Source organism: Pseudoxanthomonas sp. PXM03 (genome assembly GCF_014852005.1).
Lineage (GTDB): Bacteria > Pseudomonadota > Gammaproteobacteria > Xanthomonadales > Xanthomonadaceae > Pseudoxanthomonas_A.
Map to the genome: position 1 here is coordinate 1 of NZ_JACVAU010000006.1, position 56858 is coordinate 56858.

The following is a 56858-nucleotide window of genomic DNA, read 5'->3' on the forward strand; positions in this document are numbered from 1 at the left end:
TCCTCCGGCACCAAGGGCCCAGCAATTGTCCCCGCCGCGATGATTTTCTTATACATTCCCGTGGCCAATGCATTCGTCCTCTGGCGCATGCGTCGAGATTACAAGGGGCCACCTAACAATTCATTCAGGCCGAACTTGTCCGCTGACGCGGCCAAGTCGGCTTAATTCCGGTGTTAGGCATCTATGGAAGACGTCACAACGGTCGACACAAACGGCAAACCCGTGCGTATCGGCAACCTCGTCAGAGTCATAGACCTGCAGATGCACCTGTTCGATTTCCTCGAGCCCAATGAGATCGAGGACATCCGCTCCATGATTGGCGAGACTTTTCCCGTTGAGGATATTTCCTCTACCGGCCTTGTAACGGTGACAAAGTGTTTCAACCGTGGGCCTGGCCAACACGAGTCCCATACCCTGTCCCTACTTCAGGGGCAGTTTGAGCTCACCGGCTAGATGCCTAACAATTCATTCAAGCCGAGCCCACATCTTTACGGCATTGATCGGACAGTTGGCCAGGGCGGGCCGGCTTAATTCAGGTGTTAGGCGGCAATGGAAGGAACCACATCCTTGAGAGACCTGATCACTTCAATCGCCAGAGAGCGCGGACTTTCACTTGCCTATGACACGCACTACGACGCAAACAATTGGAGCTGTGCTGGTGGCAAGGAAACACCTTTTGCTCCGTTGATGTGCAGCCTTATCCGGATGGTCGTATTGACATCTCGGCACTTCAAACAATCTACCCGCTATTTCCCCGACTTCTTGCATGGGCTTGGCAGTCGATCCCAATGTTTCCGACGCTAGGGCACACGCAGCGCGAGGCACTGGGCACGGTTACTTGGCCATGTCCTCCAGATCAGTTGCGAGAGTTGATTGGCCGCGGCTTGCCGCCTAACAATTCATTCAAGCCGAACCCGCTTCGCGGGTCGGCTTAATTCCGGTGTTAGGCGCCAATGCAGCCCTCCGTAACCTGCCAGAAGAACGAGTCATGACGACACTCCCAGCGCACGTCTTCAAGGACAGCTTCAGACCGTTTATTGAGCTTCTCAACGAGCATCAGGTCAAGTATCAGATACGAGAGATGCGTGCCGGAGTGCCAATGGCATCTTCTGGCGTCATTGAGATTGTTCAAGCGGTTGGGGTCGCTTCAGTGTGGGCAGGTCTTGCAGCAGTTCTTGTCGCTTTCATCAAGAGCAGATCAAGCCGCAAGATAATCATCACCACTAAAGACAACACAATCATTCACGCTGAGGGCCTGACGGCTCCTGAGCTTGAGCGCATTCTTGGTATGGCGACTAGCGTTGCCGTCATCGACACAGGCGGATCCCAGCCCGTACAAGTCGGAGACAATTCGGATGGCGCGTAACAATTCATTCAAGCCGAACCCGCTTCGCGGGTCGGCTTAATTCAGGCGTTAGCGCTCATATGTGGCCATTCCGCAAGAAGCAACCCAAAGCTGTTTCCTCGGTTCCGTTTCAGGAGTTCTTTCGTACTTGCGCCGCAACGAACATTCTGGTCACCCTGCTATGCAATCGTGGTTGATCGCTTCGCTGTTCCGTGGAAGATCAACTATGAGGCCTGACAATTGATTCATGCCGGTGCCGCTTCGCGACACGGCTTAACTCGGGCGTTAGGCCGCTCTTGCCAAGACGCGCTGCCACTCCTAACATTCCCTCCGCCATCGCGGTTCTCGCGGTCGGCCGTAAGCGTTCACGTCAACCAACGCGCCCTTCATCTCCGGCACTGCCGGGGCTGTTTATCCGTTCACGGGTAAAAGGCGCCTTTGCTTGACCGGATCCAGGAGATCACTCATGAACGCTTCAAACAAATCCACCGTCCTCTTTGGCATTCCCAAACTCCCCGCGCGGTACGGCTCGCTGGTCATGCCTCTGCTGCTGTCTATCCTGATGACCTGCATTGTGTCCCTGGTCAGCACGTTCAAAGGCATTGGCATGTCGCCTCAATTCGTGTCCAAATGGCTTGGTGCCTGGGGTGTCTCGTGGCTAATCGCATTTCCGGTGTTGCTGTTGGTACTACCTGTAGTTCGCAAGGCAACCGCAGCACTCGTGCGAGCGACCTAGCAATTCATTCAAGCCGACGCCGCTTCGCGGCGCGGCTTGATTCAGGTATTAGGCGCCGCAAAAACCTTTCCCTTCACTCAAGTTGGAAGCGCAGCCTTCGGCAGTCAACCAGCGTCGAGCAGGAAGTCATACCCACCATCACTGCGGCAGCCGAAAGCCAAGCTATCCCCTGATCAAACGATCCGCGCGAAGCGCATCCACTCGCCCGTGCGCCGGGCGCCGAGTTCGAACGAGTGGGTGGGCGTCCAGCCGAGCCTGGTCCTGGCCAGATCGTTCGATACCCACGACCGGTACGCTTCGCGCACGACACGACCCTCGCTGGGCATCCGCAGTGCCGGCACATCGTCGGCCGGTGTTGCGGTGCTGCGGCGCTGCAGCCGGGACTTGATCATCATCTTCTGCTCGGCGGTGATCCGGCGGGCGACCATTTCCTTGGTGCCGCGGATCAGCTTGCCGACGGGCGGGATGGTGCCGAGCTGGGCGTGGAAGGCCGGCGAGGCGGCGAGGCGGATCGCTGCGGTGACGCTGTCGCGCGCGCGCGGACGCTTCGCCTGCCAGTAGCTGGCGATCTCGTCGAGCGAGTGGTCATGGAGGGTCTTTTCTCCCTCGACCATGCCGGCGAACGTGGTGATGAAGTCCCCCCAGGTCATGCGGGTATCACCGTTGATCAGGAACGCCGCGCCGACCGCGTCATCGCGTTCGAGCGCCGCCATGATCGCCTCGCAGACATCGTCGACGTACACCGCGTTGCAGATGCCCCGGCCGCCATCGATCAGGCTGATCCGGCCCGCCCGCGCGTCCTGGACGATCGGCGTGACGAAGAAGCTGTAGGGACCGTAGACAATGGTGGGGCGGAGCACGACGGTCTCCAGTGCGCCTCGTTTGCCGGCTGCCACCACGACGGCCTCGGACGCCGCTTTGGCGTCGGAGTAGGCCTCGTTCCATCGCTGGATAGGCGCGGTGGCCTCGGTAAGCACGTCCAGCTGGGGCGACGGGCCGTGCACGGCCATCGAGCTGATGTGGACGAAACGACGGACACCGGCACGCGTGCAGGCCTCGATCAGCTGGGTGACCTGCGTCCGGGCGCTCTCGTCGTCGCCGTGGGCAAGGTTGACGACGGCGTCGCATCCTTCCACCGCCCGCGCAAGGCTGGCGGCGTCGAGCATGTCGCCCGCGACCAGCTCGGTATCCAGCCGGGCGATCCGCACGGCGCGCGAGAAGTCGCGGACCAGCGCACGGTACGGGAGCCGGTACTCGAGCGACAGGAGTTCGCACAGGCGTGAACCAATGAACCCGGTGGCGCCGGTGACGAGGATCTTGGTGGGCATCATGCCGAGGACTCCATGCGTGCCAGCCAGGGTTGCGCCATGGGTGTGCGCCTCGCATACGCCGTCTCGATGACGGCGAGCGCGTGCAGCGCCGACTCTCCGGTCACGAACGGTGCGCGCCGCTCGCGGACCGCGCCGATGAAGTCGTCGAGCTGCGCGCGGTAGTGGCTGCGCCCGTCCCATCGTTTGGCGCACAGGATCTGCATCTCCATCGGACCACGCCGCGTGGTCCGGTGGAGGGTCAGGGTGCGGGGATCCGAGGTCGAAGCCTCGAGCGTGCCGCGCTCGCCGACTACCCGGATGCTGCGGCGCAGGCGGTGCGACCAGCTGAACTCCAGCCGCGCGGGCACTGGTCGTCCGCCGATCTGCAGGACGCCGGTCAGCTTCGCGTTGCTCTCGAAGCCACCGAATGCATCGTCCTCGTAAGCGATCCCGGCAAGGTCGCCGAAGAGCCAGAGCACCCGGTCGAGCAGGTGCACGCCGGTATCGAACAGGACGCCCCCGCCCGTCGCGTTGCGATCGAAGTAGCTGTTGCTCGCCATTGGCCAGTCGAGCGGTGCGCCGTCTTCGACGATCACTTCGCGGACTTCACCGATCTCCCCTTCCTCCACCAGGTCCGCGAGCCACCGGTTGTGCGGGAAGAACCGCATCATGAGGGCGACGGCGAGCACCCGCTCGGTCCTGCGCGCCGCTTCCACCATTTTCTGGCCGTCGGCGACCGTGATCGCCAGCGGCTTCTCGCACAGGACGTCGATCCCCATTTCCATCAGCTGGATCGCGACGGGTGCGTGGAAGCGAGGCGGGACGGCCACGATGGCGGCATCGACCTTACCGGCAAGCGCGGCGAGCTCGGTGGTGATCTCCGCCTCGACACCGCTGGCGCGCGCCGCATGCGTGGCGTTGCCGCGGTCGCGGTCGCAAAGCACGGTCACCTCGACCCGACGGTCCTCGATGATCACGGGCAGATGCGCCTCGCGCGTGATCGCCCCGCACCCGACAATGCCAAGCCGTACGGGCTGGTTGGAATCAAAGCTCGTCAAGGTCCCTCTCCGTGTCAGCACACTAGCGATACGTGAATTGGGCCATCGACCGGCCGCACGGTGGACCACGTCCTTCACACGCCCAGGCGGGAGCGCGGCCTCACCCTGCACTCATACAGGGCCTGGGGGTCCACGGCAGGCCTGATCCAGCGCGTCACGGCGCCAAGCGCGATGATCCTTGCCGCTGACATCCGACAAGGGGAGCCGGATGGTTTCGCGGACATCGCGGAGGCCATTGCTTGCTGCGCAAGCATCGTGCTGGAGGACGTCGACTGGCGGTTCCTGGACTCGTCAGACGTTGCCCTCCTGCTTGCGCATGCTTTCGCTAGCGCTTCACGGTATCTTCGGCACGCCCTCGCAAACCGGTGCACTCCATGCTGATTTCCCGCAGGCAAGCCCTGATCACCGGCATGACCGCCATCGCACTGGTCATCGCGCTGCAGGCGTTCAACAGCGTTGGCTGTTACAGGCACACGTTGCTGACGTTCGTACAGGTGGTGGGCATGTTCGTGCTGGTGCCGTTGCTGCCCGCGCTGGTCTCGCTGCTGACGGCCAATCCGCTGCGGGCGGTGGGGGCGTGCCTGTTGTTCGCACCGTGGCTGATGTTGGCGTACTACACCGATTGCGTGCGGCCATACCAGGGTGGCGGTGCGTCGATGATCTACGTGGGGGTGCTGATGTGGGGCACGCCATGCGCGATCGTCGGTGCGCTGCTCACGGGACCGGCGATGCGCCTGCTCGGCGTGTCGGTAGCGCCTCGCCGATGACCCGCGCGCACGCGGCGGCGCCCTACTCCGCTTCTTCCGGCGGCAACACGATGCCGTCCGGGTCCACCGCCAGGCGACCGGCCGCGAGCACGGCCTGGGTGCGGTTGGTGACGTGCAGCTTGCGCAGGATGGCGGTGACGTGCGCCTTGATGGTGGCTTCGGACACGCCCAGGTCGTAGGCGATCTGCTTGTTGAGGCGGCCGGCGCCGAGCATCTGCAACACCTTGAACTGTTGCGGGGTGAGGTCGCGCAGGCGCTGCGCGGTTTCCTGTTCGTCCCGACTGGTGGCCGGTGCGTTGTGCGCTTCGTCCGGCACCCAGCGCTCGCCATCGAGCACGGCACCGATGGCCTGGCCGATGGTGTCCGAATCGGCGGACTTCGGAATGAAGCCGAGCGCGCCGTGGTCCAGCGCGCGCCGCATCACCGCAGGCTCCTCGCGTGCCGACACGATGACGACGGGCAGCTGCGGATGCAGCGCGCGCAGGTGCACCAGCGCATTGAATCCGTGCGCGCCGGGCATGTTGAGGTCCATCAGCAGCAGGTCGGCATCCGGGTGCGCGTCGACGAGCACGTACAGCGCGTCGACGCTGTCGGCTTCGTGCAGCTTCACGCCCGGCATCACGCGCTGCACGGCGCCACGCAGCGCTTCGCGGAACAGCGGGTGGTCGTCGGCGATCAGCAGGGTGGGCATGGCGGTGCGGTCCATCGTGGGGGAAGGGTAATCCGTGGGGTGCGTGCTGCACAGGTGCGGGCGTCACACGCCCGCACCTGCTGGCCCGCCGCCTCCCCGCGACGGGCCGTTCGTGCCTACTTGACCTTGCGTTCGGCCACCAGCGATTCCACCACCGACGGGTCGGCCAGCGTCGAGGTGTCGCCCAGCTGCTCCGGCGCGTTCTCGGCGATCTTGCGCAGGATGCGGCGCATGATCTTGCCCGAACGCGTCTTCGGCAGGCCCGGCGCCCACTGCAGATGGTCGGGCGTGGCGATGGGGCCGATCTCCTTGCGCACCCAGGCCACCAGCTCCTTCAGCAGCTCGTCGCTCTGCGCTTCGCCGGCTTTGAGGGTGACGTAGGCGTAGATGCCCTGGCCCTTGATGTCGTGCGGGAAACCGACCACCGCCGCTTCGGCCACCTTCGGATGCGCAACCAGCGCGCTTTCCACTTCGGCGGTGCCGATGCGGTGGCCGGACACGTTGATGACATCATCGACGCGGCCGGTGATCCAGTAGTAGCCATCGGCATCGCGGCGGCAGCCGTCGCCGGTGAAGTACGTGCCCGGGTAGGTACGGAAGTAGGTATCGATGAAGCGCTGGTGGTCGCCGTACACCGTACGCATCTGGCCCGGCCACGAATCCAGCAACACCAGGTTGCCTTCGGTGGCGCCTTCCAGCTGCTCGCCATTCGCATCGACCAGCGCCGGCCGCACACCGAAGAAAGGCAGCGTGGCCGAGCCGGGCTTGAGGTCGATCGCGCCGGCCAGCGGCGTGATCAGGATGCCGCCGGTTTCGGTCTGCCACCACGTGTCGACGATGGGGCACCGCGAATCGCCGACGGTCTCGTAGTACCAGCGCCAGGCTTCGGGATTGATCGGCTCGCCCACGCTGCCCAGCAGGCGCAGCGACGCACGCGAGGTCTTCTTCACCGGCGCCTCGCCTTCGCGCATCAGTGCGCGGATGGCGGTGGGGGCGGTGTAGAAGATGGTGACCTTGTGCTTGTCGATCACCTCCCAGAAGCGCGACACGTTCGGGTAGTTCGGCACGCCTTCGAACATCACCGCCGTGGCGCCGTTGGCCAGCGGCCCATAGACGATGTAGCTGTGGCCGGTGACCCAGCCCACGTCGGCGGTGCACCAGTAGATGTCGTCCTCGCGCAGGTCGAACACGGCTTCGTGCGTGTACGCCGCGTACAGCAGGTAGCCGCCGGTGGTGTGCAGCACGCCCTTCGGCTTGCCGGTGGAACCGGAGGTGTAGAGGATGAAGAGCGGGTCTTCGGCGTTCATGCGCTCGGGCTCGCACTCGGCCGGCTGCGCGTCGACGACGGCATCGAACCAGCGATCTCGCGGCATCTGCATGTCGACGGCGCCACCGGTGTGGCGCACGACGAGGACGGTCTCGACGGAGTTGGTGCCCGGCAGCTTCAGCGCGGCATCCACGTTCGCCTTCAGCGGCACCTTCTTGCCCCCACGCAGGCCTTCGTCGGCAGTGATGATCAGCTTGCTGCCGCAGTCGGCCACGCGGTCGGCGATGGAATTGGGCGCGAACCCGCCGAACACCACCGAGTGGATCGCGCCGATGCGCGCGCAGGCCAGCATGGCGACGGCCGCATCCGGGATCATCGGCAGGTAGATGGTGATGCGGTCGCCCTTCTGCACGCCCAGCGCGCGCAGCGCGTTGGCCAGCTTGCAGGTGCGCTCGTACAGTTCGCGATAGGTGACGCCATACGACGGCGTGTCCGGACCGTCCGGCTCGAACAGCAGCGCGACCTTGTCGCCGCGCTCGGCCAGCTGGCGGTCGAGGCAGTTGACGCTGGCATTGAGTTCGCCGTCGGCGAACCAGCGGATGCGGAAGTCGTCCAGGGCGTAGCTGACATCCTTGATCCGGGTCGGCTTGGTGAACCAGTCGAGGCGTTCGGCCGCCTTGCCCCAGAAGGCCTCGGGATCGTCGATGGATGCCTGGTAGTCGCGCTGGTACTGCTCGCGCGTGATGCGCGCGCTGGCGGCGAATTCCGGCTTGACCGGATAGAGATCAGTCATGAGGTCCTCCCGGGACATTCCTGTGAAGCGTCGATTCTGAAGCATGGACGAAGACCGGGCGAGGCGACGGAGGTACGTCGTGCGGTGCATCCGGCACGTCGAGTTTGACGCATACGGTCGTGCGGCATCGCAGCATCCGGCTTAGACAATGGTCGTAAAGCGGCCATGCGCTCCCTGCGACCGATCGCCGCACCCCTTCTGTGGCAAGGGTTTGCCTGCCCGACGATGCGATTACGACTAATGGCGAATAGGCGCTGCCGGCGCGCAGGCGCAAGTCTCCGTCAGCCGCGCAACGCGGCCATCAACCTTTCGGGAGGGGTTATGACCCAACGTTCCGCACTCATGGCGCGACGGCCACTGGCCGCTGCGCTTTTCGTCGCCCTCATTGCGCCGGGGATGGCGTTCGCACAGACCGCCAAGGAAAAAGCGCTGGAGGCCCGCGTGGCCGACCTCGAGCGGCAGGTCCAGCTGTTGCTGTCCGCACAGCAGCAGCAACAGACCCAGATCACCACCACGCAGGAGCAGGTGACCCAGGTGCAGGCCAAGCAGGCCACGGCACCGGCCGCCTTGCCCGCCGGCAAGCAGCCGATCCAGAACACGACCATCCTGACCGCGTCCAATCCGGGGAGCACGTTCTCCTACGGCGGTTTCATCAAGATGGACGCGATGGTCACCGACACCAGCGACGGCCGCATCGCCGATGGCTCGTCGGGCCGCCTGTTCTACGTGCCCAGCACCATCCCGGTCGGTGGCCCGACCGCCGACGGCGGCGATGCTTATGCCGACTACCACGCGCAGTTCTCGCGCTTCTGGCTGAGCGCGGACCATGTGACCGAGGGCGGCGACAAGCTCAAGGGCTTCGTCGAGATGGACTTCTTCGGCGGCGGCAGCAACGCGCTGGCCGGCAACGAGACCGCGACCAACACCTACGCCGTGAGCCTTCGCCATGCGTATGTCAGCTGGAACAACTGGCTGGCCGGCCAGACCTGGTCCAACTTCATGGACGCGGCGGCGCTGCCGGATGCGGTGGACTTCGTGGGCCCGACCGACGGCACGATCTTCGTGCGCCAGGCCCAGCTGCGCTACACCAAGGGTCCGTGGTCATTCTCGATCGAGAACCCGCAGACCACCGTCACCCCGTACCTCACGGGCGCCCGCTTCAACAGCGGGGACAACGCCGCGCCGGACGTCACCGCGCGCTGGCTGACCAAGGGCGACTGGGGCCACTTCACCGTCGCCGGCATGGTGCGTCAGTTCAAGCTGCTGGAGGAAACCGATACTGGCGCCTCCGTCAGCGTCTCGGGCAAGTTCAACCTCGGCAAGAACGACGACATCCGCTATGCGGTGAATGCCGGCCAAGGCATCGGCCGCTACCTGGCGTTCGGCGTGGGCAGCGACGTGGTCACCGAGGCCGATGGCGACATCAGCGCGCTGGATGGCTACGGCGGCTTCGTGGCATGGCGCCACGTGTTCAGCCCGAAGATCCGCACCAACCTGATGTACTCCGCCTCGCACTTCGACAACGACGCCGCGCTCACCGGGTTCGGCGTCACCGAGCGTACGCAATCCATGCACGCCAACCTGATCTACTCGCCGTTCCCGAAACTGGATATCGGCGCGGAGCTCATCTACGGGCAGCGTTCGCTTGAGGACGACCGCGAGGGCGACCTGAAGCGTCTGCACACGACCGTCAAATACACTTTCTGAGGGGAAACCACATGAGTTCCACGACAGTGCAGCATTCGTCGTCGGGCGAGCTGACGAAGGGCCACAAGAAGGTCATCTTCGCCTCCAGCCTCGGCACCGTGTTCGAGTGGTACGACTTCTATCTCTACGGCTCGCTGGCGGTCATCATCGCCAAGCAGTTCTTCAGTGGCGTCAACGAAACCACCGGCATGATCTTCGCGCTGCTGGCGTTCGCGGCAGGCTTCTTCGTGCGTCCGTTCGGCGCTGCCTTCTTCGGCAGCCTCGGCGACCGCATCGGCCGCAAGTACACCTTCCTGGTCACCATCCTGATCATGGGCATCTCGACCTTCCTGGTCGGCGTGCTGCCCAACTACGCGACGATCGGTTTCGCCGCGCCGGTGATCCTGATCATCCTGCGCCTGGCGCAGGGCCTGGCGATGGGTGGCGAGTACGGTGGCGCAGCCACCTACGTGGCCGAGCATGCACCGCCGGGCAAGCGTGGCCTGTACACCGCGTTCATCCAGACCACCGCCACGCTGGGCCTGTTCCTGTCGCTGGCCGTGATCCTGGCCTGCCGCCTGACCTTGGGCACCGAGGCATTCGAGGACTGGGGCTGGCGCATTCCGTTCCTGGGCTCGATCGTGCTGCTGGGCGTGTCCGTGTGGATCCGCCTGCAGCTGGCCGAGTCGCCCCTGTTCCAGCAGATGAAGGCCGAAGGCAAGGGCTCGAAGAAGCCGTTCCGCGACAGCCTGCAGGGCGGCAACCTGAAGCTGATGCTGCTGGTGCTGTTCGGCGCCACCGCCGGCCAGGCCGTGGTGTGGTACGGCGGCCAGTTCTACGCGCTGTTCTTCCTGCAGAGCATGATCAAGGTGGACCCGACGGTGTCGTACCTGCTGATCGCCGGTGCACTGCTGCTCGCCACGCCGTTCTTCCTGTTCTTCGGCTGGCTGTCTGACAGGATCGGTCGCAAGAAGATCATCATGGCGGGCTGCCTGCTGGCCGCGCTGACCTACTTCCCGATCTTCAAGGGCATCACCCACTACGCCAACCCGGCCATCGAGGAAGCCCGCACGTCGTCGCCGGCCGTTGTCGTCGCCGATCCGGCCACCTGCAGCTTCCAGTTCGATCCGGTCGGCATCCGCAAGTTCACCAGCTCGTGCGACGTGGCCACGGCTGCGCTGACCAAGGCCGGCGTGCCGCATGAAATCCAGCCGGGTCCGGCGGGCGAAGTGGCCAAGGTCCAGGTCGGTGGCGCCGCTGTGGCGTCGTTCGAGGCGGCGGGCCTGTCGAAGGATGACCTGAAGGCGAAGTCGGGCGAGTTCGGCGCCGCGCTGAAGGGTGCGCTGACCAGCGCCGGCTATCCGGAGAAGGCGGACACCGCGCGCATCAACATCCCGATGACGCTGTTCCTGCTGTGGGTGCTGGTGATCTACGTGACCATGGTCTACGGCCCGATCGCGGCGTACCTGGTGGAGCTGTTCCCCACGCGCATCCGCTACACCTCCATGTCGCTGCCGTACCACATCGGCAATGGCTGGTTCGGTGGCTTCCTGCCGGCGATCTCGTTCGCCCTGGTGGCGGGTACGGGCAACCTGTACTACGGCCTGTGGTATCCGATCGGCATCGCGGTGATGACGCTGATCATCGGCACGCTGTTCCTGCGTGAGACCAACCACGTCGACATCACGAAGTAAACGCTCCTCCCCCGCCGGCCCCTCCAGGGCCGGCAACCCGGACGCCGGCCTTCGTGGCCGGCGTTTTCTTTTGGGTGCTTTCGCGGATGTAAGCTGACCCTCCCGCCATGAGGGCATGCGCCATGCCACTGATCACCCTGACCATCCGCAAGCCCAAGGACGACGCATTCAAGTCATCCGTGCTGGACGCCGTGCATGCCGCGCTGGTGGCCTCGGGCGTGCCCACTACTGATCGTTTCCACCGCGTGCTGGAACTGTCGGCGGAGGATTTCCGCTACGACCCGGCCTATCCGGATGTCGCCGGAGCACGCGACGAGGACTTCGTGCTGATCGAGATCCTGTGGTCGGCGGGACGCAGCGTGAAAGTGAAGAAAGCGCTGCTCGCGGATCTGATGCAGCGCCTGACCGCCGCCGGCAGGAATCCGGAAAACGTGATGGTCTGCTTCAAGGAAACCACGTGGGAGAACTGGGCGTTCGCAGGCGGACGCTTGATCCATACGTGAGGCGGATCAACGCGGCGGCGCAGCGAGTTCCTTCTCGCTCAGGAAGCCGTTGCCGTCCGCATCCTGCCGCCTGAAGCGGTCGGCAAGCTGCGCCAGGTGCGCCGCGCGGGTGATCGGCTTGCCGCGCCCGCCCGGCAGTTCCTCCACGGACAGCACACCGTCGCGGTTGCGGTCCATGCCGTCGAAGGCGTAGCTCATCCAGGCCTGGTATTCGGCCAGGCCTACGCGACCGTCGCGGTCGGTGTCCATGCGTGCGAGGTAATCGCCGGTGGCGGTGACCTGGGCCAGCACGGGCACGGGCACGACGATGAGCAGGAGAGCGGAAAGGAACAGGCGCATGGCGGCATTGTAGGGCGACCGGCCGTGTGGGCGCGCATGCGGTCGGCGCCGGTATCGCGCGGCCCTCGTCGGTCGCGGATATTGGGGTACGCTGCACCGGCATTCGACCCCCGCTCCATGATGAACCTGCCAGCGTCCACCTCTGCGGCCACGTTCGCCGCGCCCCTGTTCGAGCTTGATCGCGCCACCGTGGTGCGCGGCGCCACGCGCGTTCTGCACGACCTGTCGCTGAGCATTCCGCTGGGCCAGCACACGGCCCTCCTCGGCCCGAACGGCTGTGGCAAATCGACGTTCATCAAGCTGATCAATCGCGAGTTGTATCCCCTCGCACGCGAGGGCGACGCGCCGGTGAAGGTGTTCGGCCTGCGACGCTGGAACGTGAACGAACTGCGCAACCGCCTCGGCCTGGTCACCAGCGACCTGACCCGCGACCTGCAGCAGATGCCGTACCTGCGTGTGGAGGACGCCGTGGTGACGGGCTTCTTCTCCAGCTTCGCGGTCCCCCCGCACCGGCAGGTGGACCCCGGCATGCGCGCCCGTGCACGGCACGCACTGGAGCAGGTGCGCGCGATCCCGCTGGCCGACCGCCAGGTGGCGGAACTGTCGACGGGCGAGATGCGTCGCGTGCTGATCGCGCGGGCGCTGGTGCACGAGCCGGACGCGCTGCTGCTGGACGAACCCACCGCCGGCCTGGACCTGGTCGCACGGCAGCACTTCCTGGACCTGATGCGCAGCCTGGCACAGCGCGGCATTACTCTGGTGCTGGTGACGCACCACATCGAGGAGATCATTCCGGAGATAGACCGTGTGCTGCTGCTTCGCAACGGCACGGTCCATGCCGACGGCGACCGCGCCACGACGCTGACGGATGCGCAACTGAGCCAGACCTTCGGCGGACCGATCCAGGTGCGTCACGAAGGCGGCTTCTACACCGCGATGCCCGCCCATGCCTGAGCTGCCCGAGGTCGAAACCACCCGCCGTGGCCTGGCGCCCCACGTGGAGGGCCGCCGCATCCAGGCGGTGACGTTGCGCAGGCCCGACCTGCGCTGGCCGATTCCCCCGGAAGTGGCGCGCGAACTGCCCGGCCAGCGCATCGATGCCGTCCGGCGCCGTGCGAAGTACCTGCTGATGGACACCGCCGCAGGCAGCGCCGTGCTGCACCTGGGCATGTCCGGCAGCCTGCGCGTGCTGCCGGCCACCACTCCGGTCGGCGCGCACGACCACGTGGACATCGCGCTGGACGGCGAACGTGGCAGGTCCGGCCGCGTGCTGCGCTTCACCGACCCCCGGCGCTTCGGCTGCCTGCTGTGGCAGCCCGTCGGCCAGGTGCATCCGCTGCTGCAGGGGCTGGGGCCGGAGCCGTTGTCGGACGCGTTCGACGGCGACTACCTGTTCGCGCTCAGTCGCGGCCGACGGGCGCCCGTCAAGACCTTCCTGATGGACCAGGCCGTGGTCGTGGGCGTGGGCAACATCTACGCGGCGGAAAGCCTGTTCCGCGCCGGCATCTCACCGCTGCGCGCAGCCGGCAAGGTGTCGCGGGAGCGCTACGTGGCGCTGGCGGCGGCCGTGAAGGACATCCTCGCCTATGCCATCACCCGCGGCGGGACCACGCTGCGGGATTTCCTCGATCCGGACGGTGCACCGGGGTATTTCGAGCAGGAACTGTCGGCATACGGTCGGGGCGGCGAAGCCTGCCCGCGCTGCGGCCGGGCGATGAAGCAGGCCACCATCGGCCAGCGGACCACGGTCTGGTGCGGGTACTGCCAGCGCTGACGACCCGGGCGGCCCCCCGCCACGATCACGTCATGTGAGAGAAATGACGTTATATTCGCGCCCTTGGCTCGTGGGGAAGACGGATGGCCGACGCACCTGACATCACCTTGTGGCTGGACTCGGCCCGCAGCGGCGATCGCGCCGCGCTGGACCGCGTGCTGGCCACGCTCTACCAGGAACTGCACACCATGGCGCGCCGCCAGCTGTCTGGCCAGCACGGCTACACGCTGGATGCGACCGCGCTGGTGCACGAGTCCTACCTGAAGCTGCTCGGCTCCACCGGCACGGCCAAATTCGAGGACCGCGCGCACTTCTTCGCCTACGCCGCCTCGTCGATGCGCAGCGTGGTGGTGGACTACGCCCGCAGCCGGCTGGCGCGCAAGCGCGGCGGCGACCTCAAGCGCGTGGCGGACATCCCCGAGGAAGTGGAAGGCAACCTGCGCCTGGACGAAGACATGCTGGCGCTGAACGACGCGCTGGAGAAGCTGGCTTCCGCCGACGAGCGCCTGGCGCAGGTGGTGGAGATGCGCTATTTCGCCGGCCTGTCCGAGCTGGAGATCGCCGAACTGCTGCAGCGCTCCGAACGCAGCATCCGGCGCGACTGGCAGAAGGCGCGCATGTTCCTGCTGTCGGTCATGCAGGACAGCTGAGACCCGTACTGCGCGCCCCCTGCGATGGACGCCGAACGCTGGCAACGCCTGTCCCCGCTGCTGGACGTCCTGCTGGAGCTTGACCCGGACGCGCGCGCGCAACAGCTGGAAATCCTGCGCGCCGACGATCCCGACGCCGCCCGCGAGCTGGAGAAACTGCTCGCCCTGGAAGAAGAAGGCGACGACTTCATCGACCAGCCCCTGGTCGACAAACCGGGCCAGCTGAAGCCCGGCATGCGCGTGGGGCCCTACCAGCTGGAATCGATGCTGGGCGAAGGCGGCATGGGCATGGTGTGGCTGGCCTCGCGCGCGGACGGCCTGTACCAGCGCCGCGTCGCGCTGAAGCTGCTGCGCCCCGGCCTGGCCGATCCCAACCTGCGCCTGCGCTTCACCCGCGAACGCGAAATCCTCGCGCGCCTGGAGCATCCGAACATCGCGCGCCTGCTGGACGCCGGCATCGGTGGCGAAGGCCAGCCGTACCTGGCACTGGAATACGTGGAAGGCGTGTCGATCACCGATTACTGCCTGGCCAACAACATCGGCCTGGACGCCCGGCTGACCCTGTTCCTGCAGATCTGTGCGGCCGTCAGCCACGCGCACGCGAACCTGATCGTCCACCGCGACCTCAAGCCCTCCAACATCCTCGTCACGCCCAACGGCGAGGTGCGCCTGCTGGACTTCGGCATCGCCAAGCTGCTCGACGATCCGGAGCCCGCCCCCGTGCATCCACGCACCGAGGTGCGCGCCTTCACCCTGCACTACGCGGCGCCGGAGCAGGTACGCGGCGAGCTCGTCACCACCATGACCGACGTGTACTCGCTGGGCGTGGTGCTGTACGAACTGATCGCGGACACCAAGCCCTACCGCCTGCGCCGGCAGACCGACGCCGAATGGGAGCAGGCGATCCTCGCCGTCGAACCGTTGAAACCCTCGGTGGCGACGCTGCGTACCACCGATGGCAGCCGCAGCCGGTGTCCGGATGCCCGCCGCAATGCCCGCAGGCTGGCCGGCGACCTGGACAACATCGCGCTGAAGGCCTTGCAGAAGGCACCGGAGCAGCGCTATCCGTCCGTCGAGGCGATGTCGCAGGACCTGCGGCGGCACATCGAGGGGCGTCCCGTGCTGGCGCGTCCCCAGAGCATGGGCTATCGGCTGCACAAGTACCTCATCCGGCAGCGCTGGACACTGGCCTTCGGCGGGCTGGCGGCTGCGGTGCTGCTGACCGCGCTGGCGGTGAGCATCTGGCAGGGCCGCCAGGCGATGCGCGAGGCGGCGCGTGCGCAGGCCATGCAGAACTTCGTGATCGGCCTGTTCGACAACGCCAGCGCGTCGCAGCAGGGCAACACCTTCGATGCGCGCGAACTGCTGGCGGCCGGCGAACGGCGCGGCGCTCGCGAACTCGCCAACCAGCCGCGCGCCCAGGCCGAGCTGCTGGGCGTGATCGCCCGCCTGCGGCTGGGCCTGGGCGACTACCACGAATCGCTGGCGCTGCTGGAAAAGCAGGCGCGGGTACTCGCGGCAGCGAACGATGCGCCCGACAGCCTGCGCCTGCAGGCCGCGACCCAGCACGGGCGCGTGCTGCGCCTGCTCGGACGTTCGCGCCAATGCGTGCAGGTGATGGCGCCGATGGAGGCGCGGCTGGCATCGCTCGATTCCCGGCTGCCGCTTCCGGTGGCCGAATTCCGGTCGCAGAACGGACGCTGCCGTGCCGACGCCGGCGAGAAGCAGGTGGCGCGTCAGATGTTCGACGGCTCACTGGAGATCCGCCGCAGCCTGAAGGACGAAGCGGGCGTTGCGGAGAACATGCGCGACCTGGCCCAGCTGGATGTCGAGCTGGGCAACGCCGACGCCGGCGCGCGCGGCTACCGCGCCGCACTGGCACACCTGCAGGCACACGGCCATGCACGTCATACGCTGGCCATCGAGATCCAGCGCAGCCTGGCGTTGCTGTACCGCAACCGCGGCGATACGGATGCGGCGCTGGCCTCGTTCCAGCACGCGCGCGAGCTGTCCGAGGACATCCACGGCGCGCGTCATCCGCTCACCCAGGCCCTGCGCCGCCATATCGCCGCCGTGCAGGTCGACCTGGGCCGTTTGCGCGAAGCCGACGAGGAACTCCGCCGCCTGCACGCGATGACGCTGGAGTCGCTGGGCCCGCAGCATCGCGACACGGCATCGAGCTGGAACTCGATGGGCATCATCGCCTGGGAGCGCGGCGACAACGACACGGCGGTACGCAATGTCGCCCGGGCCGTCGCCATCTGGCGCAGCAACGAGAGCCTGCAGATCCTGCCCGGTGGGCTGTTCAACTACGGCATGGTGCTGCACAGCGCCGGCCGCCACGACGAGGCGCTCGCGGCACTGGAAGAATCGCGGCAGATGCGGGTGACGACCATCGGAGCCAGCCATGCGCTGATCGGCGAGACGGATCGCATGATCGGCGAAGTGCTGGCGGCCAAGGGCGACCTGCGAAGCGCCAGCGAACGCTTCGACCGGGCCGTGCGCCTGACCCGCGTGGGTTTCGGTCCGGAGCATCCGCGCACCTGGTTCGCCGAACTGTCCATGGCCCGCCACCAGACGCGGCTGGGGCGGCCGCAGGACGCCATCGCCCCGCTGGAAGGACTGACGCGCCACGAGGGCGGCGGCAGCGAAGCGCCCAAGCTGCGCTGGCTCGCACGGGCCTATCTGGCCGAAGCGCGTTGCGGCATGGGCGAGAAGGAGCGCGCGCGTCGTGAGCTGGATGCCCTGGCGGGAGAACTGCGCAGCGCGCTGCCCGACGGCGGCATCATTCCGCGCGAGGTCGCCGACCTGCGCGCCGCCTGTCGCTGAGGCCGTTCACTCCAGCGGCAACCCGGGCTGTTGCGGATCGATGCGACCCTCGCCGCGCGCGATCTTCTTGAACTCGGCGCGGCTGACTGACACATAGCGTTCGTTGCCGCCGATCTCCACCTGCGGCCCATCCTGCACGGCGAGTCCCTGATCGTTGACCCGCACGGTCATGATCGCCTTCTTGCCGGTGTGGCAGATGGTCTTGATCTCGCTCATCTCGTCCGCCCAGGCCAGCAGGTACTGGCTGCCCTCGAACAACTCGCCGCGGAAATCGGTACGCAGGCCGTAACACAGCACGGGGATGCGCAGCGCGTCCACCACTTCGCTGAGTTGCCAGACCTGCGCGCGACTGAGGAACTGCGCTTCGTCCACCAGCACGCAGTCGAGCTTGCCGTGCGCGGCGATGTCATCGCGAATCAGGCGTTCGAGGTCATCCTCGCGCTCGAACGCTACTGCATCCGCACGCAGCCCGATGCGCGACGCCACCACGCCGGCTCCCGCACGGTCATCCAGCCGCGGGGTCAGGATCGCCACGCGCATGCCGCGCTCGCGGTAGTTGTGCGCCGACTGCAGCAGCGTGGTGGTCTTCCCGGCGTTCATCGCCGAATAGTAGAAATAGAGCTTGGCCATGCCGCCATTGTAAAACGGGCGGGCTTCCCGCTTATCCGCCTTCGGGCGCCTTCACCGGCTCCACCTCGCCCACGTCGACCTTGCCCCTCATGGGCGCCTTCCAGATCGCGTCCTGCAGCCGCCAGTAGTGCTCGGGCTGCCAGTACTTGCGGTCGTAGTACTGGTCGCCCCGCACCGTCATGCCGGTGCCGGCCAGCGGCCCGGTGTGGGGAATGATGGTGAGGTTGCCTACGTAGCCGACGCGGCTGCCGGTCATGCTGCGCGTGGCCCGCCGCAGGATCTTCTCCAGCCGCGGCTTGGCCGCCTCGTCGCCGTATTCGGCCAGGATCGCCTGCCCGCGCTCGATGGCCTCCTTGCGCTGCACGTCGTCCAGCCGCGCCCAGTAGAACTCGCGCTGGGCGAGGAAGTCCGGATAGAGCCGCTCGGCCGCGATGTCCATCCATGCGTAGGCGATGGCGCGATCCTGCGCGACGCCGGTGCCCTGCCAGTACATGTCCGCGATGATCGCCTGCGAGGGCTTGTCGGCATGGAAAGCCGCGCGTTTGAACCGTTCCAGCGCGCCGGCATAGTCCTGCCGTTCGTAAGCGCGCGCGCCCTCCGACCGCCAGCGCAGGTCCGGGTGCGCGGCCAGGAAGCCTTCGGTCAACACCGCCTGATCGAGCTTCGGCTCCTGGGCCGTCGCCGGCCGCATCGGCAACAGGGCCACCATGACCAGCACACAGCAACGGAGGGCATTCATGGCGATACGCCTGCATCCGGAAGCCTGGAGTGTCGACATGCTAGGAGAAGCAGGGCGCCGTTGTCTGTAAACTGATGGCCTACGCAGAAGTACTCCCATGCACGGTCTCAACCCCCCCCAACGCGCCGCCGTCCTTCACAGCAAGGGCCCCCTGCTCGTGCTCGCGGGTGCCGGCAGCGGCAAGACGCGCGTCATCGTGGAGAAGATCGCGCACCTGATCGCCGGCAACCATTTCCCGGCGCGCCGGATCGCGGCGATCACCTTCACCAACAAGTCCGCCAAGGAAATGCGCGAGCGCGTGTCCAAGCGGATCAAGGGCGACGCGGCCGAAGGGCTGACCATCTGCACGTTCCATGCGCTGGGGCTGAAGTTCCTGCAGATCGAACACGCGGCGGTGGGCCTGAAGCGCGGCTTCTCCATCTTCGACGCAGACGACGCCAGCGCACAGGTCAAGGACCTGATGTATGGCGCCAAGCCCGACGACGTGGAAGCGGCGAAGAACCTGATCTCCCGCGCGAAGAACGCCGGCCTGTCGCCCGAAGAGGCCCTTGCCGAAGCACGCACCAACCGCGAAAAGGAAGCCGCACTGCTGTACCAGCGCTACCAGGACCGGCTGACCACGTTCAACGCAGTGGACTTCGACGACCTGATCCGCCTGCCGGTGCAGATCCTGGAGAACAATCCCGAGATCACCGCGGCGTGGCGCGAACGCATCGGCTACCTGCTGGTCGACGAATGCCAGGACACCAACGACGCGCAATACCGCCTGCTGAAGGCGATCGCCGGCGAGCGCGGCGACTTCACCTGCGTGGGCGACGACGACCAGAGCATCTATGCGTGGCGCGGCGCGAACCCCGACAACCTGCTGCAGATGGCGAAGGACTACCCGGCACTGCAGATCGTCAAGCTGGAGCAGAACTACCGTTGCAGCAACCGCGTGCTGCGCGCGGCGAATGCGCTGATCGCCAACAACCCGCACGAGCACCCCAAGAAGCTGTGGAGCGACCAGGCGGATGGCGAGCGCATCCGTGTGTGGGAATGTCGCGACAACGAGCACGAGGCGGAGAAGGTCGCTGCGGAGATATCGTTCGTGCATGCGTCCAAGAGCGCAGCGTGGAGCGACTTCTGCATCCTGTTCCGCGGCAACCACCAGTCGCGCGCGCTGGAGAAGGCGTTGCAGCTGCTGCGCATCCCCTACCACCTGACCGGCGGCACCGCATTCCTGGAACGGCAGGAAGTGAAGGACGCGATGTCGTGGCTGCGCCTGCTGGTGAACCCGGACGATGACGCCGCCTTCCTGCGTGCCGTGCAGTCGCCCAAGCGCGAAGTCGGTGCGACATCGCTGGCGAAGCTGGCCGAGATGGCACAGCACGCGCACTTGCCGTTGTCGCGCGCGGCCGAATCGATGGGCGCGCTGAAGGCCTTGCCGCCGCGTGCGGCCAATGGCCTCAGCGCCTTCGTCGACATCGTGCGCGACCTGCGCCGCCACGCCGAGGAACTGCCGCCAGCCGATCTGGTGCGCCGCCTGAGCGAACGCTCCGGCCTGCTGGCCGACCTGCGCGCGCAGTGCAAGGACGAAGCCTCGTTCCAGCGTCGCCGCGCCAACCTGGATGAACTGGCCGACTGGTTCGAGGGCGGACCGCGTGGCAGTTCCGCCGGCGACCTGGCCGCGCAACTCGCGCTGCTGTCGCGTAACGACAAGGATGACGGCGGCAACCAGGTGCGTCTGATGAGCCTGCACGCGGCGAAGGGACTGGAGTTCCGCTACGTCTTCATCGTGGGTTGCGAGGACGGCACGCTGCCGCACGAGACCAGCGTGGAGGAAGGCAACCTGCAGGAAGAGCGGCGCCTGATGTACGTGGGCATCACCCGCGCGAAGGAACAGCTGTGGCTGAGCCACAATCGCGAGACGCGCCGCTTCGGCGAACGCCTGCGCTTGCAGCCCAGCCGCTTCATCGACGAACTGCCTGCCGACGAACTTCAGCGCGATGGCGCCGATCCCGCCGCCGATGCGGAACGCAAGAAAGAACGTGCCAGCGCCGGCCTGGCTGCGATCCAGGCGATGTTCGACTGACCCACGCCGCCCGCGCTTGCGCTACGCTGCGCGGCATCGCAGGCAGGCGGAGCGCGACATGACACGCGACAGCAGGATATGGCGGTGGGTCGGATTCCTGATCGCCTTCGTCGGTGTGGGCTTCCCCTACTGGCAACTCGCGCCGGAACTCGCCGGCTTGCCGCGCGCCCTCTACGGTCCAGGGCTGGTGGCGGTCGGCGTGGTGGCCATGCTGCTGCGCGCATTCGGCACCGGACGTTTCCTGCCGCTATGGCTGCTGATCGCGATGGCGGTGCCGGCCGCAGTCCTCGTGCGGCTCGGACTGGATGCCCGCCATGGCGTGGAAGGCCCCGGCCTGGCCGTTGCCGATGTGGCCGTGGGCCTCGGGCTGGGATTGGCAACGGCCCTGGTCGGCATGCTCATCGGCAGCCTCTTCCTGCTGCGCAGCAGCCGACGCCCCGGGTGATGTCTTCCCTTCGACTTACCGACAAGGCACGCCGATGACACCGCACCTGTCCGAGATCCGTCAGATCGCGATCACCGTCAGCGATGTGGAGGCCGCGCTGGGCTTCTATCGCGATGCACTGGGGCTGGCGTTCCTGTTCCAGCCCGCAGCACAGCTGGCATTCCTCGATGCCGGTGGCGTACGGCTGATGCTGACCACGCCGCAGGGTGCCGGTGCGGTGGGCGCGAACTCGATCCTCTACTTCACGGTGCAGGACATCGTCTCCACCCAGGCGGCGCTGGTCGCGCGCGGCGCGACGGAGGAGCGGCCACCGCAACTCGCCGCCCGCATGCCGGACCACGAACTCTGGACCGGCTTCCTGCGCGATCCGGACGGCAACCTGGTGGGGTTGATGGAAGAGAAACGCTGACCCGCGCCGAGCGCGCTCAACGCACCAGCGCGTGCGGCTCGCGGGAGGATTCAGCGGGTGACGGCTGTGGGGGCGCCACGTGCAGCGGCTGCTGCTCCCGCGCTGCCAGTTCCCTCGCGACATCCGCCTGGAACTGACGGGCCCATGGGCCGCGGAGGTATTCGCTGACGACGGCTGCCATCGGGTCTCCTCCGTTCGTCGCCCGTGCCCGTGACACCTGCTCCACGATCTCATTCAGCCCGGGCCAGGTGGCGCGATCCCCAGCCACGTCGACATGTCCACCCTCGGCCTTCTCTGGCGCTTGCAACGATGTCCCGGTGCGGCGTTCGACCCGCGCATCGAGTGCCTCGTCGATCGGCTCCTTGCGGTTGCAGTCGTCGATCACGCTGCGCCGGCAAAGCTGTTCCGGCGCCAGCGTGTCCACATGGTCGCGCACGCCGTCCCGGTCGTAACCGCGCGTGCCGTACATGCCGCCCATGTGCTGGTCGGAGCGGTGGATGACGAACTGCGCTGCGTCCTCGGGAACGGGTCGTTTCTCCAGATAGGGCTGGTCACTCAGCCGGTTGAAGAACTCCACGCCGAGATTGAAGCTCAGCGAGCCGAGGCCGTTGCGTTGATACGTGTCGCCGATGTCGCTATGGCTGCCCGCCACCCATGCGTTGTAGTTGCGATGATCTTCGCTGAAACCCGACGGCACATGCTCGCTGGATGGGAAAAGATCGCGGCGCTCATGTTGTGCCGTGATCTGCAAGGTGGACAACGTCGAGGGCGGAAGGCGCCGGTCGTGCTCCTCGACCCCCGTCGACACGGGGTCGAAGAGCAATGCGACTTGCGGCGTTTTGCCAGGCTCCACGAGCAGGGGACGGTCTGCGTACCGGATACTCACGACGAGATTTTCCGCGCCACGCTCTACCTTGGCACCCAACGGGTCGCGGATGCCTCGCTCGTGCACCATGCGCTCCAGAGCCGCAATTCCCTCCCCACCACGACTGAAACCCACGCCCGCAATCCGGATCTGCCCCCGGGGATCTTCATCGAGCCATTTCTTGGCCTGCTCGCAAAGCTGCAGATAGGCCGTCTCGACCCGCTCGTCGAAAGTATGGCCGAAGCGGCCGTCCCACAGCTTTTCAGGCTTCCTCGCCAGACCATTCTGGGTATAGGTGCCCTCCACGTAGCCCGTCGCAATGTTGCTGATGCCTTCGTCCTGCAGCCCCCTGACTTGCTGGTGGATCTTCGCTACGACACTCCACCCTTCCGGGTTGTCGTCGAACATGCTGTTGCCGGTGCCGTCCATCGCCGCCACATACAGCCTTTCGTTCGGCATGTCTTCATGGAGAAAGACAGGGACACGAACCTGCAACAGGTCTTCTTCTGCGCGACGGTAGCTTTCTCTACCCGGGTTTCCCGCCAAGTCCGCGTCAACCCCGCCATCACGATGCTTCGACTGCTGCCCTGAACCCATGACGAGCACTCCCTGCTCAATACGTCCGACTGAACACCTTGATCAGATCATCGCGAAAGTCGCTGTGCGGGCGATCCGCAAAACGGGGTTTCTTCAACGCGATCATGGCGCGCATGTAAACGTTGATGGTGCGGTCGTTGACCTCGAGGATGATCCCGGGCGTCCCACTCGATGCAGGGTCGAGTGCATCCTCCCGCGCCACATGGTGGCGGATCACGCCATCCTTGAAAATCTCACCGATATCGATTTCCGCCTGGAGTGCGGTGCCATCCTTCGAGCGCCAGGTGACTTTCGCCGGTGGGGGAAAGTTACCGATGGGGCCCGCGCCTGCCGTCATGTTGTCGGGATAGCGGGATCCCGGCGCTTCCGATGACGACTGCAGCCGATCCGCTGGCTCATCGGCGCGTACTCGACCCGCGTATTCCACGCGACAGCCATAGGTGCTGTACGTCGATATACCAAAATAATGCGCCCTGAACTTCAGCGGCCATTCGGCGCCGACGTTGGTGTAGTGGCCCTCCGGCAGCGCTGAAGAAGGACCGGATGAGGTCGATGTGGACATGGTGGCGTGGCATCCTGTCGTGGCAACGGAGATCAGCGCGCTGGTAGCGAGGCTCCGGAGAAGGCGTCGTTCCATGATGGCATTCCTGGCCTGTCGGCAATGCCGACGTTAGCTTGGGTTGGCGGTGCCTGCAATCATCGCTGGAAGGCATTCACATGAACCTGCTCTCTCATTTCTCGCGCGCCAGATGATGCGATCAGTGCGAAAGTAGGAATGTGATATGCACTGGGGCAAGCATGAACATGGCGAGCGATGCACGATTGACACTGCTGGCGTCGTACAACCAATGGATGAACCGGCGCCTGTACGATGCGGCGGCGACATTGCCGCATGACACGCTGGCTGCGGATCGCGGCGCCTTCTTCGGCTCCATCCTCGGTACGCTCAACCATCTGGTCGTCACCGACACGATCTGGCTCAAGCGGTTCGCTGCTGCGCCCGGCGCTGCCGCAGTGCTTGCGGCGCTGGACGACACGCCGATGCCGACGGCGCTGGATGCCATGCCGTACCAGACGCTTTCCGTGCTGCGCCAGCGACGCGATTGGCTGGACACCCTGATCCTGCGATGGGTGGACACCCTCACGCCGGCACAGTTGTCAGCCCGCCTGACCTACATCAACACGAAGGGAACGGCCTTCACGCGCAGCGTCGAAGGCCTGCTCACGCACCTGTTCAACCACCAGACCCATCACCGTGGACAGGTCACCACGCTGCTGTCGCAGGCAGGCGTGGATGTGGGCGTGACCGATCTGCTGGCGTTGGTACCGGAAGAAGGCTGACGCTCAGCTTTCGCGCGTCGCGAGCAGGCCGGCCACCTGTTCGCGCAAGGCGGCGACCTCGCCCTCCAGGGCCGCGACGCGTGCTTCGAGTTCTGCATTCGCGGGTTCGCCGGCGAGCGATGCCGACGGCAGCCGTGCCGCGATCGCCGCCACGTCCACCGGTCCACTGAGCAGGTGCATGTAACGATCTTCCCGCTGGCCGGGCCCGCGCGGGATCTGCACGACCAGCGCAGGCTCGCGCTGGATCAGGCGTTCGAGGTGATGGCGCACGTCATCGGCATCGGCGAACTTGCTCAGCCGCTCACTGCGCGCGAGCAGTTCGTGCACGGTCTGTGCGCCGCGCAGCATCAGCAAGCCCAGCAGCGCCGCCTGCTGTTGCGGAATGCCGAAGAAGGCCGCCGTTCGATGCTCGTAGCGTTCGGCGCGCGAGGAGAACACCTGCTTCGCCAACCCCTTCTGCTCCAGCTGACGCAACGCGTGGTTCACCGCGCCATGGTCCAGCGCCATGACCGGATCGCGCGCGGTCTTCTGGTTGGCCGCGACCTGCGCGGCGTTGACCGTCAGCGGATAGGTCTCCGGCGTGGTGGCTTCCTTCTCGATCAGGCAGCCCAGCAAACGGGCCTCGGCGGCATTCAGTACGGGCGCGGTGTCTTCCATGGGGAAACAGTTGTCGGATGCGAGGGCATGCAGGATAACCCGTGTCCCGGACGGCGCCGGACACCGACTGCAACACAGGTCCGTTAGAATCCACGCACCTAGAAGACCGGATTGCCCATGCGCGTTTCCCTGCTTGCCGCCGGCCTGGCGGCCTCGTTGCTGACCCTGTCCGCGTGCAAGCGCACCGAACCCGCAGCTGCGCCCGCCGACGCTGCGGCACCTCCCACGACCACGATACCGGCGAAGCCCACCGGCGCGCACGACAACCTCAACGCGGTGGCGTGGGTGCAGACCTCGGTGGAATACCGCGCCATCACCACCCAGACCTTCCGCGCCGCTGCCGACCACCTGGATGCCGCACTGAAGGAAAAGAACTGGGATGCGCTGGTGCCCGACGAGCGCGGCAACGCCGCCACCGGCCTGAAGCCGGCCGTGGTGATGGACGTGGACGAGACGGTACTGGACAACTCGCCCTACCAGGCCCGCCTGATCCGCGACGGCAAGGAGTACGACGAGATCAGCTGGGACCAGTGGGTCGCCGAGAAGAAGGCCAAGCCGCTGCCGGGCGTGGTGGATTTCGCCAAGGCCGCTGCGGAGAAGGGTGTGACCATCCTGTACATCTCCAACCGCGCGGTGCACCTGAAGGAAGCGACGCTGGCCAACCTGCGCGAGGCCGGACTGCCGGTCGCCGACGACAGCGTGTTCCTCGGCCTGGGCACGGTGCTGCAAGGCTGCGAGCAGAACGGCAGCGAGAAGAATTGCCGCCGCCGCCTGGCCGGGCAGCAGTACCGCGTGCTGATGCAGTTCGGCGACCAGATCGGTGACTTCGTGCAGGTGGAAGCCAACACCCGCGACGGCCGCCAGGCCTTGTTCGACGAATACGACGACTGGTTCGGCGAGCGCTGGTGGATGCTGCCCAACCCGACCTACGGCTCGTGGGAACCGGCGCTGTTCAACAACGCCTGGGACCAGCCGCCGACCGCCCGCACGCAAGCCAAGCGCGACGCACTGGACTACGCGCCATGAATACGCGCGGCCCGGTCGCGCTGACGCCACGCGAACGCCTGATCTTCGCGCTGGACGCGCCGTCCGGCGCCGATGCGCTGGCGTGGGTGGACCGGCTGGGCGATGCGGTGCAGTTCTACAAGATCGGCATGGAGCTGCTGGCCAGCGGCGACTACTTCACCGTGCTGGACGAGCTCGCCCGCCGCGACAAGCGCGTGTTCGTCGACCTGAAGTTCTTCGACATCCCCGCCACCGTGGCCGGCGTGATCCGCGGCCTGTCGCGCTGGCCGGTGACCTACGCGACCATCCATGGCTGGCACGCCGGGATGATGGAAGCCGCCGCCGAGGCCCGGGGCGGCGACCTGCGGCTGCTCGCGGTGACCGTGCTGACCTCGATGGACGGCGGCGACCTGCGCGCCATGGGCATCGCCACCGATGATCCGGCCGGGATCGTCGTCCAGCGCGCGCTTGCGGCGCAGGGTGCCGGCATTGATGGCGTGATCTGCTCCGGCCAGGAGGCCGGCATGATCCGCGCCGCCACCGGTCCCGATTTCTCCATCGTCTGTCCCGGCATCCGTCCGGGGGGGTCGGCAGGCGATGACCAGAAGCGCACCGTCGGCGTGGCCCACGCGTTCGCGCTGGGCGCGGACGCGATCGTGGTGGGCCGGCCGATCAGCAAGGCGAGCGATCCGCGCTCGGCGGCCGAGGCCATTCAGGCCGAGATCGCCCAGGCGCTTCAATAAAATCAATAAGATAAATCGAGTTATTTCAGGTATTGCCTTAGCATTCGGGCGCAGGTAGGCTGTGTCCATCCGGCCCTTGGGCCGGAGATGTGCCACAACACTTCGTCCTCCGGCTTCGGCCGGACTTCAGGAGGTCCGCGGGGTCGCAAGACACCCGGCCTCCTTTTTTATTGCCCGCAAGGCAAGTTGCGACGGCCATGCTTGCCGCCCTCCCCCGACTGACGTGAAGATGCGGGAAGACTGGGGAGTCACCGCATCATGTCCACGCCGTCCGCGTCCCTGCTGCGCGCGCTGGCCGCCTTCGGGCTGTCGCTTGTCCTGCTGGCCGCCTGCAAACGCGAACCCGAAGAGCTCGCCGGCGCCGCCAGCGAACCCGCTGCCGCCGTGCGCCAGTTGGCAACCCACCTGCAGCGCAACGACCTGGCGGCCTTCGCGCGCGACGCCGTTCCCGCTGACGTGCATGCACGGTTGGACGCTGCCTGGCGACAGGGCCACAGTCGCTGGCCGCTGACCGAGCTGCCGCTGGACGACAAGCTGGTGCCGATGCTGGCCGCGCTGGCCGCAAAGGATTCGGAAAAGACCCTGCAACGCAGCTTCGACCGACAGTTCGGGCGGCAGGACCGGGACCTGAAGGAGGCCGCGCGCACGCTGGGCCTGTTCGGCGTGCAGTATGTGAAGAACGAAGGCGACTACACGCAGGAAGAACGCGACCACTACGCGCAGGTCATCGCCGCGCTGGGCGAGTGGGCGCAACAGGCGCCCTTGGGCGACCCGGCGCTGGCACGGACCACGCTGGCCCGGCTCGCACCCGCCGCCCGCACCAGCGGCCTGACCAGCGAAGACGCCCTGAGCCAGGCCGGCATGCAGGCCAGCCTGCAGCGGCTGACGCCCTTCTTCATCGAGACCAAGGCCAGCTTCGCCCGCTACGGGCTGCCCCTGGATGCGACCTTCGCCGACCTGCGCACCGGCCTGGTCGAACAGAAGGGCGGCACCGCCACGGTGCGGATCCACTATCCGCTGGCCGAACGCGAGATCGACACCGTGGTCAGCCTGACCCGGCGCGGCGGGCAGTGGTACCTGACCGACTACCTCCGCCATGCCGAGGACGTGCTGAAGGCAGTGCCTGCGCCCCCGGTCGCGCCACCTGCAATCGAGACCCCTCCGGGCCCGCCGCCGGGCAGTGGCGTCCCGACGCCCTAGGCAGTGGCATCCGCGCACCCAAGAACCCTGCTGCCGTCGCGGGGCCCACCTGGCCGGTCCCGTTGGACAGAGGGCGCCTGCCTGAACCTGTAACCGCTTCCCAGCCGGTCACGGGCGTGCGCCATAATGCGCCGGATGCCTGAACAGAATCCCCTGCCGTTCCCGGATGCCCCGAAACCGACGCCGCCGGAGAAGACCCCGGGTGCGACGGACCCCGCCGCGCCCGGAAACACCCCGGACACCCAGGTGGTCGCCGATGCGCCCGTCACGGCGGGTGTCCCGATGACGCCGCCCGCCCATCGCCAGGCCAAGCGGCCATTGTGGGCGCGCCTGCTCGGCCGAGTGGCCGATCCGTGGCTGGCCCTGAACATCGAACCCGAATCGCCGGGTGGCCTGCTGGACGGGCGCCCGGTCTGCTACGTGCTGGAAGACTACGGCCTGTCGAACGCGCTGATCCTCGATCGCGCCTGCCGCGACGCCGGCCTGCCTTCGCCGCTGGTGCCGCTACCGGTCGGCGGCAATCCGCTCGGCCGCAAACGCGCTTACGTGGCGCTGTCGCGCCGCAATGCCAGCACGCTGATCCCCGACCAGGTCAGCGCCAAGACCCATTCCGGTTCGCTGGCCAAGCTGTTGCAGGCGCATCGGGCCAACCCCGGGCTGGACGTGCAGCTGGTGCCGGTGTCGATCTTCGTCGGCCGCGCGCCGGACAAGCAGAGCGGCTGGTTCTCGGTGCTGTTCTCCGAGAACTGGGCCATCGTCGGCCGCTTCCGCCGCCTGCTTGCGATCCTGCTCAACGGCCGCGGCACCATCGTGCGGTTCGCGCCGCCCGTCTCGCTGCGCGGCACGGTCGATGAAGGCCTGGAACCGGAACGCACCGTGCGCAAGCTGTCGCGCGTGCTGCGTACGCACTTCCACCGCATCCGCGAAGCCATCATCGGCCCCGACCTGTCCACGCGCCGCCTGCTGGTGGACCAGGTGCTGGCCGCCGAGCCGGTGAAGGAAGCCATCGTCGAGCAGGCACGCCGCGACAAGTCCAAGCCCGAGGACGCGTGGAAGAAAGCGCACGCGTACGCCTGGGAAATCGCCGCCGATTATTCCAACCCGGTGGTCCGCTCGGCCAGCTTCCTCCTGAGCCACGTCTGGAACCAGATCTACGACGGCGTGCTGGTCCATCACCTGGACAAGTTCAAGGAAGCCGCGCCCGGCCACGAAGTCGTCTACGTGCCGTGCCACCGCAGCCACATGGACTACCTGCTGCTGTCGTACCTGCTGTACGAACGCGGCATCGTGCCCCCGCACATCGCCGCCGGCATCAACCTCAACCTGCCGGTGGTGGGCACACTGCTGCGCAAGGGCGGCGCGTTCTTCATGCGCCGCAGCTTCCGCGGCAACCCGCTGTACTCGGCGGTGTTCACCGAATACGTGGCGCAGCTGGTGTCCGGCGGCTACTCGCTGGAGTATTTCATCGAAGGCGGGCGCTCGCGCACCGGCCGGCTGCTGCCGCCGAAGGGCGGCATGATCTCGATGACGCTGCGCGCCTTCCTGCGCCAACCGCGCAAGCCGGTGCTGTTCCAGCCGGTCTACATCGGTTACGAAAAGCTGCTCGAAGGCACCAGCTACCTGGACGAACTGAGTGGCAGGCCGAAGGAAAAGGAATCCATCTGGGCCGTGCTGTGGGGCATCCCCAAGGTGCTGCGGCAGAACTACGGCCAGGTGGTGGTGAACTTCGGCGAACCGATTCCGTTGAACGACGCCCTGGCCAAGTACGCGCCCGAGTGGGACGGCACGCCGGTGGGCGAAGAGGAAAAGCCCGCGTGGCTGTCCGAGATCGTGGATGCGCTGGCCCAGCAGATCCAGGTCAACATCAACCGCGCCGCCGACGTGAACCCGATCAACCTGCTGGCGCTGGCGCTGCTGTCCACGCCCAAGCACGCGATGGGCGAAGCCGACCTGATCGCGCAGATCGAACTGTCCAAGACGCTGCTGGCGGAACTGCCGTATTCCGACCGCGTGACCGTCACCCCGCACTCGCCCGACCGCATCATCTCCCATGCCGAGGAGATCAACATGCTGCAGCGGATCAAGCATCCGCTCGGCGATGTGCTGAGCGTGGACGACGATACCGCCGTCTTGCTGAGCTACTACCGCAACAACGTGCTGCACCTGTTCACGGCCTCGTCGTGGATCGCCTGCTGCTTCCAGAACAACCGCCGCATGAGCCGTGCCGGCGTGCTGCGCCTGGGCCGCACGCTGTATCCGTTCCTGCAGGAAGAGCTGTTCCTGCCATGGAGCGAGGACGAGTTCGCCGAACGCATGGAACGCACCATCGAGGTGTTCATCCGCGAGGGCCTGTTGCAGCAGGTCAACGACGACGATGGCGGCATCCTGGCGCGCAGCGCCGGCCAGACCGACGAAGTGTTCCGCCTGCGCGCGATCGGCCACTCGCTGCAGCAGGCGTTCGAGCGCTACTACATCGCCATCTCGGTACTGGTGAAGAACGGCCCCGGCACGCTGGGTGCCGCCGAGCTGGAGAGCCTATGCCAGCAGGCCGCACAGCGCCTGAGCCTGCTGTACGCGCCTGCCGCGCCGGAATTCTTCGACAAGACCCTGTTCCGCGGCTTCATCCAGAAACTGCGCGAACTGAAGCTGGTCTGGCCCGACGAGAACAGCAAGCTGCTGTTCGACGAACGCCTGGATGCCTGGGCGCGCGACGCCAAGGCCATTCTCGGCCGCGAACTGCGCCACACCATCGAGAAGGTCAGCCCGGAAGCCGCCAAACCGGCCGAGCCGACACCGACGCCGCAGGACTGAGGTCCTGCTACTGGAAGCTGATGGTCATGCCCGCCGCATCATGCAGGGGCTGACCCGCCGGTTTCGTTTTCGCATGGCAGCGCCGCTCAGGACACCGCATTGAACGAGCGCGTCAACCATGCCTTCGCCGGCAGCGCGCGCGAGGGATCGCGTATCAGGCGGTGCAGGGGCGAGCCGCATTCGGACAGATAGGGCTCGTCCTCGATCACCAGCACCATCCGCAACAGGTCCACGCCGCCCGGCAGGATGGCCGGGGGCAGGTATTCGCGGAAGCCATAGTGCTCGAACACATCGTGCAGGAACGGCTCGCATGCCAGCAGGCAGAACTGGATGCGGTTTTCCTGCGCCCAGCGGTACGCTTCTTCCATCAACCGGTCCACCACCGGCTTGCTGCGCTGGTCGGCCTGCACGGCGAAACGCGTACCCACCGCGACCTGCGCCAGGGGCCAGGAGCGCGCGAAGGCGTCGATCTGGAACAGGCTGCCGTACTCCACCTGCACGGCCAGCGGCGCGAAGTCGTGCAGGCGCAGGGTGGCGATCGCCTGCGTACCCTTTTCCACCGCCAGCGTGGTGCCGCACGCGTCCAGACCGTCGGTGACACGCTTGCTCCGGTCGCCGAACTGGCCCCGCTCGTGGAAATACACCTCGCGCCGCAGGCGCGGCACGTCGCCCAGGGAATCGCCTGGCGCAAAGCGATGCGTGCGCAGGCCCAGCCCGGCCATCGCCTCGTCCGCCGACGCTGCCACCAGCCGTGCCTCGCGGGCCGACGATGGCGTGCGGTGATTGAACGGTTTGTCCTGCTCCATGCCACTCCCTCGCCACGGCGCCGGAGGCGCACGCAGCCAGTCATTGGGAACCGCGGCGCCGGCAGGACGGCAAACGGTCGGTCGTAGGGAAAACCCCCACGCCGGGAAATCAAGCAAGCATCGGGCCAACTGTGCCGATCGCTCCGGAAGAGAACCACGGGGGTCACGGACGGGTATTTCAGGCTTCTGGCGACCCCGACGTGCGGGACGCACGCGTCCGCGCCGGCAGGGGGTGACGCACAGCGTCAGATCCGGGCTGTCGCGCGGCGCGCGGGCTCAGGCCGGCTCGTCGGGAATCAACGCGCTCTCCAGCCGCGCGATGCAGTCCTTCAGCCACAACTTGCGCTTCTTCAGGCGCTTGATCGCCACCTCGTCGGCGTCGGCATCATCCACCAGGCGCGCGATCGCCTCGTCCAGCTCGCGGTGCTCGAGCTTGAGTTCGGTGACCTTCTGGGTGATGTCGGCGGGGTTGCTGATCTCCACGCGGCGAGCGTACACCGGCGGCGGCAAGGGCGTCACCGCACCCCGGTACAATGACGTCCATGAGTACCGTCCTGCCCTTGCCCGACCCCGTCCTGCGCCGCCCTGTCGCCGATCCGCGCCGCGCCGCGCACGAACAGGGCAAGCTGGCCAAGCGGTTGCGCCGCCAGGTGGGCCAGGCGATCGCCGACTTCGGCATGATCAAGGAGGGCGACAAGGTCATGGTGTGCCTGTCCGGCGGCAAGGACAGCTACACGATGCTGGACATCCTGCTGCAGCTCCAGAAGAAGGCGCCGGTCAGCTTCGAACTGGTCGCGGTCAACCTGGACCAGAAGCAGCCGGACTTTCCCGAGCACGTGCTGCCGGAATACCTGGAACGTGCGGGCGTGCCGTACCACATCATCGAGCAGGACACGTATTCGGTGGTCAGCCGGGTGATCCCGGAAGGCAAGACCATGTGTTCGCTGTGCTCGCGCCTGCGCCGTGGCGCGCTGTACAGCTACGCCGAGGAAAACGGCTTCACCAAGATCGCGTTGGGCCACCACCGCGACGACCTGGTGGCGACGTTCTTCCTGAACATGTTCTTCCACGCCAAGCTCTCCGGCATGCCGCCCAAGCTGCTGTCTGACAACGCCAAGCATGTGGTGATCCGCCCGCTGGCCTATGTGCGCGAAGGCGACATCGCCCAGTACGCCGAGGCGAAGTCATTCCCCATCATCCCCTGCAACCTGTGCGGCAGCCAGGAGAACCTGCAGCGCAAACAGGTCAAGAAGATGATGGATGCGTGGGAGCGCGAGACGCCCGGCCGCATCGAGACCATCGCGCGCGCGCTGGGCGATATCCGCCCGTCGCAGCTCAGCGATCCGAACCTGTTCGATTTCCTCTCCCTGGGCCACCGCGACGGCGCCGCCTTGCCCGATGCGCAGGCATGGCTGGCGGGCGAACCGCACCCCACCTCGGCGGACGAGGACACCTGACCTCGCCACACGCCCGCCGTCATCCTGGCGAAAGCTGGATCCTTGCAGTTGCGCTCCAGCGGGCTGACGGACAGCAGAAGCAGAATGGATCCCGCCCTTGGCCGGGACGGCGGGCAAAGCAACAACGCGCATCCCCCTCATTTACCGGACCCTGATTCCCCGATGTTCTTTCGCAACCTGACCCTGTTCCGCTTCCCGACTTCGCTGGATTTCTCCCAACTCGACGAACTGCTTCCCGAAGCCGTACTCAAACCGGTCGGCCCACTCGAACTGTCCTCGCGCGGTTTCATCTCGCCGTTCGGCCGCGGTGACGACACGTTGTCCCACCGCATCAACGACGCGATCTGGCTGAGCGTGGGTGGCGAGGACAAGATCCTGCCCGGCGCCGTGGTCAACGACCTGCTGCAGAAGAAGCTGCAGGAAATCGAGGCGAAGGAAGGCCGCAAGCCCGGTGGCAAGACCCGCAAGCGACTGAAGGACGACCTGCTGCATGAACTGCTGCCGCGCGCCTTCGTCAAACCCTCGCGCACCGACGCGCTGATCGACCTGGAGCACGGCTTCATCGCCGTCGATGCGTCGTCGCGCAAGACCGGCGAGAACGTGGTGTCGGAAGTCCGACGCGCGCTGGGCAGCTTCCCCGCGCTGCCGCTGAATGCCGAAGTGGCGCCGCGCAGCGTGCTGACCGGCTGGATCGCCGGCGAACCGCTGCCGGAAGGCCTGTCGCTGGGCGAGGAGTGCGAGCTGAAGGACGCGATGGAAGGCGGCGCGGTGGTGAAGTGCCAGAACCAGGACCTGCAGAGCGACGAGATCGCCAAGCACCTGGACGCCGGCAAGCAGGTCACCAAGCTGGCGCTGGTGCTGGACGACCACGTGTCGTTCGTCCTCGGCGAGGACCTGATCGTGCGCAAGCTGAAGTTCCTCGACGGCGCGGTCGACCAGCTCGAGAACACCGAGCACGACGACCTGCGCGCCGAACTGGATGCCCGCTTCGCACTGATGTCCGGCGAGGTGAAGCGCCTGTTCCTGATGCTGGAGCACGCGCTCAAGCTCAGCAAGGCGGATTGAGCCATCCAGGGAAGCGGGATCGGGTGCGGCTGAATCGCATCCGCCACCTCCAGCCCGCGCATGCCCACTACAATCGTGGGCATGCCTTCGCTGCACTCTCTCCTGATCGCCCGCGCGCCACGCAGCGTCGAGCGGGACACCATCACCCTGGAACTCGATGACGGACGCATACTTGACGTGCAACGCGTCCGTGATCCCCGTGCGAAGCGCCTCAAGCTCAGCATCGACGAGCGCGGTGCGCGGCTGACGCTTCCCCTGCGCGCCAGCCTGGTGGCGGGGGACCGCTTCCTGCAGCAACACCGCGACTGGCTCGCAGCGCAGCTCACCCGGCACGCGCCGGACGACGGGGACGACACCCTGGTGCCCGGCCGGACCGATCGCCTGCCGCTGCGGGGCGAGTATCTGTCACTCCACTGGCACGAGGGCCGTTACGCGCGCATCGAGCGGGTCGGTGATGCGCTGCACATGCACACAACGTCGCGGACCAGTGCTGCCAGCCTGCAGCGCACCCTGCGTGCCTTCTATGAAGCGCAGGCGCGGGCCGACATCGGCCGCTGGCTGCCCGGTTATCTGGCGGGATTGCCACGCGCGCCCCGTCAGATCCGGCTGAAGACCATGTCGTCCCAGTGGGGCTCACTGGCTCCCGACGGCACGCTGGCACTGGATCTGGCCCTCGTGCTGGGGCGGCCTTCGGCGTTCGAATACGTGCTCGTCCACGAGTTGTGCCACCTGCTGCAGGCCAACCATTCGCCGGCTTTCTGGCAGGAAGTGGAAGCGCGCTTCCCCGCCTGGCGCGACGAGCGCGCCTATTTCCATGCCGAGGGCCGCCGCCTGAAAGCGCGACTGCACAGGCTGCTGGCCACCCCCTGAGACCGGCCTGCGAACCCGCAGACTTCCGGCGCCGATGTCCGGAATGAGACATGCGTCACGAATCAAGAAGACATGCCGGAGATGGCAGGTTCCGCACGGAGAGCGGGCCTGCACTCCGGCACCTCGTCTTCTCCGGTACCCGCCCAATGACCCGTCCCGCCCCCTCGCGCGCGATTCCCGCGACCCCGGCCGCAACCGGGCCAGTCCGCCAGGCCGACACCGTGGCCTCGCTGAAAGCCTTTTCGCTGTACGCCATGCCAGGTTCGGAAACCGCCACCAGCCTCGCCGCGCGGCGCGCGCTGATGAGCCGGAAGGGTGTATCCGTGGAGGAGATCAGCGAGCGGGCGCGGGAACGCCGACGCACAGCCAGCCAGATCCAGCGATTCGATCGCCGCGCCAGACTGCTGGCATTGCTGGTGCCTGCCGCTGCGGCACTGGCCTGGGTTGGCAGCATCCAGAACTCCCTGCCCACCTTGTTGACCGGCTACGTCCTGTTGGCGCTGGCGGCGGTGGCGCTGCTCGCGCGGCTCACGCGCACGCCGGACGCCGCACGCCTTCCACTCGAGCAGTACTACCTGCCGGACGAGCAGCTGGCCAGCGCGGAAGACATCACCCTCCTGCGGCGACTGGCCCAGCAGGATCCCGAGCTCGACGCGGTCACCACGGCGTGGTGGCGCAGTACCGCGCCGATCCGCAAGGGCGACATCCGGCTGGCGCTGGATTTCCAGCGCGCCAAGCGCGGCTGATCACTGCCGCAGGAACGCCAGCATCCGTGCGGCGACCGCCGCCGGATCCTCCATGTGCAGGTGATGGGTGCCCGCCAGTACATGCAGGCGCCCATCGGGCAGCAGCGCGGCGCGCTGTGTCCGCAACGGTTCCGGGAAATAGGCTTGCGGCGGGTCCGCATAGATCACCGTGGTGGGGCATTCGATGCCTGCCACGAGACGCGCCAGCTGCGCCTCTGAAAGGCGCTGCGGCGTAGGCAGCGTCAGGCGCGGATCGCTGCTCCAGACGAAGCCGCCCTCCACGGGCCGGACGCCGCGCTCGACCAGCAACCGGGCGGCAGGCTCGCTCAACTGGTTTGCCTGCATGCGCGCGCGGACCGGCGCGGCCAGGTCGGTGAACACGCGCAGTTGCTTGCCCGGCAGCGCGCGCGCCGCGGCAATGGCTTCGCGCCATCGGTCGGCCGTGCGCTCGACGGTTTCGGCCAGCCCGCCCAGGGCTTCGATGGCTACCAGCCGGCGAACACGATCCGGAACGGACGCGGCCACCAGGCTCGCGATGCCGGCACCCATCGAGTGACCGAGCAGCGAGAACGTGTCCCATCCCAGCGCATCCGCGATGTCGAGCACGGCATTGACCGCCACGCCGCTGGTGTATTCCGCTCCCGGCGCCAGATGCGCACTGCGGCCGTGGCCCGGCAGGTCGGGCGCGGCCAGTTGCACCCCGGGCAGGTGGGCGGCCAACGGAATGAAGCTCGCCGCGTTGTCCAGCCAGCCATGCAGGGCGAGCACGCGCGGGCCGTCACCGCCGCCACGAAGTCCCGTGATCCGGCCCAGTGGAATGTCGACCTCGAACTCGCGCAACATCATGCGTCGGTGCCGACGGCGCGCTGCGCCAGTGCCGCCAGCGCATCGGCATGGGCAGGATCGTCATTCAGGCAGGGCAGGTAGCGCAGCTCGCCACCGGCATGCGCGAATTCCTCGGCAAAGCCGATCCCCACCTCCTCCAGCGTTTCCAGACAGTCGACCGCGAAGCCGGGGCACACCACGTCCACCTTGCGTACCCCGCGCGCAGCGAGTTCGCGCAAGGTCACGTCGGTGGCAGGTTCCAACCAGCGTTCCTTGCCGAAGCGCGACTGGTAGGTCAGGGTCCATTCGTCGTCGCGCAATCCCAGCGCCTGCACGATGGCGTGCGTGCTCGCTTGGCAGCGTTGCGGATACGGATCGCCATTGCGGGCAAGCCGCTGCGGCAGTCCGTGATATGAGAACAGCAGGTGCTCGCCGGCACCGTTCGCCCGCCGCCACTGCCGGATCGATGCCGTCACGGCCGCCAGCCAGCCGGGGTCGACCGAGTAGTCCTCGATGAAATGCACCTCCAGCCCTGCGGCTTCCCGGGTGATCACATCGCGCACGGACTCGGTGGTGGTGGTGGAGTACTGCGGATACAGCGGCAGCACCACCACACGTTGCACCCCGGCGGCGCGCATCGCCTCCAGGCGCGCGCCCACGGAGGGCTGCCCGTAACGCATCGCATCGACCACGTGCCAGTCCGGCAGCCGCGCCTGCACCGCTCCGGCCAGCCGACGGGTGTACACGGCGAGCGGCGAACCCTCCGGCATCCAGATGCTCGCGTACTTGGCTGCGGCCTTGGGACCGCGCAGCGGCAGGATCAGGAAATGCAGCAGCGGGCACCACAGCCAGCGGGTCAGCTGGACCACGCGATGGTCGTGCAGGAACTCGGACAGGTACCGGCGCACGGCGGGCGCCGTCGGCGCTTCCGGGGTGCCCAGGTTGACGGCGAGCAAGGCGGTGGGAGAGGTATCGGGCATCCCGTTATTGTGGCAGAGCCGTGTACGCACACCGATCCGGAAATCCCATTGCAGCGATCGACCTCGCGAACTGCGGCGAGCACCGTCCAGCGTCAGTGGCGATTCATCCATTCACGCCTATTTTCAAGCGATTGCAGTAACTTGCTGCCAATCCGCTTCTGGAGCCGCCCATGAACCGCACGTCCCGCCGCCTGCTGCCGCCCACCGCCCTCGCGCTCGCCGCCGCCCTGTTCGCCGGGCAGGCCATCGCAGGTCCGAAGGAGGACGAGCGCGCGAACAACGCGGTGCGCGTGCTCAACGAAATCCAGCGCATTCCGGAGAACGGCATCCCCGACAAGCTGCTGGACGAAGGCAAGGCCATCATCGTCATCCCGGACACGCTCAAGGCGGGACTGGTGATCGGCGGCCGTCGTGGCCACGGCCTGATGTCGGTGAAAAGCGCCGATGGCAGCTGGTCGCAGCCGGTGTTCGTCAAGCTCACCGGCGGCAGCATCGGCTTCCAGGCCGGCGTGCAGTCTTCGGACGTGGTGCTGGTGTTCCGCAATGACCGCTCGCTGGACTCCATCGTCAATGGCAAGTTCACCCTGGGTGCGGATGCCGGCGTGGCGGCGGGTCCGGTGGGCCGCAATGCCAGTGCCGCCACCGATGGCCAGCTGAAGGCCGAAATCTGGTCGTGGTCGCGCGCGCGCGGCCTGTTCGCCGGCGTCGCACTGGATGGCGCCGTGCTGCAGATCGATGACGAGGCCAACACGTCGGTCTACGGCAGCGCCGCGACGCCACGCGCGATCTTCGAGAGCCGCGCCGGCCAGCCTTCCAGCGCCGTGGTCGGTTTCCGCGACCAGTTGGAAGAAGTCACCGAACTCGCGCGGGGCAATCGCGGCACCACGGGGACGTCCACGCAGGTAGCGGCGTCCACGCCCGCCCCCGTCACCGCACCGGTCGTGGTGGAAGCCCCCGCGCAGGCGCAGGGCTTCGAACCGGTGCAGGACGGCGAAGTACGCACCGAACCGCTGGACGGCAACCCGTAACGGAAGTAATGGGCGGTGGATCGCCATCCCGGCGGTCCGCCTGCGCTATCCTGAGCGCCCCGACTTTTCCAGCGAGTACACACCATGGGCGGTTTGAGCATCTGGCATTGGATCATCGTGCTGGTGGTCGTGTTGCTCGTCTTCGGGACCAAGCGCCTGCGCAACGCCGGCCAGGACCTGGGCGAGGCGGTCAAGGGCTTCAAGAAGGGCATGAAGGACGACGACAAGCCGGCCGGCCAGTTGAACGACCAGTCGCGCACCGACGAGTCCAGCGCCGCCAAAGAGCGCGACCGCGACGCCAACTGATCGCGCGGCATCGCGGCCGCGGCCATGTTCGACATCGGTTTCAGTGAACTGCTGGTCATCGCCATCGTCGCGTTGATCGTACTGGGCCCCGAGCGCCTGCCCAAGGCAGCGCGCTTCGCCGGCCTGTGGGTGCGTCGCGCGCGCGCGCAGTGGTATTCGGTGAAGGACGAGCTGGAACGCGAACTCGCCGCCGACGAGCTGAAGCGCAACTTGCAGGACGCCAAGGACGCGATGCGCGAGACCGAGCAACGCATCCGCGACAGCGCCCGCGAAACCGAGCAGCAGTTCGAGGAAGTGCGCCAGGCCGCGCGCGACGACGCGAAGGCGTTGCATGACGACGTTGCATCGGCGATCACGCCACCCGCGCTGGCAAGGCCGCCGGCGGCGACCGGAGAGGTGCCTGACGCTGTCGAAACACCCGCCGGTACGGATGCCACCGACACGCCCGAGACCGGCACCACGCCCGACCTGTTCCCGCCGAGGGAGACGCGATGAACCGCGAATCCTCGAACCAGGAAGCCGAAAGCAGCCTGATGGAACACCTGCTGGAGCTGCGCACGCGGCTGGTGCGCGGACTGGCGGGCACGGGGGTCATCCTGCTGGCGCTGCTGCCCTTCGTGCGCCAGCTCTACGACCGCCTGGCGCAGCCGTTGATTTCTCAGCTGCCGGCCGGACAGGCCGCACAGATGATCGCCAGCGACCCGACCTCGGGCTTCTTCGCGCCGATCAAGCTGGCTTTCTTCACCGCCCTGTTCCTGTCCTCGCCGTGGCTGCTCTACCAGGCGTGGAGCTTCGTCGCGCCCGGGCTGTACAAGCATGAGAAGCGGCTGGCGGTGCCGTTGCTGGCGTCGGCCATCGTGCTGTTCTATGCAGGCTGCGCGTTCGCGTATTTCCTGGTGCTGCCCAGCGTGTTCCACGCACTGACGGTGTTCACGCCGGACATCGTGACGCTGGCGCCGGACCCGGCGAAGTACCTGGACTTCGTGATGGTGATCTTCCTGGCGTTCGGCGTGAGCTTCGAGCTGCCGGTGGCGCTGGTGATCATGGTGTTGCTGGGCTGGGTGACACCGCAGCAACTGCGCGAGGGCCGCGGCTACGCCATCGTCGGCGTGTTCGTCGTCGCCGCGCTGATCACCCCGCCGGACGTGGTGTCGCAGCTGATGCTCGCCATCCCCATGTGCCTGCTGTACGAACTGGGCATCGTCGCGGCGAGCTGGCTGAAACCGCGCCCCGAGAGCGCCTGAGCAGTCGCGGCAGCAAGCGCGCCGCAGCGCGCCCGGATGGAGAACCATCGCGCTTTAGCCACCCGGTCGCCTCGTAGGGCGGGCCCTGGCCCGCCGCATGGCGATGTCGAAGCTCAGACTTCGATCCTGGTCGGCGCCGCCGATGCACCCGGAGCGACCGCGCCCTCACCCAGCATCTGCCGCCATGCCGCGTACGCCGCACCGGCCAGCACCGGCATCACCACCGCCATCAGGGTGAACTGCCACAGCCCCATCGCGATGGTCGCGCCCACCGCCAGCGCCAGGATCGAGGCCACGAGCAAGGAGCCGATGCCGACCGCGAAGATGGCGATCCCCGCCAGCAGGTAGAACACCAGCATCGCGGTCCAGTTGTGCAGGCAGGCACGCAGGCTGTTGCGCATGGCCTCCATGACATGGGTGCCCGAGAAGAGGATCTGCGGCGAGGCGATGAAGGTCATCCACTTCACGGCCACGAAGACGATCGCCACCAGCAGCAGCCACAACAACAGGCGACCGGCAGGCAGGCCTTCCACCAGGGAAGGATCGGGTTGGCCCCCGGCTTCGGCGATGGTCTGCATCTTCTGGTAGACATCGGCCAGATGCTGCAGTTGTTCGGTGCCCACCAGGACGAACAGCAGCGTGCCCATCACCAGGGCCGCGAACAATTGCGGCAGCAGGGTGGCCAACAAGGCCGGCGCATGGCCGTCGCGCACGGGCTGCAGCAGGTTGGAGGGCTGCGCGGCGCGACCCTGGTCCACTTCGCGCACGGCCCAGAGCATGCCTGCGAAGAACAGCGGACCGGCGAGCACCAGCAGGAACTGCATGGCCACCGTCATGGCAGGCAGCGTGACGGCCACCAGCATCACGCCCATCGACAGCAGGCCCCACAGCACGGCCAGCGTGGCCAGCGGCACGGGCGCGCGCTTCAGCAGCGCGAAGCCCGCCAGCAGCCATTCCGCGCCGGCACTGGCCGGCACCTTGTTGATCGTCGACATCGGGGTTCTCTGGAGAGGGCGCAGCGGTGGACTCAGCGCGCGTGCAGGCCACGCGCATGGCGGACGAACCGCCGCAATAGTTTGCGGGCTTGCGGCGCCGCCGTCACGCTGCGAGCGATGCTGCCGGGGCAACGGCCTTCGCTGCGCAGGTGGTCGGCGCGGGCATGCACGTAGCCGCGCATGTGATGGGTGGCGAATTCGGGATGGAACTGCACGCCCCAGGCGTGGTCGCGCCAGCGGAACGCATGGCAATCGTCCTGCTCGGAACGCGCCAGCACGGTGGCGCCCTCCGGCGGCCGCGCCACGGTCTGCACATGGGTGGCGTGGGCGGTGAACTTCAGTGGCAGCGCGCCGAACAGCGGGTCGTCCTGCGCCTGCGGATGCAGGTCGATGTGGACGGTGCCGGATTCGCGCCCGGCCGGGTTGTAGGCCACCTCGCCGCCCAGCGCGTGCGCCAGCAGCTGATGGCCGTAGCAGATGCCCAGCAGCGGAAGGCCTTCATGGGCCGCGTGGCGCAGCCAGTCCGCACTGCGTTCGCTCCAGTCGGCCCGGTCGGTGACCATCGCGGCCGAGCCGCTGACGATGACGCCGGCAAAGCCTTCGCGGCGTGGCAATGCATCGCCCCGCTCCACGTTCGCCACCACGGTTTCGTCCGCCTCCAACCCGGCCGCCACGCGGATCCAGTGCGGGAAGCCGCCATACCGTCGCATCGAGCGCACCGGCTGGCCGGTTTCAACGATGAGGAAAGGGGCTTTCACGGCGGCATCCACGACGGCAAACATCAGCGGGAAAAGGGCTTGCCCGTATACTAGCCCGCTTTTCCGCAGTGCACGATAAGTCGATGACCGGACAGACAATTTCACCGGCAACTTTCCAGGGCCTGACATTCCAGAACCTGATCCAGACGCTGAACCAGTACTGGGCCGAGCAGGGCTGCGTGCTGATCCAGCCGCTGGACCTGGAAGTGGGTGCCGGCACCTTCCACCCGGCCACGTTCCTGCGTGCGCTGGGGCCGGAGCCGTGGAATGCCGCCTACGTGCAGCCCAGCCGCCGCCCCACCGATGGCCGCTACGGCGAGAACCCCAACCGCCTGCAGCGCTACTACCAGTACCAGGTGGTGATGAAGCCCAACCCCGACAACATCCAGGAGCTCTACCTGGGTTCATTGAAGGCGCTGGGCATCGATCCGCGCGTGCACGACCTGCGCTTCGTCGAGGACAACTGGGAGTCGCCCACGCTGGGGGCCTGGGGTCTGGGCTGGGAAGTCTGGTTGAACGGCATGGAAGTCACCCAGTTCACCTACTTTCAGCAGGCAGGCGGCCTGGAATGCCGCCCGGTGCTGGGCGAGATCACGTACGGGCTGGAACGCCTGTGCATGTACCTGCAGAACTGCGACAACGTGTATGACCTGGTGTGGACGGTCGGTCCGCAGGGCGTGGTGAAGTACGGCGATGTGTACCACCAGAACGAAGTCGAGCAGAGCACGTACAACTTCGAGCATGCCGATGTGGCCGAGCTCTTCCACCGTTTCGACGCGTGCGAAAAGGAAGCGCTGAAGCTGGTCGACGTAGGCCTGCCGCTGCCCGCCTACGAGCAGGTCTGCAAGGCCAGCCACAGCTTCAACCTGCTGGATGCGCGCCGCGCCATTTCCGTGACCGAACGCCAGCGCTACATCCTGCGCGTGCGCAAGCTGGCGCAGGCGGTGGCGGAGGCGTATTACGCGCAGCGGGAGAAACTGGGTTTCCCGGGATTGAAGAAAGACACTGAATAAAGCCCCTCTCCCCTCGGGAGAGGGGTTGGGGAGAGGGGCGATGGAGTCCCGATGGTTTGGCCGTCATGACTCCGCTCGCCCCTCATCCGCCCTTCGGGCACCTTCTCCCGCAGGGAGAAGGGAACAACTCAAGGTTGCATGCACATGAGCGAACAAAAATCCCTGCTGGTCGAACTGGGCACCGAAGAGCTGCCGGTCAAGGCGCTGCCGGGCCTGGCGCAGGCCTTCTTCGACGGCGTGATCGCCGCGCTTGAAAAGCGCGGCATCGGCTTCGAGCGTGGCGATGCCAAGCCGCTTTACACGCCACGCCGCCTGGCGGTGCTGTTGCCCGTCGTCGACGTGGAACAGCCGGAACAGAAGTCCGAAGTCCTCGGCCCATACCTCAACATCGCGCTGGACGCGAACGGCGTGCCGACCAAGGCACTGGAAGGCTTCGCCGCCAAGGCCGGTATCGACTGGACCGCGCTTGAACGCATCACCGACGGCAAGGGCGAGCGCTTCGTCCACCGCGCGGTGAAGCCGGGCGCGAGGACTGCGGACCTTCTGGCAGAGATCGTGCGCGAGGCGCTGGCCGCCATGCCGATCCCCAAGCCGATGCGCTGGGGCGACCACGACTATGCGTTCGCGCGGCCGGTGCACTGGCTGGTGCTGCTGCTGGGCAAGGACGTGGTGGAGGCCGATGTGCTGGGCGTGAAGTCCGACCGCATGAGCCGTGGGCACCGTTTCGAACACGACAAGCCGGTGTGGATCGGCAACCCGGACGATTACGTGGACGCCCTGCGCGGCGCCCGCGTGCTGGTAGATCCGGAGGAACGCCGCACGCGCATCGTCGCCGCCGTGCAGAAGGCCGCCGCACAGGCCGGCGGCAGCGCGCGCATCACCGACGACAATCTGGAGCAGGTGGTCTGCCTGACCGAATGGCCGGCCGCAGTGCTGTGCAGCTTCGAATCCGCGTTCCTGGCCGTGCCGCAGGAAGCGTTGATCGAGACGATGGAGATCAACCAGAAGTTCTTCCCGGTGCTGAGCGATGGCGGCAAGCTGACCGAGCATTTCATCGGCATCGCCAACATCGAGTCGCAGAATGTCGATGAAGTGCGCAAGGGCTACGAGCGTGTGATCCGTCCGCGCTTCTCCGACGCGAAGTTCTTCTTCGATGAAGATCTGAAGCAGGGTCTCGTGTCGATGGGCGACGGCCTGAAGACCGTCACCTACCAGGCCAAGCTGGGAAGTGTCGCCGACAAGGTGGCGCGCGTAGCCGAACTGGCCGCGACGATCGCAGCGCAGGTCGGTGCAGATCCCGAACAGGCTCGCAAGGCGGCGCTGCTGGCGAAGAACGACCTGCAGTCGCGCATGGTCAACGAGTTCCCCGAACTGCAGGGCATCGCGGGCCGCCACTATGCGCTCGCGGCGGGCGAACCGAAGGAGATCGCGCTGGCCATCGACGAGGCCTACCAGCCGCGCTTCGCCGGTGACGACATCGCGCTGTCGCCGCTGGGCAAGGTGCTGGCGATTGCGGAGCGGCTGGATACGCTGGCGGGTGGATTCGCCGCTGGGTTGAAGCCGACCGGCAACAAGGATCCGTTCGCGTTGCGCCGTAATGCGCTGGGGTTGGCGAGGACGGTGATTGAGAGTGGGTTCAATCTGGATATCCGCTCATTGATTCAAAAGGCGGCCGAACTCGTCATGTTTGCGATGTCCGACGTGTCTCTGCGCACGAAAGTGGCTGCCGCTGAATCCGCACGCGAGAAGGGAGTAGATGCGCCCACAACACACAGCCAGCAAAGGTCATTGGTAGAAACCAATTTCCAAGAGATTTATCCGTTTATTCTTGATCGCCTACGCAGCTATTACGCAGAGAAAGGCGTGCCTGCTGCTCATTTCAGTGCGGTTGCTGAGCTGGATCCTGCCCCGGCCTCGCTCTACGACTTCGACACACGCTTGGATGCCATCGGCACGTTCGCCGCGCTGCCGGAAGCCGAAGCGCTGGCCGCGGCCAACAAGCGCATCGGCAACATCCTGAAGAAGGCCGACATCGCCATCCCGCACGCGATCGACCGCGCACTGCTGACCGATCCGGCGGAAAGCGCGTTGGCCGAAGCGGTGGAAGCCGTACTCGGCGAGACCGACGAGGCCCTGCACCACCACGACTACGTCACCGTGTTGAACCACCTCGCCCGCCTGCGCCCGCAGGTGGATGCGTTCTTCGACAGCGTGATGGTCAATGCCGACGACCCGGCCGTACGCGCGAACCGGCTGGCCCTCCTGAAGCGCCTGGCCGATCGCTTCCGCGCGGTCGCGGCGATCGAGCATCTGTCGGGCTGAGCCGCGTTTCCTTCTCCCGCAGATGCGGCGAGAAGGTGCCCGGAGGGGCCTGCCCCGTACTTGAGACGCAGGCGGACGAGGGGCCGAGCGCTGTAACCCATCGGGCGCAGCACCATCACCCCTCCGTTCGCCCCTCACCCGCCTTCGGCACCCTCTCCCCGCACGCGGGGAGACGGAGTCAAACTCCACGGATCCTGGATGCACCCGGACTGCAGCGCCGCCTCTCGCGCATGCCATATCCGTTCCCTTCTCCCCGCGTGCGGGGAGAGGGTGCCCGAAGAGCCTGCCCCGTACTGGATACGGGGGCGGATGAGGGGCGCTCTTCGCGCCGACCCTTGCAGCGCAGCCACTGCCGGCTGACCGAACACCGGATGTCTGCGGAAAACTTCCTCTTCCTGCTGCGCCTGAATCAAGACAGTTGCTCTCCCCGCACGCGGGGCGTGGGATCATTCCGCGTACGCGATCAGTGTGACTTCTCGTGAACCGCGATTCGCGTGGCGGCCGCACCCCTTCACCCCGCTTAACCCTCACCGGTTATCCTGCCCGCATGCGTCGACTCCCCCGCTTCGCCACTGCCCTGTTCCTGCTTGCCGCTGCCAGCCACGCCGGTGCCGCGGCCATCGTCGACAAGGTGCAGATCGAAGGGCTCGACAACGAGCTGATGATCGAGAACGTCAACACCGCGCTGTCGCTCAACGATTCGCTCGGCAAGCGGTTGGGCGAGTCGCGTCTGGAATACCTGCTGGGTGAAGCCGTCGCCGAAACGCGCGAAGCGCTGGAGCCGTTCGGCTACTACTCGCCCACCATCACCGTGGATGCGCCGCGCACCGAAGGCGCCAACGACGAGCGGCTCATCATCACCCTGCGGATCGCCCTCGGCGAACCCGTCCGCGTGCGTGGACGCGACCTGTCCATCGAAGGCGAAGGCGGCGACGACCGCTACCTGAAGGAAGACCTGGACGCGTTCGCGCCGAAGGTCGGCGAGGTCTTCGACCACACCACCTACGAAGCCAGCAAGCTGGTCATCGTGCGGCGACTGGCGGATCGCGGTTACTTCGATGCCGACTTCACCCACCGCCGGGTGGAAGTCACGCGGGCCGAACACGCCGCCGACATCGCGCTGGGCTGGGTCAGCGGCATCCGTTATGACATGGGGCCGACCACGTTCCACCAGGACAAGTTCGATCCGGGCCTGCTGGACAAGCTGGTGTACTGGGAAGAAGGCAGCTACTTCCACCAGGGCAAGCTGGACCGCCTGCGCGAATCGCTGGTCGGCCTGGACTATTTCGCGAACATCGACATCCAGGCCAACCCCGACAAGGCCGTGGACGGACGCGTGCCGGTCGACGTGAACCTGGAGTTGGCCAAGCGCGACATCTACACCGCCGGCGTGAGCTACGGCACGGAGAGCGGGCCCGGTATTCGGCTGGGGCTGGACCGCCGTTACGTGAACTCGCGCGGACATAAACTGTCCACGCACCTGGACTACGCGCAGAAGCGCAAGACGCTGCTGACCCAGTACCGCATCCCCGCGTTCAAGTGGCTGGACGGCTGGTACACCGTCGGCGTGCAGGCCAGCGACGAACAGACCGACTACATCGACCTGCGCCATGTCGAATTCACCGGCAGCCGCAGCGGACAGGTCAGCGAAGACTGGACCGCGGTGGCGTCGATCCACGCGCTGCGCGAGCGCTGGCGTTATGTCGAAGACGATCCGGTCACCGGCCTGTCCGACACGACCGTGCAGTACGCCACCTTCACCTACCCCTCGCTGCGCGCGGACTACACCAACTCGCAGGTCGGCTCGAACCGTCCCGACCAGCTGGCCGGGTCCATCCTGCTGCGCGGCGGCGTGGATGGCGCGGGCTCGGATGCGAACTTCCTGCAGTTCCACATGCGTGCGCGCTGGTCGCAGCGGTACAAGACCAACAGCGCGCTGATCGTGCGCGGCGAGTATGGCCATACGTTCACCAGTTCGCTGGTGGCGATGCCGCCGTCGCTGCGTTTCTTCGCCGGTGGCGACCGCAGCGTCCGCGGCTATGCGTGGCGCGAAGTCGGCCCGCGCCGTGGCGACTACGCACTGGGCGCGAAGAACGTGGTCACCGGCAGCGTGGAGTACGAGTTCTATCCGAAGGGCGGCCCCTACGGTGGCGCGGTGTTCGTGGACACCGGCAGCGCCTTCGATGGCACCCGCCCGGACCTGAGCACCGGCATCGGCGTGGGCCTGCGCTGGCGCTCGCCGGTGGGGCCGGTCCGCCTGGACGTGGCGCACGGGCTGAATGACCCGGATTCCAGCTTCCAGATCTACCTCAACATCGGGACCGATCTGTGAAGAAGCGCGTACCCGACAACCTGACGCCGGAAGAGCGCGACGCCCGCATCGCCGAGTTGCGCGCGCGCCGCAGGGCACGCATGCGCACGCTGGCGATCCGCAGCGCCATCGGCACCGGCGTACTGACGCTGTTGCTGTGCATCGGCCTGTACTGGCTGCTGCAGACGGTCGCGGGCCGCGACATGCTGCTCGCGCAGATCAAGGCACGCCTGCCGGCCGACGCCTCGCTGGAATACAGGGAAGTGGACGGCCCGATCGCGGGCCCGCTGACGCTGCGTGGCGTCGACTTCCGCTGGGACAAGATCCGCTTCACCGCCGACGAGGTCTACCTGGAGCCGGACCTGCGTCCGCTGCTCGGCAAGCGCCTGCGACTGGATGTGCTGAAGCTGCGCGGTGCGATGCTCGATGTGCCGGAAAGCGACGAACCGTTCGAGCTGCCGCACTGGCCCGACATGCTGCCGCAGATCGAGATGCCGCTGGCGATCCAGGCAGACCGGCTTGAGGTGGACCGCTTCCTGATCCGCCAGAGCAGGCAGCCCCTGATCGACATCGTGCATGCGGGCGGCGGCATCGATATCGGCGACGGATACGTGCATGCGGAGAAGCTGGCCATCGCGAGCGATCGCGGCACCTTCGGCGTGCATGGCCGTTACGAACCCCGCGACGGCTACGACACCGACCTGACGGCCACTGGCGTGTTCGCGGCCGCTGCCGGGCGCACCCCCGCGCGCATCGGACTGGTCGCGCGCGGGAATCGCGCCCGCATGAACGTGGGCATTTCCGGTGCCGCGCCCGCGCCGTTGCGCGCCACGCTCACGCTGCGCGGCGAAACCCGGCCGACATGGAACCTCGCCGCGAAGACGGAAGCACTGGACCTGTCGTTGCTGGGCGTGATGGAAGACAGCACGCCCGTCTCTTTCGACCTGGTAGCCAAGGGGGCGGGCGGTGCCGCGGACCTGCAGGGCACGGTGCAGCAGGGCGACATCGCCGTGGTGATAGAACCTTCGCATGCACGCATCGACGGCGAAGTGCTGACCGTGGAGCCGCTGGCGATCCGCGCGTTCGACGGCTATGCCGCGCTGCGTGGTCGCGCGGACTTCACCGTGCCGGAGAACCCCACCTTCCGTTTTGCGGTGAACGCACGCGGCCTGCGCTGGGGCACGGAAGCGGACAGCATGATCGGTGCCGAGGGCGATTTCGGCGTGGCCGGCAAACTGGAAGCATGGGCCGCCATCGGCAAGGCCACGCTGACCCGCGGCGACGACAGCGCGGTGGTGGAGTTCGATGGCCGTGGCAATGCCGAACGCGTGCAGTTGGAGAAACTGCAGGCGCGCATGCCCACCGGCACGCTGGATGCCACCGGCATGGTGGGCTGGTCCCCCGTGCTGGACTGGGACGTGAAGGCGACGCTGGCCGGTTTCGATCCGGGCTACTTCGCTGCAGGCTGGAACGGCAACCTCTCGGGCGCGCTGGCGTCGAAGGGGCGCCAGCGCGAGGACGGCCAGTTCCAGGGCACGCTCGACGTGCCGAAACTCACGGGCCGCCTGCGTGACCGCGCGCTGGAAGCGCGCGGCACGTTCGCGCTCGACGGCAACGCCGGTGAAGGCGAGCTGGACCTGTCGCTGGGTGGTAGCCGCATCGCCGCGCAGGGCAAGGTCGGCGACACACTGGATATCGATGCGACGTTCCGCCCGCTCAACCTGGCCGACCTGCTGCCGGACGCCAGCGGCACCCTGGCCGGCACGCTGAAACTGACCGGCGCGCGCACGGCACCCACTCTCAACGCCGATCTCGGCGGCGACAGCCTGCGCTGGAACGACTGGAGCGCGGGCAGCCTGAGCCTGCGCGGCAACCTGCCCTGGCGCAGCGGCAATGGCGAACTCACCCTGCAGGGCAGTGCCGTCGACGTGGGCACCGTCCTGGACAGCGTGCAGCTCAGCGCGCGCGGCGCGGTGGAAGACCTGCAGGTCGACGGCGATGCACGCAATGCGATGGGAGCCGTGGTGTTGTCGGGCAGCGCACAGAAGCGTGGCGCCAACTGGCAGGGCACGCTGGATACGCTGCGCATCGCGCCATCCAAGGGCAACCCGTGGACGCTGCGGCAACCCGCCCGCTACGCGCAGAACGGCAGCGCGTGGACGTTGTCCGAAAGCTGCCTGGGTTCCGACATCGGCGGCGCCCTCTGCGCCACCGCCAACTGGCCACGACCAGGACTGGTGGTGCGTGGTGAAGCGCTTTCGCTGGCCCTGGTGCAGCCGTGGTTGCCACCCAGCAGCGGCCGACCGCTGACGCTGCGCGGCGAGTTCACCCTCGACGCGACGCTGCGGCCCGCCGGCAACGCATGGCAGGGCGAAGTGCACTTGGCCTCCCTGGATGGCGGCCTGAAGATGGGCACCAGCGCCCGCGGCGAGATCATCCGCTACGACAACTTCACCTTCGATGCCGACTTCAACCCGCAGCGCATCCAGGGCCGGCTCGGTACCGGCTTCAAGGGCGACGGTTATGTCGATGCCACCTTCGCCACCGGCTGGGATGCGTTCGCGCCGCTCAAGGGCGACCTGTACTTCCACAACTCGCGCCTGTTCTGGATGGAACTGTTCTCGCCGGACCTGGTGCGCCCGCGCGGCAAGCTGGCCGGCCACATCGGCGTTGCCGGCACGCGGGGCCATCCGCTGCTGAGCGGCGAAGCCACGCTCACCGAATTCACCGGCGAGTTGCCCGCGCTCGGCGTGTCGCTGGCGGACGGCGGCGCGGAACTGGTCGCGCTGTCGGACGGCAGCGCGCGCATCGACGGCAGCATGAAGACGGTCTCGTCGACCGGCGGCACCGGGACCGGCGGCGTGCTCAACGTGTCGGGCACGCTGGGCTGGAACAACGACACCACGCCGCTGCAGTTCCAGGTGCGCGGCGACAACGTGCTCGTGGCGGACACCACCGACCTGCGTGCGGTCGCATCGCCGGACATCCAGGTGGGCTTCGCCGACAACACCATCCGCGTGCGTGGCGAGGTGGGCATTCCTTCGGCCACCATCGACGTGGAGAAACTGGATGACGGCGTGTCCGCGTCGGAAGACGTGGTGGTGCTGGATCCCGCCGATCCCGAACGCGCACCGAGTTCACGACTGGACCTGGACCTCGCCCTCAAGGTCGGCGACGAGGTCAACCTGAAAGGCTATGGCCTGGAAGGCACGCTGGCCGGCACCCTGCACGTGCGTTCGCAGCCCGGCCGCGAGATGCTGGGCACGGGCCGCCTGGACGTGGACGGGCGTTACGAAGCCTACGGGCAGAAACTGCGCATCACCCGTGGCGAACTGACCTGGAGCAACAACGCGATCTCCGATCCGCGCATCAACATCCGCGCCGAACGCGAAGTGGTCAGCGCCAGCGTCACCGCCGGCATCGACGTCACCGGCCGCGCCAGCCAGCCGCGCGCACGCGTGTGGTCCAATCCATCGATGTCCGAATCCGAAGCGCTGGCGTACCTGGTGCTCGGCCGTTCGCTCAACACCGCCAGCAGCGACGAGAGTCGCCAGATCAACGCCGCTTCGTCCGCGCTCGGCGCGGGTGCGGGCCTGTTGGCATCGCAGCTCGGTGCGAAGATCGGCCTGGATGATGCCGGCGTGCTGGAATCACGCACGCTCGGCGGCTCGGTGTTCGGCGTGGGCAAATACCTGTCGCCCAAGCTCTACGTCAGCTACGGCGTCTCCATGGTCGGATCAGGCTCCGCGGTCACGCTGAAATACCTGCTGCGCAAGGGCTTCGACGTAGAGATCGAGTCCAGCACCACCGAGACGCGCGGCTCGATCAACTGGCGCAAGGAAAAGTAGACGTGATGCCGTCCCTGACGGCCCGACGCCTGCAGCGGCACGGCATCGCGGTACCGATGGCGGCGGATCCGGCCGATGCCGTCCGCCACATGGGGGCAATGCAGGCGCAGGACTATGCGGCATCGCTGTGGGCCATCGGCCTGCGCACCCGCGGCGCGACGCGGGCAACGGTGGAAGACGCCATCGCGTGCGGCAAGATTGTCCGCACCTGGCCGATGCGCGGCACCCTGCACTGGCTCGCGCGCGAGGACGTCCGCTGGATGGTGGCATTGCTGGCACCCCGCGTGCAGGCCGCGAATGCGGCACGGATCGCGCGCGATCTCGGATTGGATGCCTCCACGCTCACGCACGGTCGACGCGTGCTGGAACAGGCATTGAAGGAAGGCGTGCCCGTTACCCGCGCCGACCTCTATGCCTGCATGGAGCCAGCCGGCATTCCCAGCGGCGGTCAGCGGGGCCTGCACCTGCTGAACTGGCTGGCGCATGAGGGTGTCATCTGCCAGGGACCGCGTCATGGCAAGCAGCCGACGTTCGTCCTGCTCGATGCATGGGTGCCGCCGAGCGCGCCGCTCGCGCGCGACGAAGCACTCCGGCAGCTGGCACTGCGCTATCTGCAAGGGCACGGGCCGGCGACGGCGGCCGACCTGGCATGGTGGTCGGGACTGCCGCGCAAGGAGGCCATGCAGGCCCTTGCATCCGCCGCATCCGCGCTGGTGCAGGAAACACATGACGGGACGACGTGGTGGTCGCATGCCGATGCGGCTGCGCCTGCGCGCTCGAATGCGGTGCATCTGTTGCCGGCATTCGATGAATATCTCATCGGCTACCGCGACCGCACGCCCGTGCTGGACGCCGCATACACACGGCGCGTGATCGGCGTGAACGGCCTGGTCAGCGCAACGGCGATCATCGGTGGCCGGGTGGCCGCGACCTGGAAACGCGATGCGGCGGCCGGCGACGACATCGCGCTCGCTCCCCTGCGTGCCCTGAGCGAGGCGGAACACAGCGGCATCCGTCGCGCGGCGCAGCGACAGCACCACTTCCTCGGCGCCGCGCGCTGATCATTCGATGGCGTCCGGCATTGCCGCATCCCGGCTCTGCCGATATCGTCGCAGTCCTCTCCGCCGGAGCCTGATGATGCGCCGCCGACTCTCGACCTCCGCCCTCGCCCTGGGCGCCGCGCTGTCCCTGCCCGCCCATGCCGACGAAGGCATGTGGATGCCCTCGCAGCTGCCGCAACTGGCCAAGCCGCTGCGCGACGCCGGCTTCAAGGGCAAACCGCAGGCGCTGGCCGATGTCACCGCCGCCCCGCTGAGCGCGGTGGTGCGCGCAGGCGGCGGCACGGGCGCGTTCGTCTCGCCGGACGGGTTGATCCTGACCAACCATCACGTCGCGTACGGCGTGATCCAGTACAACAGCAGGCCCGAGCGCAACCTGATCGACGATGGCTTCATCGCCGCCACCCGTGCCGGCGAACTGCCGGCGAATCCGGACTTCCGCGTCCTGGTGACGGTGGGTTACGACAAGGTCACGGATACCGTACTGAAGGATGCGGCCGGCAAGACCGGGCGGGCGTACTTCGATGCCATCGATCGCGCCAGCAAGGCCATCGTCGCCGAGTGCGAGCAGGAAGGCGGCGTGCGCTGCAGCGTGGCGAACATGTACTACGGCACCGACTTCTACCGCATCCGCCAACTGGAGCTGCGCGACATCCGCCTGGTCTATGCGCCGCCGCGCGCGATCGGCAACTACGGCGACGAGATCGACAACTTCATGTGGCCGCGCCACACCGGCGACTTCACCCTGCTGCGCGCCTACGTGGGCAAGGACGGCAAGCCGGCCGCCTACAGCGCCGACAACGTGCCCTACCGCGCGCCAGCGCACCTGCCGTTGGCGAAGGACGGCCCGAAGGCGGGCGACTACGCCATGCTGGCCGGCTATCCGGGCACCACCTACCGCCACCGCACCGCCGCCGAGTTCGACGAACAGGTGAACTGGACGCTGCCCGCGCGCGTGGCCGTGTTCGACCAGCTGATCGATGTCGTGGAAACGGCCGGTGTCCGGGATGCCGACGCGAAAACACGGTACGCCGCACAGCTGCAGTCGCTGAAGAACAACCGCAAGCGCGCCGCCGGCGAGCTGGAAGGCCTCCGCCGCAGCGATGCGGTCCGCGTCCGTGCCGACGACGAGCGCGACATGCTCGCCACCGAGGCGGCCGCGAAGGAACGGACGGACATCGATGCATTGAATGCGTCGATCGCTGGCGGTTCGGCCGTGCGCGAACGCGAGTTGTTGCTGGCCCTGTTCGGTTCCCAGTCCCAGCTGATGCGCGCGGCGATCACGCTGGAACGGTTGCGGGTGGAATCCGCCAAACCGGATGCCGAACGCGAGAGCGGCTACCAGGCGCGCGACCACGCCCTGATCGAAGGCATCCTGAAGCAGGTGCAGCGCCGCTATGCGCCGGACGTGGAGAAGGCGCTGCTCACGGTGCTGCTGGCGCGCTACCAGCAACTGCCGGATGCGCAGCGCCTGCCGGGTTTCGATGCCGCCTTCGGCCGCACGCCGGCCGCATTGAAGCAGGCGCTCGACACGCTGTATGCCGGCACGAAACTGGGCGACGAAGCCGAACGCCTGTCGCGTTTCGCTGCCGCGCGGGAAGGCAAGCCGATGGCTGCCGACCCGCTGATCGACCTCGCCGCGAAGCTGGTGCCCGTGCAACTGGCGCTGGAACAGGAGCGCAAGACGCGCGAGGGCGAGCAGCTGCGCCTGCGTCCCGCCTACATGCGCGCGCTGTTCGCCTGGCGCCAGCAACAGGGACGCGCTCTGTATCCGGACGCCAACGGCACGCTGCGCGTCAGTTTCGGCAAGGTGGACGGATTCTCGCCGCGCGACGGCGTGCGGTACACACCGGTGACGACGGTGGCCGGCATCGTCGAGAAGAACACCGGCGATGTGCCGTTCGACGCGCCGAAGCCGTTGCTCGATGCCATCGCGAAGGGCGACTTCGCCGGTACGGTAGATCCCGCACTGAAGACGCAGACAGTCAACTTCCTGACCAACCTGGACACCACGGGCGGCAATTCCGGTTCACCGGTGCTCAACGCGCGCGGCGAACTGATCGGTCTCAATTTCGACAGCAACTGGGAATCCGTGAGTGCCAGCTGGATGTTCGATCCGCGCTACAAACGCGCCGTCCATGTCGACATGCGCTACCTGCGCTGGTTGATGGGCAAGGTCTATCCGGCGCCGCACCTGCTGGAGGAGATGGGCGCACAGTGACGCCGGACGACGACCCGCGACCGGTGGAACCGGAGCCGCCGCTGCCCAGCGACTGCTGCAACAGCGGCTGCCCCATCTGCGTGCACGACCTGTATGCGGAGCAGTTGCAGCACTACCGCGAACAGCTGGCGGCGTGGAATGTCCGGCATCCCGCAACGCCGGACCTTGATGGCCATGACGCAGAGCCCCGCGGGTCATAGAGCCGGATTTTCGACATGAACAACCCTCGGGGCCCGTTCTTGCGAGCCCTTCTGTTTTTGCGGAAGCACGGGTCCGGGAGCGGTTCAAAACCGATGGCGGCGAACAGCTCTCGTAACGACGGCCAGATCTAGCCGGCCCTGCCGGGTGCGGCGGGCACCCTCTGCCCGATCCGTCTCACAACTGCGGCCTGAGTCTGCCTGTCGTCTCGAGCTGCCGTATGGCGTCCTGCATGCCCGTGACATACCGGTGGTCGTCCGGATAGTGAGCCGCAAAGCTCGGATAGGCGCTTCGCAGCAGTGCGAGCGCCTGATCCACACGCCCCTTCCTGGACGCGATATCGGCGCGCATGAGCACGGAGGTATTGAGCCTGCTGTAGGCATTCGGGTCAGGCAGTTTCCCGACGGCGCTGGCCTGCAGCTTCTCGTACAGGCTATCCGCATCATCGAGGCGTCCCCGCTTGAAGTAGAGATGCGCGAGCGCCATCTGATTCGTGCTGTAGTAGAAAGTGTCCGTCAGTTCGTGCTCGATGATGAAGTCCCTGCTCTCCTCGAGAAGCTCCTGCGCACGCTGAAGATCTTCCTCTCGTCCGAGCATGATGTAGAGCTTCGCCAAGGTCCTCTTTGCAATAGGCGGGGGCGGAACATCATCCTCACGACATGCCTTGATCACCTCATTCAGAAGTGCCATGGACGCGTGGATGGCGGCCATGCGCTCCTGCTCAGGCTCGCTCTCGATGTTGTTCACGAGCCGGCCTGCCAAGCCAACCTGTACGCTCGCGACCTTCTCGTGAGACAGCGGGTAGTACTGCCGGAGAATCGCCAGCGACCTTCGGGTGAGCGCAAGGATCTCCTCGCGCTGGCCACCTTCGAACTTCATCAACCAGCTACGGTAAGTCAGTGCCAGGGCGTACTCGGGATGGCTTTCGCCGTATTCGGCGAGAATGCGCTCCTCGCCCTTCCGGATGGCTTCGCGGCAACGCACGAGCTCCCCTGCATTGCATCTTGCGTTGCCAAGCACCAGCCAGGCGCTGCCCATGCTCGGATGCGATTCGCCGACCGCCTTGAGCGTGTTGTTCCACTGCAGCTCGGCGTACTTTCTCGCTTCTTCCGTCCTTCCCAGGTGAGCGAGACTTTCGAAAAGAACGCGTTCCGCGTTTGCGGCGAGCAGGGGATACCTCGGCTCCGCCAGTTCTATGGCCGTTCGAAGATGCTCTATCCCGGTGCCGAATCGATACTGTTGAAAGTACCAGTACCCCTGGATGGTGAGGAGCTCGATGTAGGGCTCCGGAGACGCCGACTGATGGCGCCTGGCAAGGTCAAGCGCCCTGTCGAGAGTACTTTGTGCCTCCCTGTGGCGGACGAGATTCCATTGCGCGCGGGCAAGCTCCACCATGAGCTGGAGCCGCACTGGCACCCACTGCTCTTCGTTCGCGCCGGGCAGGACACCCAGGGCAGAGTGGGCCACGGCCAAGGCGTTCTTCGGCTCTCCTTCGATGTTGAACAGGGCTGCGCGAGTCGCCTGAACCTCGGCCTGCACGAGCGGTTTTTCCTCCGCAAGCTGCGCCGCTTCATCGGCCAGGACTTTCGCCCTGCGATGCTGGCCGATCATGGAATGGCTTCTTGCCAGAGCCAGCAGACCCCGTGCCAGGATCTCCGGATGCTCCTGCAACGACAGGCTCCGCATTTGCAGTTCCGTCTTCTGCAGCAGGTCATCCGATGAGTGGGGGCTCTGTGCAAGCCCGGAGAGCGTAGCCATCCCCAGCGTCTTGCTGAAGATGGCCGCCATGGCGTCATGGGCGAGCACCTCGTCCGCGGAGCGTTTCGCCTGGATGTGGAGGGTCAGCGCA

Annotated in this window: 51 protein-coding genes (1 of these 51 running past the window's edge); 34 read left to right on the forward strand and 17 right to left on the reverse strand. The window is 66.9% G+C overall.

What is annotated here, in order from left to right; translation table 11 throughout:
* Positions 1-183: 183 nt before the first annotated feature.
* From IB223_RS18375 to IB223_RS18385, 3 genes are all read left to right on the forward strand, one after another.
* On the forward strand, positions 184-453 hold the full coding sequence (locus IB223_RS18375; protein ID WP_192203239.1) for a hypothetical protein: 270 nt from the start codon (positions 184-186) through the stop codon (positions 451-453).
* Between the two features lie 535 nt (positions 454-988).
* On the forward strand, positions 989-1366 hold the full coding sequence (locus IB223_RS18380) for a hypothetical protein (RefSeq protein WP_192203240.1): 378 nt from the start codon (positions 989-991) through the stop codon (positions 1364-1366).
* Between the two features lie 445 nt (positions 1367-1811).
* The gene (locus IB223_RS18385) at positions 1812-2081 is read left to right on the forward strand and encodes a DUF2798 domain-containing protein (RefSeq protein WP_192203241.1); all 270 of its coding nucleotides are present in this window, start codon (positions 1812-1814) and stop codon (positions 2079-2081) included.
* 173 nt (positions 2082-2254) lie between these two features.
* Here IB223_RS18385 and IB223_RS18390 read toward each other — a convergent pair whose 3' ends face one another.
* Together IB223_RS18390 and IB223_RS18395 are read right to left on the reverse strand one after the other, a co-directional pair.
* Positions 2255-3409 (reverse strand): NAD-dependent epimerase/dehydratase family protein, encoded by a 1155-nt coding sequence (locus IB223_RS18390; RefSeq protein WP_192203242.1) that lies wholly within the window; start codon positions 3407-3409, stop codon positions 2255-2257.
* Complete coding sequence (locus IB223_RS18395; RefSeq protein ID WP_192203243.1) at positions 3409-4449, reverse strand: Gfo/Idh/MocA family oxidoreductase; 1041 nt, start codon at positions 4447-4449, stop codon at positions 3409-3411. The genes IB223_RS18390 and IB223_RS18395 overlap by 1 nt, the downstream gene beginning before the upstream one ends.
* Positions 4450-4823: 374 nt before the next feature.
* Between IB223_RS18395 and IB223_RS18400 the strand changes: the two genes are divergently transcribed.
* Positions 4824-5216, forward strand: a complete 393-nt coding sequence (locus tag IB223_RS18400; protein WP_192203244.1) for a Na+:solute symporter — start codon at positions 4824-4826, stop codon at positions 5214-5216.
* 22 nt (positions 5217-5238) lie between these two features.
* On the opposite strand, the gene IB223_RS18405 is transcribed toward IB223_RS18400, so the two are convergent.
* Entirely contained in the window at positions 5239-5907 is a 669-nt protein-coding gene (locus IB223_RS18405; RefSeq protein ID WP_192203304.1) for a response regulator transcription factor, read from the reverse strand.
* Between the two features lie 116 nt (positions 5908-6023).
* Complete coding sequence (gene acs / locus IB223_RS18410; protein ID WP_192203245.1) at positions 6024-7967, reverse strand: acetate--CoA ligase; 1944 nt, start codon at positions 7965-7967, stop codon at positions 6024-6026.
* Between the two features lie 321 nt (positions 7968-8288).
* Between acs and IB223_RS18415 the strand changes: the two genes are divergently transcribed.
* From IB223_RS18415 to IB223_RS18425, 3 genes are all read left to right on the forward strand, one after another.
* Positions 8289-9674 carry a DcaP family trimeric outer membrane transporter gene (locus IB223_RS18415; protein WP_192203246.1) on the forward strand — a complete coding sequence of 462 codons (1386 nt, stop codon included), beginning with the start codon at positions 8289-8291 and terminating at the stop codon, positions 9672-9674.
* Between the two features lie 11 nt (positions 9675-9685).
* A complete protein-coding gene (locus IB223_RS18420) occupies positions 9686-11347 on the forward strand; it encodes an MFS transporter (protein ID WP_192203247.1) in 1662 nt (553 codons plus the stop codon).
* Between the two features lie 122 nt (positions 11348-11469).
* Positions 11470-11850 carry a tautomerase family protein gene (locus IB223_RS18425; protein ID WP_192203248.1) on the forward strand — a complete coding sequence of 127 codons (381 nt, stop codon included), beginning with the start codon at positions 11470-11472 and terminating at the stop codon, positions 11848-11850.
* 6 nt (positions 11851-11856) lie between these two features.
* Here IB223_RS18425 and IB223_RS18430 read toward each other — a convergent pair whose 3' ends face one another.
* On the reverse strand, positions 11857-12189 hold the full coding sequence (locus tag IB223_RS18430; protein WP_192203249.1) for a hypothetical protein: 333 nt from the start codon (positions 12187-12189) through the stop codon (positions 11857-11859).
* Between the two features lie 120 nt (positions 12190-12309).
* Between IB223_RS18430 and IB223_RS18435 the strand changes: the two genes are divergently transcribed.
* The 4 genes from IB223_RS18435 to IB223_RS18450 all read left to right on the forward strand — a co-directional run bounded on the left by IB223_RS18435 (position 12310) and on the right by IB223_RS18450 (position 17442).
* Positions 12310-13143 carry an ATP-binding cassette domain-containing protein gene (locus IB223_RS18435; RefSeq protein WP_192203305.1) on the forward strand — a complete coding sequence of 278 codons (834 nt, stop codon included), beginning with the start codon at positions 12310-12312 and terminating at the stop codon, positions 13141-13143.
* Complete coding sequence (gene mutM / locus IB223_RS18440) at positions 13136-13963, forward strand: bifunctional DNA-formamidopyrimidine glycosylase/DNA-(apurinic or apyrimidinic site) lyase (protein ID WP_192203250.1); 828 nt, start codon at positions 13136-13138, stop codon at positions 13961-13963. Before IB223_RS18435 ends, mutM begins: the two co-directional genes overlap by 8 nt.
* 83 nt (positions 13964-14046) lie before the next feature.
* A complete protein-coding gene (locus tag IB223_RS18445) occupies positions 14047-14613 on the forward strand; it encodes an ECF-type sigma factor (protein ID WP_142122751.1) in 567 nt (188 codons plus the stop codon).
* 24 nt (positions 14614-14637) lie between these two features.
* Complete coding sequence (locus tag IB223_RS18450; protein WP_192203251.1) at positions 14638-17442, forward strand: serine/threonine-protein kinase; 2805 nt, start codon at positions 14638-14640, stop codon at positions 17440-17442.
* Between the two features lie 6 nt (positions 17443-17448).
* On the opposite strand, the gene IB223_RS18455 is transcribed toward IB223_RS18450, so the two are convergent.
* Together IB223_RS18455 and IB223_RS18460 are read right to left on the reverse strand one after the other, a co-directional pair.
* Positions 17449-18072: a thymidine kinase gene (locus IB223_RS18455; protein WP_192203252.1), complete on the reverse strand. Its 624-nt coding sequence runs from the start codon at positions 18070-18072 to the stop codon at positions 17449-17451.
* Between the two features lie 31 nt (positions 18073-18103).
* A complete protein-coding gene (locus IB223_RS18460) occupies positions 18104-18811 on the reverse strand; it encodes a sel1 repeat family protein (RefSeq protein WP_192203253.1) in 708 nt (235 codons plus the stop codon).
* 97 nt (positions 18812-18908) lie between these two features.
* On the opposite strand from IB223_RS18460, the gene IB223_RS18465 reads away from it, so the two are divergent.
* Genes IB223_RS18465 through IB223_RS18475 form a run of 3 tightly spaced genes read left to right on the forward strand, consistent with a single transcriptional unit; the run spans position 18909 to position 21739 of the window.
* Entirely contained in the window at positions 18909-20885 is a 1977-nt protein-coding gene (locus tag IB223_RS18465) for a UvrD-helicase domain-containing protein (RefSeq protein WP_192203254.1), read from the forward strand.
* Between the two features lie 58 nt (positions 20886-20943).
* Positions 20944-21330, forward strand: a complete 387-nt coding sequence (locus IB223_RS18470) for a hypothetical protein (RefSeq protein ID WP_192203255.1) — start codon at positions 20944-20946, stop codon at positions 21328-21330.
* A gap of 34 nt (positions 21331-21364) precedes the next feature.
* Complete coding sequence (locus IB223_RS18475; RefSeq protein WP_192203256.1) at positions 21365-21739, forward strand: VOC family protein; 375 nt, start codon at positions 21365-21367, stop codon at positions 21737-21739.
* Between the two features lie 16 nt (positions 21740-21755).
* Here the strand turns inward: IB223_RS18475 and IB223_RS18480 are convergent, their stop codons facing one another.
* Together IB223_RS18480 and IB223_RS18485 are read right to left on the reverse strand one after the other, a co-directional pair.
* Positions 21756-23201, reverse strand: a complete 1446-nt coding sequence (locus IB223_RS18480) for a DUF2235 domain-containing protein (protein WP_192203257.1) — start codon at positions 23199-23201, stop codon at positions 21756-21758.
* Positions 23202-23217: 16 nt separating this feature from the next.
* A complete protein-coding gene (locus IB223_RS18485) occupies positions 23218-23838 on the reverse strand; it encodes a hypothetical protein (RefSeq protein WP_192203258.1) in 621 nt (206 codons plus the stop codon).
* Positions 23839-23999: 161 nt separating this feature from the next.
* Here IB223_RS18485 and IB223_RS18490 point away from each other — a divergent pair, with 161 nt between their 5' ends.
* Positions 24000-24542 (forward strand): DinB family protein, encoded by a 543-nt coding sequence (locus IB223_RS18490; protein WP_225591211.1) that lies wholly within the window; start codon positions 24000-24002, stop codon positions 24540-24542.
* Positions 24543-24545: 3 nt separating this feature from the next.
* On the opposite strand, the gene IB223_RS18495 is transcribed toward IB223_RS18490, so the two are convergent.
* Positions 24546-25199 (reverse strand): DUF480 domain-containing protein, encoded by a 654-nt coding sequence (locus IB223_RS18495; protein WP_192203259.1) that lies wholly within the window; start codon positions 25197-25199, stop codon positions 24546-24548.
* A 117-nt stretch (positions 25200-25316) separates the two neighbouring features.
* Here IB223_RS18495 and IB223_RS18500 point away from each other — a divergent pair, with 117 nt between their 5' ends.
* From IB223_RS18500 to plsB, 4 genes are all read left to right on the forward strand, one after another.
* Complete coding sequence (locus IB223_RS18500; protein WP_192203260.1) at positions 25317-26225, forward strand: 5'-nucleotidase, lipoprotein e(P4) family; 909 nt, start codon at positions 25317-25319, stop codon at positions 26223-26225.
* On the forward strand, positions 26222-26947 hold the full coding sequence (gene pyrF, locus IB223_RS18505) for an orotidine-5'-phosphate decarboxylase (RefSeq protein ID WP_192203261.1): 726 nt from the start codon (positions 26222-26224) through the stop codon (positions 26945-26947). The genes IB223_RS18500 and pyrF overlap by 4 nt, the downstream gene beginning before the upstream one ends.
* A 258-nt stretch (positions 26948-27205) precedes the next feature.
* Positions 27206-28147, forward strand: coding sequence for a hypothetical protein (locus IB223_RS18510; protein ID WP_192203262.1), 942 nt, complete (start codon positions 27206-27208; stop codon positions 28145-28147).
* 126 nt (positions 28148-28273) lie between these two features.
* The gene (plsB, locus tag IB223_RS18515) at positions 28274-30958 is read left to right on the forward strand and encodes a glycerol-3-phosphate 1-O-acyltransferase PlsB (RefSeq protein WP_192203263.1); all 2685 of its coding nucleotides are present in this window, start codon (positions 28274-28276) and stop codon (positions 30956-30958) included.
* Between the two features lie 86 nt (positions 30959-31044).
* On the opposite strand, the gene IB223_RS18520 is transcribed toward plsB, so the two are convergent.
* Together IB223_RS18520 and IB223_RS18525 are read right to left on the reverse strand one after the other, a co-directional pair.
* Entirely contained in the window at positions 31045-31764 is a 720-nt protein-coding gene (locus tag IB223_RS18520; protein ID WP_192203264.1) for a GNAT family N-acetyltransferase, read from the reverse strand.
* Between the two features lie 276 nt (positions 31765-32040).
* The gene (locus tag IB223_RS18525; RefSeq protein WP_142122766.1) at positions 32041-32247 is read right to left on the reverse strand and encodes a YdcH family protein; all 207 of its coding nucleotides are present in this window, start codon (positions 32245-32247) and stop codon (positions 32041-32043) included.
* Positions 32248-32297: 50 nt separating this feature from the next.
* Between IB223_RS18525 and ttcA the strand changes: the two genes are divergently transcribed.
* The 4 genes from ttcA (at position 32298) to IB223_RS18545 (ending at position 35902) form a co-directional block, all read left to right on the forward strand.
* Complete coding sequence (gene ttcA, locus IB223_RS18530) at positions 32298-33221, forward strand: tRNA 2-thiocytidine(32) synthetase TtcA (protein ID WP_192203265.1); 924 nt, start codon at positions 32298-32300, stop codon at positions 33219-33221.
* Between the two features lie 162 nt (positions 33222-33383).
* Complete coding sequence (locus IB223_RS18535; protein WP_192203266.1) at positions 33384-34286, forward strand: recombination-associated protein RdgC; 903 nt, start codon at positions 33384-33386, stop codon at positions 34284-34286.
* An 81-nt stretch (positions 34287-34367) separates the two neighbouring features.
* Positions 34368-35156 carry a SprT family zinc-dependent metalloprotease gene (locus IB223_RS18540; RefSeq protein ID WP_192203307.1) on the forward strand — a complete coding sequence of 263 codons (789 nt, stop codon included), beginning with the start codon at positions 34368-34370 and terminating at the stop codon, positions 35154-35156.
* 146 nt (positions 35157-35302) lie between these two features.
* Positions 35303-35902 carry a hypothetical protein gene (locus IB223_RS18545; RefSeq protein WP_192203267.1) on the forward strand — a complete coding sequence of 200 codons (600 nt, stop codon included), beginning with the start codon at positions 35303-35305 and terminating at the stop codon, positions 35900-35902.
* Here IB223_RS18545 and IB223_RS18550 read toward each other — a convergent pair whose 3' ends face one another.
* Positions 35903-36748, reverse strand: a complete 846-nt coding sequence (locus IB223_RS18550) for an alpha/beta hydrolase (RefSeq protein ID WP_192203268.1) — start codon at positions 36746-36748, stop codon at positions 35903-35905.
* Positions 36745-37707, reverse strand: coding sequence for a ferrochelatase (gene hemH / locus IB223_RS18555; RefSeq protein WP_192203269.1), 963 nt, complete (start codon positions 37705-37707; stop codon positions 36745-36747). Before hemH ends, IB223_RS18550 begins: the two co-directional genes overlap by 4 nt.
* 170 nt (positions 37708-37877) lie before the next feature.
* Here hemH and IB223_RS18560 point away from each other — a divergent pair, with 170 nt between their 5' ends.
* From IB223_RS18560 to tatC, 4 genes are all read left to right on the forward strand, one after another.
* Positions 37878-38735 carry a lipid-binding SYLF domain-containing protein gene (locus IB223_RS18560; RefSeq protein WP_192203270.1) on the forward strand — a complete coding sequence of 286 codons (858 nt, stop codon included), beginning with the start codon at positions 37878-37880 and terminating at the stop codon, positions 38733-38735.
* A gap of 84 nt (positions 38736-38819) precedes the next feature.
* Positions 38820-39041: a Sec-independent protein translocase subunit TatA gene (gene tatA, locus IB223_RS18565; protein ID WP_062353690.1), complete on the forward strand. Its 222-nt coding sequence runs from the start codon at positions 38820-38822 to the stop codon at positions 39039-39041.
* A 24-nt stretch (positions 39042-39065) separates the two neighbouring features.
* A complete protein-coding gene (gene tatB, locus IB223_RS18570) occupies positions 39066-39536 on the forward strand; it encodes a Sec-independent protein translocase protein TatB (RefSeq protein WP_192203271.1) in 471 nt (156 codons plus the stop codon).
* Positions 39533-40285, forward strand: a complete 753-nt coding sequence (tatC, locus tag IB223_RS18575) for a twin-arginine translocase subunit TatC (protein ID WP_192203272.1) — start codon at positions 39533-39535, stop codon at positions 40283-40285. Before tatB ends, tatC begins: the two co-directional genes overlap by 4 nt.
* Positions 40286-40398: 113 nt before the next feature.
* Here the strand turns inward: tatC and IB223_RS18580 are convergent, their stop codons facing one another.
* Together IB223_RS18580 and IB223_RS18585 are read right to left on the reverse strand one after the other, a co-directional pair.
* Positions 40399-41280: a BPSS1780 family membrane protein gene (locus tag IB223_RS18580; protein WP_192203273.1), complete on the reverse strand. Its 882-nt coding sequence runs from the start codon at positions 41278-41280 to the stop codon at positions 40399-40401.
* Between the two features lie 32 nt (positions 41281-41312).
* Complete coding sequence (locus tag IB223_RS18585) at positions 41313-42038, reverse strand: glutamine amidotransferase (RefSeq protein ID WP_343227228.1); 726 nt, start codon at positions 42036-42038, stop codon at positions 41313-41315.
* 83 nt (positions 42039-42121) lie between these two features.
* On the opposite strand from IB223_RS18585, the gene glyQ reads away from it, so the two are divergent.
* The 7 genes from glyQ (at position 42122) to IB223_RS18620 (ending at position 55011) form a co-directional block, all read left to right on the forward strand.
* The gene (gene glyQ / locus IB223_RS18590; RefSeq protein WP_192203275.1) at positions 42122-43051 is read left to right on the forward strand and encodes a glycine--tRNA ligase subunit alpha; all 930 of its coding nucleotides are present in this window, start codon (positions 42122-42124) and stop codon (positions 43049-43051) included.
* 144 nt (positions 43052-43195) lie between these two features.
* Positions 43196-45373 carry a glycine--tRNA ligase subunit beta gene (gene glyS, locus IB223_RS18595; protein WP_192203276.1) on the forward strand — a complete coding sequence of 726 codons (2178 nt, stop codon included), beginning with the start codon at positions 43196-43198 and terminating at the stop codon, positions 45371-45373.
* A gap of 547 nt (positions 45374-45920) precedes the next feature.
* Entirely contained in the window at positions 45921-47705 is a 1785-nt protein-coding gene (locus IB223_RS18600; RefSeq protein ID WP_192203277.1) for an autotransporter assembly complex family protein, read from the forward strand.
* On the forward strand, positions 47702-51532 hold the full coding sequence (locus tag IB223_RS18605) for a translocation/assembly module TamB domain-containing protein (RefSeq protein ID WP_343227229.1): 3831 nt from the start codon (positions 47702-47704) through the stop codon (positions 51530-51532). Before IB223_RS18600 ends, IB223_RS18605 begins: the two co-directional genes overlap by 4 nt.
* A gap of 5 nt (positions 51533-51537) precedes the next feature.
* Positions 51538-52593, forward strand: coding sequence for a winged helix DNA-binding domain-containing protein (locus tag IB223_RS18610; RefSeq protein WP_192203278.1), 1056 nt, complete (start codon positions 51538-51540; stop codon positions 52591-52593).
* Between the two features lie 73 nt (positions 52594-52666).
* The gene (locus IB223_RS18615; protein ID WP_192203279.1) at positions 52667-54811 is read left to right on the forward strand and encodes a S46 family peptidase; all 2145 of its coding nucleotides are present in this window, start codon (positions 52667-52669) and stop codon (positions 54809-54811) included.
* Positions 54808-55011, forward strand: coding sequence for an oxidoreductase-like domain-containing protein (locus IB223_RS18620; protein ID WP_192203280.1), 204 nt, complete (start codon positions 54808-54810; stop codon positions 55009-55011). The genes IB223_RS18615 and IB223_RS18620 overlap by 4 nt, the downstream gene beginning before the upstream one ends.
* A 175-nt stretch (positions 55012-55186) precedes the next feature.
* Here IB223_RS18620 and IB223_RS18625 read toward each other — a convergent pair whose 3' ends face one another.
* On the reverse strand, positions 55187-56858 hold the 3' portion of the coding sequence (locus IB223_RS18625) for a serine/threonine-protein kinase (protein WP_192203281.1). Its footprint extends 1202 nt past the window's final position; the window shows 1672 of its 2874 coding nt (coding positions 1203-2874); its start codon lies beyond the right edge, outside the window; the stop codon is at positions 55187-55189.

What these genes read in the sequence shown, in the direction of transcription:
- IB223_RS18455 (WP_192203252.1), bottom strand. Translation starts at nt 18,072, where the DNA reads ATGGCCAAGCTCTATTTCTACTATTCGGCGATGAACGCCGGGAAGACC.
- IB223_RS18610 (WP_192203278.1), top strand. Translation starts at nt 51,538, where the DNA reads ATGCCGTCCCTGACGGCCCGACGCCTGCAGCGGCACGGCATCGCGGTA.
- IB223_RS18520 (WP_192203264.1), bottom strand. Translation starts at nt 31,764, where the DNA reads ATGGAGCAGGACAAACCGTTCAATCACCGCACGCCATCGTCGGCCCGC.
- glyQ (WP_192203275.1), top strand. Translation starts at nt 42,122, where the DNA reads ATGACCGGACAGACAATTTCACCGGCAACTTTCCAGGGCCTGACATTC.
- IB223_RS18470 (WP_192203255.1), top strand. Translation starts at nt 20,944, where the DNA reads ATGACACGCGACAGCAGGATATGGCGGTGGGTCGGATTCCTGATCGCC.
- IB223_RS18445 (WP_142122751.1), top strand. Translation starts at nt 14,047, where the DNA reads ATGGCCGACGCACCTGACATCACCTTGTGGCTGGACTCGGCCCGCAGC.
- IB223_RS18420 (WP_192203247.1), top strand. Translation starts at nt 9,686, where the DNA reads ATGAGTTCCACGACAGTGCAGCATTCGTCGTCGGGCGAGCTGACGAAG.
- mutM (WP_192203250.1), top strand. Translation starts at nt 13,136, where the DNA reads ATGCCTGAGCTGCCCGAGGTCGAAACCACCCGCCGTGGCCTGGCGCCC.
- IB223_RS18485 (WP_192203258.1), bottom strand. Translation starts at nt 23,838, where the DNA reads ATGGAACGACGCCTTCTCCGGAGCCTCGCTACCAGCGCGCTGATCTCC.
- tatB (WP_192203271.1), top strand. Translation starts at nt 39,066, where the DNA reads ATGTTCGACATCGGTTTCAGTGAACTGCTGGTCATCGCCATCGTCGCG.
- IB223_RS18560 (WP_192203270.1), top strand. Translation starts at nt 37,878, where the DNA reads ATGAACCGCACGTCCCGCCGCCTGCTGCCGCCCACCGCCCTCGCGCTC.
- tatA (WP_062353690.1), top strand. Translation starts at nt 38,820, where the DNA reads ATGGGCGGTTTGAGCATCTGGCATTGGATCATCGTGCTGGTGGTCGTG.
- pyrF (WP_192203261.1), top strand. Translation starts at nt 26,222, where the DNA reads ATGAATACGCGCGGCCCGGTCGCGCTGACGCCACGCGAACGCCTGATC.
- IB223_RS18385 (WP_192203241.1), top strand. Translation starts at nt 1,812, where the DNA reads ATGAACGCTTCAAACAAATCCACCGTCCTCTTTGGCATTCCCAAACTC.
- IB223_RS18380 (WP_192203240.1), top strand. Translation starts at nt 989, where the DNA reads ATGACGACACTCCCAGCGCACGTCTTCAAGGACAGCTTCAGACCGTTT.
- IB223_RS18475 (WP_192203256.1), top strand. Translation starts at nt 21,365, where the DNA reads ATGACACCGCACCTGTCCGAGATCCGTCAGATCGCGATCACCGTCAGC.
- IB223_RS18580 (WP_192203273.1), bottom strand. Translation starts at nt 41,280, where the DNA reads ATGTCGACGATCAACAAGGTGCCGGCCAGTGCCGGCGCGGAATGGCTG.
- tatC (WP_192203272.1), top strand. Translation starts at nt 39,533, where the DNA reads ATGAACCGCGAATCCTCGAACCAGGAAGCCGAAAGCAGCCTGATGGAA.
- IB223_RS18510 (WP_192203262.1), top strand. Translation starts at nt 27,206, where the DNA reads ATGTCCACGCCGTCCGCGTCCCTGCTGCGCGCGCTGGCCGCCTTCGGG.
- IB223_RS18450 (WP_192203251.1), top strand. Translation starts at nt 14,638, where the DNA reads ATGGACGCCGAACGCTGGCAACGCCTGTCCCCGCTGCTGGACGTCCTG.
- IB223_RS18500 (WP_192203260.1), top strand. Translation starts at nt 25,317, where the DNA reads ATGCGCGTTTCCCTGCTTGCCGCCGGCCTGGCGGCCTCGTTGCTGACC.
- IB223_RS18415 (WP_192203246.1), top strand. Translation starts at nt 8,289, where the DNA reads ATGACCCAACGTTCCGCACTCATGGCGCGACGGCCACTGGCCGCTGCG.
- IB223_RS18405 (WP_192203304.1), bottom strand. Translation starts at nt 5,907, where the DNA reads ATGCCCACCCTGCTGATCGCCGACGACCACCCGCTGTTCCGCGAAGCG.
- ttcA (WP_192203265.1), top strand. Translation starts at nt 32,298, where the DNA reads ATGACGTCCATGAGTACCGTCCTGCCCTTGCCCGACCCCGTCCTGCGC.
- IB223_RS18375 (WP_192203239.1), top strand. Translation starts at nt 184, where the DNA reads ATGGAAGACGTCACAACGGTCGACACAAACGGCAAACCCGTGCGTATC.
- IB223_RS18540 (WP_192203307.1), top strand. Translation starts at nt 34,368, where the DNA reads ATGCCTTCGCTGCACTCTCTCCTGATCGCCCGCGCGCCACGCAGCGTC.
- IB223_RS18490 (WP_225591211.1), top strand. Translation starts at nt 24,000, where the DNA reads ATGAACATGGCGAGCGATGCACGATTGACACTGCTGGCGTCGTACAAC.
- IB223_RS18480 (WP_192203257.1), bottom strand. Translation starts at nt 23,201, where the DNA reads ATGGGTTCAGGGCAGCAGTCGAAGCATCGTGATGGCGGGGTTGACGCG.
- IB223_RS18615 (WP_192203279.1), top strand. Translation starts at nt 52,667, where the DNA reads ATGATGCGCCGCCGACTCTCGACCTCCGCCCTCGCCCTGGGCGCCGCG.
- IB223_RS18550 (WP_192203268.1), bottom strand. Translation starts at nt 36,748, where the DNA reads ATGATGTTGCGCGAGTTCGAGGTCGACATTCCACTGGGCCGGATCACG.
- IB223_RS18535 (WP_192203266.1), top strand. Translation starts at nt 33,384, where the DNA reads ATGTTCTTTCGCAACCTGACCCTGTTCCGCTTCCCGACTTCGCTGGAT.
- IB223_RS18435 (WP_192203305.1), top strand. Translation starts at nt 12,310, where the DNA reads ATGAACCTGCCAGCGTCCACCTCTGCGGCCACGTTCGCCGCGCCCCTG.
- IB223_RS18430 (WP_192203249.1), bottom strand. Translation starts at nt 12,189, where the DNA reads ATGCGCCTGTTCCTTTCCGCTCTCCTGCTCATCGTCGTGCCCGTGCCC.
- IB223_RS18400 (WP_192203244.1), top strand. Translation starts at nt 4,824, where the DNA reads ATGCTGATTTCCCGCAGGCAAGCCCTGATCACCGGCATGACCGCCATC.
- IB223_RS18390 (WP_192203242.1), bottom strand. Translation starts at nt 3,409, where the DNA reads ATGCCCACCAAGATCCTCGTCACCGGCGCCACCGGGTTCATTGGTTCA.
- IB223_RS18600 (WP_192203277.1), top strand. Translation starts at nt 45,921, where the DNA reads ATGCGTCGACTCCCCCGCTTCGCCACTGCCCTGTTCCTGCTTGCCGCT.
- IB223_RS18460 (WP_192203253.1), bottom strand. Translation starts at nt 18,811, where the DNA reads ATGAATGCCCTCCGTTGCTGTGTGCTGGTCATGGTGGCCCTGTTGCCG.
- plsB (WP_192203263.1), top strand. Translation starts at nt 28,274, where the DNA reads ATGCGCCGGATGCCTGAACAGAATCCCCTGCCGTTCCCGGATGCCCCG.
- IB223_RS18425 (WP_192203248.1), top strand. Translation starts at nt 11,470, where the DNA reads ATGCCACTGATCACCCTGACCATCCGCAAGCCCAAGGACGACGCATTC.
- glyS (WP_192203276.1), top strand. Translation starts at nt 43,196, where the DNA reads ATGAGCGAACAAAAATCCCTGCTGGTCGAACTGGGCACCGAAGAGCTG.
- IB223_RS18545 (WP_192203267.1), top strand. Translation starts at nt 35,303, where the DNA reads ATGACCCGTCCCGCCCCCTCGCGCGCGATTCCCGCGACCCCGGCCGCA.
- IB223_RS18465 (WP_192203254.1), top strand. Translation starts at nt 18,909, where the DNA reads ATGCACGGTCTCAACCCCCCCCAACGCGCCGCCGTCCTTCACAGCAAG.
- acs (WP_192203245.1), bottom strand. Translation starts at nt 7,967, where the DNA reads ATGACTGATCTCTATCCGGTCAAGCCGGAATTCGCCGCCAGCGCGCGC.
- hemH (WP_192203269.1), bottom strand. Translation starts at nt 37,707, where the DNA reads ATGCCCGATACCTCTCCCACCGCCTTGCTCGCCGTCAACCTGGGCACC.
- IB223_RS18495 (WP_192203259.1), bottom strand. Translation starts at nt 25,199, where the DNA reads ATGGAAGACACCGCGCCCGTACTGAATGCCGCCGAGGCCCGTTTGCTG.